The organism is Exiguobacterium sp. ZOR0005 (genome assembly GCF_000798975.1).
In the GTDB taxonomy this organism is placed as follows: Bacteria; Bacillota; Bacilli; order Exiguobacteriales; family Exiguobacteriaceae; genus Exiguobacterium; species Exiguobacterium aurantiacum.
This window is the reverse complement of sequence record NZ_JTLB01000024.1, coordinates 1-54,399: the sequence shown is the minus strand read 5'-3', so window position 1 is coordinate 54,399 and position 54,399 is coordinate 1. Positions and strand designations below refer to the sequence as shown.

General features: G+C 52.0%; 63 protein-coding genes, 1 tRNA gene, 1 other RNA gene, 1 pseudogene and 2 riboswitches (1 of these 68 only partly in view). Of the genes and pseudogenes, 35 read left to right on the top strand and 31 right to left on the bottom strand.

What is annotated here, in order from left to right; all coding sequences use genetic code 11:
• From L971_RS10795 to L971_RS10770, 6 genes are all read right to left on the bottom strand, one after another.
• Window positions 1–481 carry the 5' portion of a biotin transporter BioY gene (locus tag L971_RS10795; RefSeq protein WP_029334906.1) on the bottom strand. The gene continues 50 nt to the left of window position 1, outside the view, so only the first 481 of its 531 coding nucleotides appear in the window; it begins with the start codon at window positions 479–481; the stop codon falls past the left edge of the window.
• Between the two features lie 111 nt (window positions 482–592).
• Window positions 593–1,975 carry an argininosuccinate lyase gene (argH, locus tag L971_RS10790; RefSeq protein ID WP_047375799.1) on the bottom strand — a complete coding sequence of 461 codons (1,383 nt, stop codon included), beginning with the start codon at window positions 1,973–1,975 and terminating at the stop codon, window positions 593–595.
• Window positions 1,968–3,182, bottom strand: a complete 1,215-nt coding sequence (locus L971_RS10785) for an argininosuccinate synthase (RefSeq protein WP_047375797.1) — start codon at window positions 3,180–3,182, stop codon at window positions 1,968–1,970. Before L971_RS10785 ends, argH begins: the two co-directional genes overlap by 8 nt.
• 127 nt (window positions 3,183–3,309) lie before the next feature.
• Window positions 3,310–4,458 carry a CapA family protein gene (locus L971_RS10780; protein WP_047375795.1) on the bottom strand — a complete coding sequence of 383 codons (1,149 nt, stop codon included), beginning with the start codon at window positions 4,456–4,458 and terminating at the stop codon, window positions 3,310–3,312.
• A gap of 145 nt (window positions 4,459–4,603) precedes the next feature.
• Window positions 4,604–6,091, bottom strand: a complete 1,488-nt coding sequence (gene putP / locus L971_RS10775) for a sodium/proline symporter PutP (RefSeq protein ID WP_029334910.1) — start codon at window positions 6,089–6,091, stop codon at window positions 4,604–4,606.
• A gap of 129 nt (window positions 6,092–6,220) precedes the next feature.
• On the bottom strand, window positions 6,221–6,778 hold the full coding sequence (locus L971_RS10770; RefSeq protein ID WP_047375793.1) for a DNA-3-methyladenine glycosylase I: 558 nt from the start codon (window positions 6,776–6,778) through the stop codon (window positions 6,221–6,223).
• Window positions 6,779–6,878: 100 nt separating this feature from the next.
• Between L971_RS10770 and L971_RS10765 the strand changes: the two genes are divergently transcribed.
• Complete coding sequence (locus tag L971_RS10765) at window positions 6,879–7,508, top strand: DedA family protein (protein WP_047375790.1); 630 nt, start codon at window positions 6,879–6,881, stop codon at window positions 7,506–7,508.
• 37 nt (window positions 7,509–7,545) lie between these two features.
• Here L971_RS10765 and L971_RS10760 read toward each other — a convergent pair whose 3' ends face one another.
• The 3 genes from L971_RS10760 to L971_RS10750 are packed head-to-tail and all read right to left on the bottom strand — an operon-like array spanning window position 7,546 to window position 9,609.
• Entirely contained in the window at window positions 7,546–7,956 is a 411-nt protein-coding gene (locus L971_RS10760) for an arsenate reductase ArsC (protein WP_047375788.1), read from the bottom strand.
• Between the two features lie 17 nt (window positions 7,957–7,973).
• On the bottom strand, window positions 7,974–9,152 hold the full coding sequence (locus tag L971_RS10755; protein WP_047375786.1) for a cation:proton antiporter: 1,179 nt from the start codon (window positions 9,150–9,152) through the stop codon (window positions 7,974–7,976).
• 37 nt (window positions 9,153–9,189) lie between these two features.
• Window positions 9,190–9,609, bottom strand: coding sequence for a GNAT family N-acetyltransferase (locus L971_RS10750; RefSeq protein ID WP_047375784.1), 420 nt, complete (start codon window positions 9,607–9,609; stop codon window positions 9,190–9,192).
• A 121-nt stretch (window positions 9,610–9,730) separates the two neighbouring features.
• On the opposite strand from L971_RS10750, the gene L971_RS10745 reads away from it, so the two are divergent.
• From L971_RS10745 to L971_RS10725, 5 genes are all read left to right on the top strand, one after another.
• Window positions 9,731–10,291, top strand: coding sequence for a glycerol-3-phosphate responsive antiterminator (locus L971_RS10745; RefSeq protein WP_047375782.1), 561 nt, complete (start codon window positions 9,731–9,733; stop codon window positions 10,289–10,291).
• Between the two features lie 35 nt (window positions 10,292–10,326).
• A complete protein-coding gene (locus L971_RS10740; protein ID WP_047375780.1) occupies window positions 10,327–11,031 on the top strand; it encodes an SDR family NAD(P)-dependent oxidoreductase in 705 nt (234 codons plus the stop codon).
• 111 nt (window positions 11,032–11,142) lie between these two features.
• Window positions 11,143–11,991, top strand: coding sequence for an HD domain-containing protein (locus tag L971_RS10735; RefSeq protein WP_047375779.1), 849 nt, complete (start codon window positions 11,143–11,145; stop codon window positions 11,989–11,991).
• A gap of 215 nt (window positions 11,992–12,206) precedes the next feature.
• Entirely contained in the window at window positions 12,207–13,196 is a 990-nt protein-coding gene (locus tag L971_RS10730) for a sodium:calcium antiporter (RefSeq protein ID WP_047375777.1), read from the top strand.
• Window positions 13,197–13,286: 90 nt separating this feature from the next.
• A complete protein-coding gene (locus tag L971_RS10725; RefSeq protein ID WP_052200372.1) occupies window positions 13,287–14,348 on the top strand; it encodes a bifunctional glycosyltransferase family 2/GtrA family protein in 1,062 nt (353 codons plus the stop codon).
• Between the two features lie 25 nt (window positions 14,349–14,373).
• Here L971_RS10725 and L971_RS10720 read toward each other — a convergent pair whose 3' ends face one another.
• From L971_RS10720 to L971_RS10710, 3 genes are all read right to left on the bottom strand, one after another.
• Window positions 14,374–14,940 (bottom strand): 3'-5' exonuclease, encoded by a 567-nt coding sequence (locus L971_RS10720; RefSeq protein ID WP_024372306.1) that lies wholly within the window; start codon window positions 14,938–14,940, stop codon window positions 14,374–14,376.
• A gap of 69 nt (window positions 14,941–15,009) precedes the next feature.
• Window positions 15,010–15,342 (bottom strand): four-helix bundle copper-binding protein, encoded by a 333-nt coding sequence (locus tag L971_RS10715; protein ID WP_024372305.1) that lies wholly within the window; start codon window positions 15,340–15,342, stop codon window positions 15,010–15,012.
• A 116-nt stretch (window positions 15,343–15,458) separates the two neighbouring features.
• Window positions 15,459–15,531 (bottom strand) — tRNA-Ala (locus L971_RS10710).
• Between the two features lie 132 nt (window positions 15,532–15,663).
• Between L971_RS10710 and L971_RS10705 the strand changes: the two genes are divergently transcribed.
• The 3 genes and pseudogenes from L971_RS10705 to L971_RS15230 form a co-directional block, all read left to right on the top strand.
• Complete coding sequence (locus tag L971_RS10705) at window positions 15,664–16,527, top strand: GRP family sugar transporter (RefSeq protein ID WP_047375774.1); 864 nt, start codon at window positions 15,664–15,666, stop codon at window positions 16,525–16,527.
• A gap of 134 nt (window positions 16,528–16,661) precedes the next feature.
• Entirely contained in the window at window positions 16,662–16,859 is a 198-nt protein-coding gene (locus L971_RS15235) for a hypothetical protein (protein WP_052200371.1), read from the top strand.
• A gap of 24 nt (window positions 16,860–16,883) precedes the next feature.
• Window positions 16,884–16,940 (top strand): annotated as a pseudogene (locus L971_RS15230) (hypothetical protein); the annotation flags it as partial.
• 52 nt (window positions 16,941–16,992) lie between these two features.
• Here the strand turns inward: L971_RS15230 and L971_RS15225 are convergent.
• Window positions 16,993–17,169 (bottom strand): protein Ycf68, encoded by a 177-nt coding sequence (locus L971_RS15225; RefSeq protein ID WP_231557600.1) that lies wholly within the window; start codon window positions 17,167–17,169, stop codon window positions 16,993–16,995.
• Between the two features lie 270 nt (window positions 17,170–17,439).
• Here L971_RS15225 and L971_RS10695 point away from each other — a divergent pair, with 270 nt between their 5' ends.
• Both L971_RS10695 and L971_RS10690 read left to right on the top strand, forming a co-directional pair.
• A complete protein-coding gene (locus tag L971_RS10695) occupies window positions 17,440–17,637 on the top strand; it encodes a helix-turn-helix transcriptional regulator (protein WP_024372302.1) in 198 nt (65 codons plus the stop codon).
• A gap of 17 nt (window positions 17,638–17,654) precedes the next feature.
• Window positions 17,655–18,005, top strand: a complete 351-nt coding sequence (locus tag L971_RS10690) for a hypothetical protein (RefSeq protein WP_052200369.1) — start codon at window positions 17,655–17,657, stop codon at window positions 18,003–18,005.
• A gap of 68 nt (window positions 18,006–18,073) precedes the next feature.
• Here the strand turns inward: L971_RS10690 and L971_RS10685 are convergent, their stop codons facing one another.
• A complete protein-coding gene (locus tag L971_RS10685; RefSeq protein WP_047375771.1) occupies window positions 18,074–18,811 on the bottom strand; it encodes a hypothetical protein in 738 nt (245 codons plus the stop codon).
• 599 nt (window positions 18,812–19,410) lie between these two features.
• Between L971_RS10685 and L971_RS10680 the strand changes: the two genes are divergently transcribed.
• From L971_RS10680 to L971_RS10670, 3 genes are all read left to right on the top strand, one after another.
• Complete coding sequence (locus L971_RS10680) at window positions 19,411–19,617, top strand: hypothetical protein (RefSeq protein WP_047375769.1); 207 nt, start codon at window positions 19,411–19,413, stop codon at window positions 19,615–19,617.
• 169 nt (window positions 19,618–19,786) lie between these two features.
• A complete protein-coding gene (locus L971_RS10675; protein ID WP_047375768.1) occupies window positions 19,787–20,089 on the top strand; it encodes a hypothetical protein in 303 nt (100 codons plus the stop codon).
• A gap of 328 nt (window positions 20,090–20,417) precedes the next feature.
• Window positions 20,418–20,810 (top strand): hypothetical protein, encoded by a 393-nt coding sequence (locus L971_RS10670; RefSeq protein ID WP_024371974.1) that lies wholly within the window; start codon window positions 20,418–20,420, stop codon window positions 20,808–20,810.
• Here L971_RS10670 and L971_RS15300 read toward each other — a convergent pair.
• The 6 genes from L971_RS15300 to L971_RS15185 form a co-directional block, all read right to left on the bottom strand.
• A complete protein-coding gene (locus tag L971_RS15300; protein ID WP_197053175.1) occupies window positions 20,788–21,012 on the bottom strand; it encodes a transposase in 225 nt (74 codons plus the stop codon). The genes L971_RS10670 and L971_RS15300 overlap by 23 nt on opposite strands.
• 480 nt (window positions 21,013–21,492) lie before the next feature.
• Window positions 21,493–21,639, bottom strand: coding sequence for a hypothetical protein (locus L971_RS15070; protein WP_156111522.1), 147 nt, complete (start codon window positions 21,637–21,639; stop codon window positions 21,493–21,495).
• A gap of 904 nt (window positions 21,640–22,543) precedes the next feature.
• Complete coding sequence (locus L971_RS10660; protein WP_047375766.1) at window positions 22,544–23,173, bottom strand: hypothetical protein; 630 nt, start codon at window positions 23,171–23,173, stop codon at window positions 22,544–22,546.
• A gap of 403 nt (window positions 23,174–23,576) precedes the next feature.
• A complete protein-coding gene (locus L971_RS10655; RefSeq protein ID WP_047375764.1) occupies window positions 23,577–24,182 on the bottom strand; it encodes a hypothetical protein in 606 nt (201 codons plus the stop codon).
• A 257-nt stretch (window positions 24,183–24,439) separates the two neighbouring features.
• Window positions 24,440–24,964 carry a peptide-methionine (S)-S-oxide reductase MsrA gene (msrA, locus tag L971_RS10650; RefSeq protein ID WP_047375761.1) on the bottom strand — a complete coding sequence of 175 codons (525 nt, stop codon included), beginning with the start codon at window positions 24,962–24,964 and terminating at the stop codon, window positions 24,440–24,442.
• Between the two features lie 67 nt (window positions 24,965–25,031).
• A riboswitch (SAM riboswitch) is annotated at window positions 25,032–25,131 on the bottom strand.
• A gap of 44 nt (window positions 25,132–25,175) precedes the next feature.
• On the bottom strand, window positions 25,176–25,337 hold the full coding sequence (locus L971_RS15185; RefSeq protein ID WP_024371969.1) for a hypothetical protein: 162 nt from the start codon (window positions 25,335–25,337) through the stop codon (window positions 25,176–25,178).
• Window positions 25,338–25,453: 116 nt separating this feature from the next.
• Between L971_RS15185 and L971_RS10640 the strand changes: the two genes are divergently transcribed.
• From L971_RS10640 to L971_RS10600, 9 genes are all read left to right on the top strand, one after another.
• On the top strand, window positions 25,454–26,860 hold the full coding sequence (locus tag L971_RS10640) for an amidase family protein (RefSeq protein WP_052200367.1): 1,407 nt from the start codon (window positions 25,454–25,456) through the stop codon (window positions 26,858–26,860).
• Between the two features lie 74 nt (window positions 26,861–26,934).
• The gene (rlmN, locus tag L971_RS10635) at window positions 26,935–27,996 is read left to right on the top strand and encodes a 23S rRNA (adenine(2503)-C(2))-methyltransferase RlmN (RefSeq protein WP_047375759.1); all 1,062 of its coding nucleotides are present in this window, start codon (window positions 26,935–26,937) and stop codon (window positions 27,994–27,996) included.
• A gap of 149 nt (window positions 27,997–28,145) precedes the next feature.
• On the top strand, window positions 28,146–29,027 hold the full coding sequence (locus L971_RS10630; RefSeq protein ID WP_029334924.1) for an SMP-30/gluconolactonase/LRE family protein: 882 nt from the start codon (window positions 28,146–28,148) through the stop codon (window positions 29,025–29,027).
• Between the two features lie 12 nt (window positions 29,028–29,039).
• Complete coding sequence (locus L971_RS10625; RefSeq protein WP_047375757.1) at window positions 29,040–29,303, top strand: hypothetical protein; 264 nt, start codon at window positions 29,040–29,042, stop codon at window positions 29,301–29,303.
• A gap of 106 nt (window positions 29,304–29,409) precedes the next feature.
• Window positions 29,410–30,603 carry a GTP-binding protein gene (locus tag L971_RS10620; protein ID WP_156111521.1) on the top strand — a complete coding sequence of 398 codons (1,194 nt, stop codon included), beginning with the start codon at window positions 29,410–29,412 and terminating at the stop codon, window positions 30,601–30,603.
• 61 nt (window positions 30,604–30,664) lie between these two features.
• Window positions 30,665–30,765, top strand: a riboswitch (TPP riboswitch).
• A gap of 79 nt (window positions 30,766–30,844) precedes the next feature.
• A complete protein-coding gene (locus L971_RS10615) occupies window positions 30,845–31,438 on the top strand; it encodes a YkoF family thiamine/hydroxymethylpyrimidine-binding protein (protein WP_024371963.1) in 594 nt (197 codons plus the stop codon).
• Window positions 31,431–32,006, top strand: coding sequence for an ECF transporter S component (locus L971_RS10610; protein ID WP_024371962.1), 576 nt, complete (start codon window positions 31,431–31,433; stop codon window positions 32,004–32,006). The genes L971_RS10615 and L971_RS10610 overlap by 8 nt, the downstream gene beginning before the upstream one ends.
• Window positions 31,999–33,330 (top strand): ABC transporter ATP-binding protein, encoded by a 1,332-nt coding sequence (locus L971_RS10605; RefSeq protein WP_047375753.1) that lies wholly within the window; start codon window positions 31,999–32,001, stop codon window positions 33,328–33,330. Before L971_RS10610 ends, L971_RS10605 begins: the two co-directional genes overlap by 8 nt.
• Entirely contained in the window at window positions 33,327–34,064 is a 738-nt protein-coding gene (locus L971_RS10600) for an energy-coupling factor transporter transmembrane protein EcfT (RefSeq protein WP_051638893.1), read from the top strand. Before L971_RS10605 ends, L971_RS10600 begins: the two co-directional genes overlap by 4 nt.
• A 14-nt stretch (window positions 34,065–34,078) precedes the next feature.
• Here L971_RS10600 and L971_RS10595 read toward each other — a convergent pair whose 3' ends face one another.
• Window positions 34,079–34,666, bottom strand: coding sequence for a DUF1643 domain-containing protein (locus tag L971_RS10595; RefSeq protein WP_024371959.1), 588 nt, complete (start codon window positions 34,664–34,666; stop codon window positions 34,079–34,081).
• A 33-nt stretch (window positions 34,667–34,699) separates the two neighbouring features.
• Complete coding sequence (locus L971_RS10590) at window positions 34,700–35,392, bottom strand: lytic transglycosylase domain-containing protein (protein WP_231557595.1); 693 nt, start codon at window positions 35,390–35,392, stop codon at window positions 34,700–34,702.
• Window positions 35,393–35,470: 78 nt separating this feature from the next.
• On the opposite strand from L971_RS10590, the gene L971_RS10585 reads away from it, so the two are divergent.
• Window positions 35,471–36,169, top strand: a complete 699-nt coding sequence (locus tag L971_RS10585) for a CPBP family intramembrane glutamic endopeptidase (RefSeq protein WP_047375751.1) — start codon at window positions 35,471–35,473, stop codon at window positions 36,167–36,169.
• On the opposite strand, the gene L971_RS10580 is transcribed toward L971_RS10585, so the two are convergent.
• Window positions 36,126–37,025: an alpha/beta hydrolase gene (locus L971_RS10580; RefSeq protein WP_029334931.1), complete on the bottom strand. Its 900-nt coding sequence runs from the start codon at window positions 37,023–37,025 to the stop codon at window positions 36,126–36,128. The two genes, L971_RS10585 and L971_RS10580, sit on opposite strands and share 44 nt — an antisense overlap.
• Before the next feature lie 179 nt (window positions 37,026–37,204).
• Here L971_RS10580 and L971_RS10575 point away from each other — a divergent pair, with 179 nt between their 5' ends.
• Window positions 37,205–37,618: a hypothetical protein gene (locus tag L971_RS10575; RefSeq protein WP_047375748.1), complete on the top strand. Its 414-nt coding sequence runs from the start codon at window positions 37,205–37,207 to the stop codon at window positions 37,616–37,618.
• A gap of 32 nt (window positions 37,619–37,650) precedes the next feature.
• Here L971_RS10575 and L971_RS10570 read toward each other — a convergent pair whose 3' ends face one another.
• The 5 genes from L971_RS10570 to L971_RS10550 form a co-directional block, all read right to left on the bottom strand.
• Window positions 37,651–38,286, bottom strand: a complete 636-nt coding sequence (locus tag L971_RS10570) for an ABC transporter ATP-binding protein (RefSeq protein ID WP_024371954.1) — start codon at window positions 38,284–38,286, stop codon at window positions 37,651–37,653.
• Entirely contained in the window at window positions 38,283–39,296 is a 1,014-nt protein-coding gene (locus L971_RS10565; RefSeq protein WP_047375747.1) for an ABC transporter permease, read from the bottom strand. Before L971_RS10565 ends, L971_RS10570 begins: the two co-directional genes overlap by 4 nt.
• 65 nt (window positions 39,297–39,361) lie before the next feature.
• Window positions 39,362–40,717 carry a HAMP domain-containing sensor histidine kinase gene (locus L971_RS10560; RefSeq protein ID WP_047375745.1) on the bottom strand — a complete coding sequence of 452 codons (1,356 nt, stop codon included), beginning with the start codon at window positions 40,715–40,717 and terminating at the stop codon, window positions 39,362–39,364.
• Window positions 40,714–41,379, bottom strand: coding sequence for a response regulator transcription factor (locus L971_RS10555; RefSeq protein WP_047375743.1), 666 nt, complete (start codon window positions 41,377–41,379; stop codon window positions 40,714–40,716). The genes L971_RS10560 and L971_RS10555 overlap by 4 nt, the downstream gene beginning before the upstream one ends.
• A 65-nt stretch (window positions 41,380–41,444) precedes the next feature.
• Window positions 41,445–42,332: a hypothetical protein gene (locus tag L971_RS10550; protein ID WP_024371950.1), complete on the bottom strand. Its 888-nt coding sequence runs from the start codon at window positions 42,330–42,332 to the stop codon at window positions 41,445–41,447.
• 170 nt (window positions 42,333–42,502) lie between these two features.
• On the opposite strand from L971_RS10550, the gene L971_RS10545 reads away from it, so the two are divergent.
• Window positions 42,503–42,910 (top strand): hypothetical protein, encoded by a 408-nt coding sequence (locus L971_RS10545; protein ID WP_024371949.1) that lies wholly within the window; start codon window positions 42,503–42,505, stop codon window positions 42,908–42,910.
• 105 nt (window positions 42,911–43,015) lie between these two features.
• Window positions 43,016–44,476, top strand: a complete 1,461-nt coding sequence (locus L971_RS10540; protein ID WP_024371948.1) for a S8 family serine peptidase — start codon at window positions 43,016–43,018, stop codon at window positions 44,474–44,476.
• Between the two features lie 61 nt (window positions 44,477–44,537).
• Here L971_RS10540 and L971_RS10535 read toward each other — a convergent pair whose 3' ends face one another.
• Window positions 44,538–44,942, bottom strand: coding sequence for a hypothetical protein (locus tag L971_RS10535; protein WP_024371947.1), 405 nt, complete (start codon window positions 44,940–44,942; stop codon window positions 44,538–44,540).
• A gap of 121 nt (window positions 44,943–45,063) precedes the next feature.
• Between L971_RS10535 and rnpB the strand changes: the two genes are divergently transcribed.
• Window positions 45,064–45,431: RNase P RNA component class B (rnpB, locus tag L971_RS14975), an RNA gene on the top strand.
• A 104-nt stretch (window positions 45,432–45,535) separates the two neighbouring features.
• Complete coding sequence (locus L971_RS10530; RefSeq protein ID WP_024371946.1) at window positions 45,536–46,702, top strand: class I SAM-dependent RNA methyltransferase; 1,167 nt, start codon at window positions 45,536–45,538, stop codon at window positions 46,700–46,702.
• Between the two features lie 188 nt (window positions 46,703–46,890).
• On the opposite strand, the gene L971_RS10525 is transcribed toward L971_RS10530, so the two are convergent.
• Window positions 46,891–47,784 carry a DNA/RNA non-specific endonuclease gene (locus L971_RS10525; RefSeq protein ID WP_029334960.1) on the bottom strand — a complete coding sequence of 298 codons (894 nt, stop codon included), beginning with the start codon at window positions 47,782–47,784 and terminating at the stop codon, window positions 46,891–46,893.
• A gap of 183 nt (window positions 47,785–47,967) precedes the next feature.
• Between L971_RS10525 and L971_RS10520 the strand changes: the two genes are divergently transcribed.
• The 6 genes from L971_RS10520 (at window position 47,968) to L971_RS10495 (ending at window position 52,475) form a co-directional block, all read left to right on the top strand.
• On the top strand, window positions 47,968–48,150 hold the full coding sequence (locus L971_RS10520; RefSeq protein WP_024371944.1) for a hypothetical protein: 183 nt from the start codon (window positions 47,968–47,970) through the stop codon (window positions 48,148–48,150).
• A 69-nt stretch (window positions 48,151–48,219) separates the two neighbouring features.
• Window positions 48,220–49,125, top strand: coding sequence for a Gfo/Idh/MocA family protein (locus L971_RS10515; RefSeq protein ID WP_047375742.1), 906 nt, complete (start codon window positions 48,220–48,222; stop codon window positions 49,123–49,125).
• 65 nt (window positions 49,126–49,190) lie between these two features.
• Entirely contained in the window at window positions 49,191–50,603 is a 1,413-nt protein-coding gene (locus L971_RS10510; protein ID WP_081828338.1) for a sodium:alanine symporter family protein, read from the top strand.
• Between the two features lie 109 nt (window positions 50,604–50,712).
• Window positions 50,713–51,534, top strand: a complete 822-nt coding sequence (locus L971_RS10505; protein ID WP_024371941.1) for a YihY/virulence factor BrkB family protein — start codon at window positions 50,713–50,715, stop codon at window positions 51,532–51,534.
• A gap of 79 nt (window positions 51,535–51,613) precedes the next feature.
• Window positions 51,614–52,168, top strand: a complete 555-nt coding sequence (locus L971_RS10500; protein WP_047375740.1) for a hypothetical protein — start codon at window positions 51,614–51,616, stop codon at window positions 52,166–52,168.
• A gap of 13 nt (window positions 52,169–52,181) precedes the next feature.
• Window positions 52,182–52,475 carry a hypothetical protein gene (locus L971_RS10495; RefSeq protein ID WP_024371939.1) on the top strand — a complete coding sequence of 98 codons (294 nt, stop codon included), beginning with the start codon at window positions 52,182–52,184 and terminating at the stop codon, window positions 52,473–52,475.
• 54 nt (window positions 52,476–52,529) lie between these two features.
• Here L971_RS10495 and putP (L971_RS10490) read toward each other — a convergent pair whose 3' ends face one another.
• Window positions 52,530–54,011: a sodium/proline symporter PutP gene (gene putP / locus L971_RS10490; RefSeq protein ID WP_024371938.1), complete on the bottom strand. Its 1,482-nt coding sequence runs from the start codon at window positions 54,009–54,011 to the stop codon at window positions 52,530–52,532.
• Window positions 54,012–54,399: the final 388 nt, after the last annotated feature.

Genomic DNA, 54,399 nt, shown 5'->3' with positions numbered 1-54,399 from the left:
CCAAAAACGCCGCGAGCAACGCTTTTAACGTATCCCCAATAAGGAACGGGATATTCACCGTCAAGGCGTCTATGAACGACAACCCGAGCATCACTTGCAACCCGAGGCTACCGAGAAGGTAGACGAGACCGAGGCCAAAGACGACGTTGTACGTCACGAGCGCCGGGAAGGAGCGGTGTTGTTCAGAAAAATAACCGATCAAATAGGCCGCGATCGGAAACGCGAGCAAGTAACCGACCGTCGGGCCGACGAACGGGGCGAGGCCGCCGGAGCCACTCAACACCGGAAGGCCGATCATCCCGAGCAATAAATAGACGACGACGGCGAGCGAGCCCTTCTTCGCGCCGAGGATGGAGGCGACCGTCATGATGCCGAGCATTTGGAGCGTGATCGGGACCGGTCCGATCGGGATGGCGACCGAGCCGATGCTCGCGAGAAGGGCCGCGCCGATGGCGATTTGCGTAATGTCTTTGATTTTCATATGTAAACCCCTTTTCTGTTAACGTTGACTAAAATAAGGTTAACATCAATTCTGTAGATGGACAAGTAAAAAAATGAAGACCAGGTCATAAATGACTTGGTCTTCATTTCGTTAGGCGTGTGTCGGCAGTTTTTGTTTGGCTTCCTCGAGTTGAACTCGGACGGCGTCGAAGCCGGTACCGCCGTAGCTGTTTCGGCGTGCGACGGCCGTCACAGGCGACAACGCGTCATATAAATCCTCTGTGATCAACGCGCTATGCGCTTGATACGTCTCGAGCGGAAGTTCAGACAAGTAGAGCCGCTCTTCGATACAGTGACGGACGAGTGTGCCTGTCACTTCGTGCGCTTCCCGGAACGGCATCCCTTTCGCCGACAAATAATCGGCGAGCTCGGTCGCGTTCGAGAAGTCGCGTTCGGTCGCTCGTTTCATCGTGTCCGCGTGGAACGTCATGTCTTGAATCATCCCGGCCATGATACTGAGGCTACCTTGGACCGTCTTGACGGTGTCGAACATGCCTTCCTTGTCTTCTTGCAAATCTTTGTTGTAGGCGAGGGGCAGTCCTTTCATGATCGTCAACAGCCCGATTAAATTCCCGACGACCCGTCCTGATTTGCCGCGCACGAGTTCGGCCATATCCGGGTTCTTCTTCTGCGGCATCATACTTGAACCGGTCGAGAACACGTCCGAGATCGTGATGAATTTAAACTCTTCGCTGCTCCATAAAATCAACTCTTCGCAAAAGCGTGACAAGTGCATCATGAGGAGCGAGGCGTTCGACAAATATTCCAAGATGAAGTCACGGTCACTGACGGCGTCGAGGCTGTTCGGATAGACACGGCTGAAACCGAGCAGTTCGGCCGAACGATGACGGTCGATCGGGAACGTCGTCCCGGCGAGCGCACCGGCCCCGAGCGGACTCATGTCGATTCGTTTCAAACTGTCATGGAACCGTTCCTTGTCGCGCTCGAGCATCCAAAAATAAGCGAGCAAGTGGTGCGCGAGCGAGACCGGTTGTGCCCGTTGCAAATGTGTATACCCCGGCATGACCGTCTCGACGTTTTGTGAGGCGTGAGAGACGAGGGCTTGTTGCACCGACTCGATGCCTTCGATCGTCTCGACGACACGGCGTTTCAAATAGAGGTGCATATCGGTCGCGACCTGGTCGTTCCGACTCCGGGCCGTATGCATCTTGCCGGCGACGGGACCGATCTCTTCATGAAGCAAGGCTTCAAGGTTCATATGGATGTCTTCATGGAAGACGTTGAATGTCAGCCCATCCTGTTTCGCTTTCTCGGCGAGTGTGTGCAGGCCGCCGACGATTTGGTCGACTTCAGCTGGCGCCAAAATATGTTGCTCCCCGAGCATCGTCACATGAGCGATGCTCCCTTCGATGTCTTCAAGGACGAGTGCTTTGTCGAAATGAATCGAGGCACCGAACTCGTCGACCCATTCACTGGCCGTCTGTTCGAACCGGCCGCCCCACAGTTTACTCATGCACCATCGTTCCTTTCTCGGCGAGCACTTCCGCTTGTACTTTCGTCGGCAGTCCCCATAATTTGATAAAGCCGACGGCAGCCTGTTGGTCGAACGTGTCGGCCGACGTGTACGTCGCAAGTTCTTCATCATAAAGTGAGACCGGTGACTTCCGTCCGTCGACGATCGCTTGCCCTTTGAACAGCTTCATCCGCACCGTGCCTGTGACCGTTTGTTGCGTCTCGTCGATGAAGGCGAGAAGTGCTTTTGTGAGTGGCGAGAACCAGAGGCCGTTGTAAATCGTCTCCGTCAATTTTTGCTCGACGATCGGTTTGAAGTGGGCGACTTCACGCACGAGCGTCAACGCCTCGAGTGCTTGGTGCGCGGTGATGAGCGTCATCGCACCAGGTGCCTCGTACACTTCCCGCGACTTGATCCCGACGACACGGTTCTCGATGTGGTCGATTTTGCCGATGCCGTGGGCGCCGGCGACGATGTTCAATTGTTCTAAAATCGCCGTGAACGAGGCCGACTTGCCATCGATGGCGACCGGGACCCCTTGTTTGAATTCGATTTCGACGAGCGTCGGTTCGTTCGGTGTGTCTTCAAGTTGAGCCGTCAGTTCGTATGCACTCGCCGGCGGGGCTGCCCAAGGGTCTTCGAGAATCCCACACTCGACGGCACGTCCCCAAATGTTTTGATCGATTGAGAACGGTTCTTCTTGAACGATCGGGATAGGAATCCCATGCTCAGCCGCATAAGCGATCTCTTCTTCACGTGACCATTTCCACTCCCGGACCGGAGCCACGATTTCAAGTGACGGGTCGAGCGCATGGATTGAAACCTCGAACCGGACTTGGTCGTTCCCTTTCCCTGTGCAACCGTGAGCGACGGCGACCGCACCTTCCGCTTGTGCGACCTCGACCAATTTTTTCGAGATGAGTGGGCGAGACAGCGCTGAGACGAGCGGGTATACCCCTTCATACATTGTATGGGCTTGCATCGAATACCGGGCGAAATCGTTCACGAACTCGTCGACCGCGTCGATGACGACCGATTTGACCGCTCCTACGTTCAACGCTTTCTGTTGGATCTGATTTAAGTTTTTACCTTCTCCGACGTTCAAGCAACAGGCGATGACATCATAACCTTGTTCTGTTAACCATTTGATAGCGACCGATGTATCCAAACCACCAGAGTATGCGAGTACGAGTTTTTGTTTCATCATCTATACACCCCTTATACATAATTATTCATCTGTATTTATAAATATACGAATTACTTTAACGGATGCTTCCGTGGAAAGCAACCCTTTTCCACAAAAAAAAGAATCACTTTGAAAAGTGACTCTTTTTTCATTGCATGATTTCGAGCTCTGGCATCCATTGCGTCATATGGTCTCGTGTCGGGTTGAACAACTCAGGCTTCGCGTTCTCGAGCGGGACGACTTCGAAATAACCTGCATTTGCGCGGCGAGTGAACGTCGGATAAAACACGGGATTGGCAAGTTCGAACGTCGTCTCGTCTCCGAGCGTCGTTTTGACGACGTCGATGCCGACGATGCCTCCTGTGTTCCGCTCATCGCCTTGTTGTCCCGATAGGAAGTTACCGAGTGAGTAGGAGACGAACGTGCGGTTGCCGTTCGCCCCGTCCACCCAGGCGACCGGTTGCAAGACGTGCGGGTGATGTCCGATGACGATGTCGACACCGAGATCGGCCAAGTCTTGGACGAGTGCTTCTTGAGATGCGTTCGGGAGCGGTTCGTATTCGTTACCGAAATGGAGTGAGACGACGGTCATGTCGGCCGCATTCTCGGCTTTTTCGACGTCCGAGCGAATCAAGTCCATATCGATGTAATTGACGTGGTACGGTTGTTTCGGGACGACGCCGTTCGTCCCGTACGTATAGGCGAGGAAAGCGAACGAGATATCATTCTCCGTCAGCGTCCGTATGTTCGCTTTGTCTTCTTCTGAGATGAATGACCCGGTATAAGGCATCCCGATCGCGTTCCAATGGTTGATCGAGTTCTCAATCGCTTTGACGCCGCGGTCGAGTGTATGGTTGTTCGCCGTCGTCACGAGGTCGATGCCGGCCTCTTTCAACGCGTCCCCGACCTCGAACGGACTGTTGAACGCCGGATAGCTCGACAGGCCGATCTCACTGCCGCCGATCATGCTCTCTTGGTTGGCGATGGCGATGTCAGCCCCTTGCAAAATCGGGGCCACTTCCCGGAAGCCAGGATTGAAGTCGAAACCGTCCCCGGTCTTGGCGGCGTTATACACCGTATCGTGTAACAAGATATCACCGATCGCGTACAACGAGGCGGTCGTGACGACGGGCTCTGGTTCGGCTGGGGCTTCTGGCTCAGGCGGTTCCTCGGTCTCGACCGGTGGTGTCTCCGGCTGTTCGACGACGGTTTGTTCGACCTCGGCTGTCGCACATCCGGTTAAGAGGAACAAAGACAACGACAATGCGAACGTTAAGTAAGCGGGGAATCGTTTCAAGTGACAAGTCACGTCCTTTCAGAATGATCAGAGCACACAAAAACAGTTATATGGCATCATTCGACGAGATGGGGACGGATTCCTGTTCACGCTATAAAAAAATGTACCAGGCGATTTGCCTGATACATCAAGATAGACGTTTGACTCACACTTGCTCTCGTTTCAGGATGTGTTCCATTTCCTCGAACTCGGCTGTGATCGTCTCATTCGGCGGCGGCGTCATCAAGCTGACGACGTAAATGGCGAGTGCTGACAAAAAGAACGCCGGAATCATCTCGTACAGTTCCCCGATCGGCCCGAACCAATCGGCGGCGAAGTTTTTCCAGACGATGACGATGAAAGCCCCGGTCAACATACCGGCGAGCGCACCTTGGCGCGTCGTCCGCTTCCAGAACAGGCTGAACAAGATGAGCGGGCCGAACGAAGACCCGAAACCGGCCCATGCGTAACCGACGAGGTTCAAGATCGTGTCATCTGCCCCTAAAGCGAGCCAAATCGACACGGCCGAGACGAGGATGACGGTGATGCGGCCGACCATGACGAGTTCACGGTCTCCTGCACCTTTACGGAAGAACTTTTGATAGAAGTCTGTCGTCGCAGCACTTGACGACACGAGCAGCTGCGATGAGATCGTCGACATGATGGCGGCGAGGAGTGCCGCTAACAGGACCCCGGTGATCAAATCGACGAACAATAAGTCAGATAAATTGATGAAGATGTTTTCAGGGTTGTCGATGTCGAGACCTTGTTGCGTGTAGTAGGCGAGACCGAACAATCCGGTCGCCATCGCCCCGACGACGGTGAAAAGCATCCAAGAGATTCCGATGCGTCGTGCCTTCTTGATATCCTTCAACTTTTCAATCGCCATAAAGCGGACGATGATGTGCGGTTGACCGAAGTAGCCGAGACCCCAGGCGAACAAAGAGACGATCCCGATCAAAGATTGGCCCGTCCACGGGTCAAGCAATGCCGAGTCGATGTCACCAATCGTTCGGAACGCGCTCGAGACACCGTCTGTCGCCGTGATGGCGATCGCCGGGACGAAGATGAGCGCGAACAACATGATGAGGCCTTGGACGAAGTCGGTCCAACTGACGGCCAAAAATCCGCCGATAAACGTGTAGATGATGATGATTGAAGCCAAGATGAGGACACCTGTGACGAACTCGATGCCGAAGACGGCGTTGAACAGGCGGCCACCGGCGACGAACCCGCTCGTCGCGTAAAGTGTGAAGAAGATGAGGGTGACCGCGGCTGAGAACGTCCGAAGCGTCCCGCGTGAATCTTTGAATCGCTTCTCGAAATAGTCAGGGATCGTGATCGCATCCTCGGACAGATAAGAATACGTCCGTAGACGCGGTGCGACGAGGAGCCAGTTCAAATAGGCGCCGATCGTCAACCCGATGACGATCCACCCGCTCGAGATCCCGGTCGCGAACATCGCACCCGGAAGGCCCATCAAGAGCCATCCGCTCATGTCCGAGGCACCGGCCGACAAGGCGGCGACGCCAGGCCCGAGCCCGCGTCCGCCGAGCATGTAGTCGCCGATGCTGCTCGTTCGGCGATAAGCGACGATACCGAGTAGCACCATGAGCGCCATGTAAATCGTGATAGAAATTAAAATACCGTTCATTGTCTTTCCCCCTACCATTCATGAATTGAAAACGCTTACAAACTATATATATCATGTCTTGACAAAATTTTGTCACAAAAATGAATAGGTTGCACGTCTTACTTTCATGATTGACCAAAAAAATAAAAACTACTTGGCCGGGCAGGTGACGAGATGATCGTTGACGAGACCTGTCGCTTGTAGGTGAGCGTAAACGGTCGTCGGACCGAGAAATTTGAATCCGCGTCGCTTCAAGTCTTTGTTCACCTGTTCTGACAGTTCCGTCACAGCAGGGACGTCATCGAGCGTTGTCCACTCATTCCAGATGACTCGGTCGTCGACGAACGCCCAAATGTAGCTGTCGAACGAACCGAATTCAGACTGGATCTCGATGAAACGGTGGGCGTTGTTGATAGACGCTTCGATTTTACGACGGTTCCGGACGATCCCGGGATTGTTCATCAACCGATCGATATCGGTTTCCGTGAACGCGGCCACTCGTGCGACGTCAAAGTCACAATAGGCATGCCGATAGTTCTCGCGTTTACGTAAAATCGTCAGCCAGCTCAGCCCGGCTTGTGCGCTCTCGAGCGTCAAACACTCGAAATGTTTTTTGTCGTCATGGACAGGCTTTCCCCATTCCTCATCATGATACCGGACATACAGTGGATCGGTGCCGCACCAAGGGCAGCGGGTCGTTTGTTGCATCGTCTCCATCCTCTCGTGTTTTGTTCAGTGTAACACGTCGACTCGGTTTCAGTTATCGGTTCACGGGTATAATATCGAATATGTAATGGAGGTCGATCGTATGCGTGAATGGATGATAGGGATCATCGAGCAGTTCGGATATTTCGGCATCGCGTTCATGATTTTCATCGAGAACGTGTTCCCGCCGATCCCGTCAGAAGTCGTCCTCTTATTCGGTGGGTTTTTTGCCGTCAAGACGGATTTGATCATTTGGCTCGTCATCGTGGCGGCGACGGTCGGTGCGATTGCCGGGGCGATTTTGCTATATGGCATCGGGCTATACCTGGATGTCGAACAGATCGAGAAGTGGACGAAAAAGTACGGGAAATGGCTGCGGCTTGATATCGAGGATGTCCATAAGGCGGATGCTTGGTTTGACCGGTACGGGGGTTGGATGGTCTTCTTTGGACGGCTCATGCCTGTCGTCCGGAGCTTGATCTCACTCCCGGCCGGTATGTCGAATATGCCGTTCGCCAAGTTCTTGCTGCTCAGTACGGCCGGGACGCTCATTTGGAATTCGGTATTAATCTATGTCGGGATCCGGGTCGGAGAGAACTGGGAGTCGATTTTGCGCTATTTAGACGTCTATTCGTATGTCATCTATGCGCTGTTGGCAATCGGAATCGTCGTCTATCTCGTTTGGCGAAAGCGACGAAAGCAGAATAAATCAAAGCGCGCTTCTTCGTTTTGAGCAATATAAAAAAACGGGTCCTCGTTTGAGGGCCCGTTCAACGTTTAAGTTCCGGATGGTCCGCTAAAATTTGGTCACGTAAACGATACATCTTCGAGACGATGTCATCCCGTGTCTCGCGAAACGCTTCGATCGGCTGACCAGACGGATCATCGAGTCCCCAGTCCTCGCGATACGTAGTTGGCACGTAAGGACATTCGACCTCGCAGCCCATCGTGATCAAATAATCGGGCTTTGGCGGGATGGCATCGAGAAGTTTCGGTGACTGCCCGGTCGGATCAAGCCCGATTTCACGAACGGCTTCTAGCGCTAACGGTTTTACTTCAGGATAGTTCTCTGTTCCAGCCGAGTAGACTTGGGCGATATCACCGAGCAAATCTTTTCCGATCGTCTCGGCCATTTGTGAACGGCATGAGTTATGAATACAGATGAACGCTACCTCAACCATTGTTACAGCCCCTTCCTTCAATCCTGTTTTTTGTTTTTCTCTTCAGGTAACACTTTCTCCAACGTCTGTTCCGTCTTCTCCGCTAAAATCTCAGAGAAGCGGAACAAGACGATGCCGATGATGGCCGAGACGAAGATGTATAGACCGACGAACAAGTTGATGGCGCCATTCGATAACGCCGTGAACAATATCGAGAACTCACCGCGAGGGGCGAGGGAGAACCCGGCCTCGTTCGCCTGGACACGGCTCAACCCGTACATGCGGCCGCCGACGCGCCCGACGATCCATTTTGACAACACGCCCCAGACGATCAAGACGAAGAACAGCGCGTTGATGATGACGCCTTGCTCGAGGTTGATCGAAATCCCGAACGAGATGAAGAAGATCGGTAAGAACAAGTCGCGAACCGGCACCGTCAACCGCTTGAGCGGGCGGATGTCGTGGATACCGGCGAGCATGATCCCGGCGATGAACGCACCGAGTATCTCGGACAGCCCGAATACCATGCCGATACCGGCAAAAAAGAGGATCAAGCCGATGAGTCCGATGCTCGCATCGTCTTGCCGAAGCAAATGTTTGACGGTGCGGGGATGGCGCATCACGAATTTGATACCGACGAATAAGAGGACACCGAACACGAAAAAACCGACGAACACTTTCCCGATGTCGCTGAACGCGATCGGTTCATTTTTAATGATGAACGGCGCGACCGTCAGTAGGAGCGGGGCAAAAATATCTTCGAAAATTAAAAGGGCAAGTACAAACTCTTTAATGTTTTCGTGCTTATCCGGATGTCTGTCGAGCAGACGGGCCGAGATTGACGAACTCGTCGCGTACAACACCGCCCCGATTAAAAACGCTTTTGGAAAATCGAGGCCGAACGCCATCGCGATCAACATCGAGACGCCAAAGGCGAGCACGATATCGAGGACGCCTGCTTTCCACACTTGTCTCATCCGCTTTGCGAGCTCGTTGATCGGGAACTTGAGTCCGAGTAAGAAGAACAGCAGGACGATGCCGATCTCTCCGGCAATCTTGAACACTTCGTTGCCGTCCCAAAAGAAACCGACGATGACCCCGATGCCGATGAACGCTAAAATGCTCGGAAAAAACAATCGTTCAATCAATAGGCTGACGATGGAGATGAGGGCAAGTGCCGCGCCGAGAAAGATGATGATGTTGATGTCGAGGTTCATGTGTCGCCTCCTCTACATACGGATCGTCGCGTCCGGTTCAGTCTTTCGGCCATTGGTACTCCATCCCGACCGATTCAGGACGCGAATAGTCGAAGCCGAAATGACGGTACAGACCGTCCGCCGGGATATCGGCGATCAGGCTGATGATGGCGGTCTCATCGGCTTCTTGTAAAATCCAATCCATCAAATGTTCCATGATGAGCTTCCCGAGCCCGAGCCCTTGGCAGTCGGGATCGACGACAATGTCGACGAGGTGGAACACCATGCCACCGTCACCGACGACACGTCCCATTCCGACCATCTCATCGTCCCGATACAGACAGACACCGAACAGCGTATGGGCGAGCCCTTTCTCGGTCGCCTCGTCCGACCGTTTCGGCATCCCGGCTTTGACGCGGAGATGTTGATGCTCTTTTGGCGAAGGTGTTTGAATGCGAACTTCGACTTGATTGACCATGAGTTAAATCCCCTTCCACAGTAGATGAAATTATTTTCCCGATATACTGACTGGATAAACCTTGATTTATAAAGGGCAACTTCTACATAATGAGACCGTATGAAACTGAAGGAGGGGTCTTATGTTAGACCGACAATCGATTTTACCGGCGATCCGTGACATGCGTGACTTAGAAGTGTTTTTGGCGAGTGATTATGTTGTCGGTGTGTTGCTTGAAGTCCACATCGCGAGACTCGATGCCGTCTTTCGATTGTTAACCGAACACGGGAAGAACGTGTTCATCCATTTAGATTTGATTCAAGGGTTGAAGGCGGATGAATATGCGACCGAATTCATATGTCAGACGTATCGTCCTTACGGCATCATTTCGACGAAAGGAAGCGTCATCTTAAAAGCGAAACAAAAACAAGTAAGGACGGTGCAACGACTCTTTCTCATCGATTCGAGCTCGCTCGAGAAGAGCTATCGCATGATTGAACGAACCCGACCAGACTATATCGAAGTGCTGCCGGGGCTCGTCCCGAAATATATTCGCGAAGTGAAGGCGCGTACCGGGATCCCGGTGTTAGCTGGGGGCTTAATATCGACTGCCGGTGAAGTCAAGGCGGCACTCGATGCGGGCGCATCTGTCATCACGACGTCGAATCGGACGCTTTGGAACGATCGTCACTTCTCATCGTGAACGTTTTGGGTATTAAAGAAGGAGGAGGGATTTATATGAAACCAGCCATGATTATCACGGGAGTCAGTCAAGGGATTGGATACGCGCTCGCGAAACACTTCGCCGAAACGTATCAAGTCATCGGGCTAGACATCGAGAAAGACCCGCAGCTAGAAGGCGTGACATATTTCAACATGGATTTAGGTGATCACGAGTCAATCGTGCAAACGTTCAACATAGTCGCTGAGCGGTTCGGGGTCGCCCACGTGCTCATCAACAACGGAGGCATCGCCTCGCTCGAAAAACCGATGACGGAGTTGGACGTCGAGACGTTCAAACGGGTCATCGACGTGAATCTCGTCGGGACGTTCGCCTGTGCGAAGGCGTTTTTGACGCTGAATGAAGCGGCGGAATACGGTCGGGTCATCAATATCGCTTCGACACGGGCACTACAGAACGAGCCCGATTGGGAAGCTTACGGTGCGTCGAAAGGCGGGATTGTCGCGCTCACGCACTCGATGGCCGTCTCGCTCGCGGACCGTCCAGTCACGGTGAACGCGATCAGTCCGGGATGGATTCATACATCCGATGAGCCGTTGCGCGATGTCGACCATCGCCAACATCCGTCTGGACGCGTCGGGGAGCCTACGGATATCGTCCGAGCCGTCACATACTTGATCGATCGTGACAACGATTTCGTGAACGGTCATAACTTGATCGTGGACGGGGGCATGACGAAAAAAATGATTTACGAGTCGTGATGACGCAACTAGGACCATTGACTTAACTTTTAAACCATCAACTGAGTGGTTGGACCTACTGCAGGGTAAAGGTAGGAGGGAACGGTTTGAAATTGTAAAGGAGGATCCGTCATGCACCAACAAGTGGAAGAAGCACTCCGGTTTGCGGCTGTCCGTCACGACGGTCAGTTTCGAAAAGGTACAGGCATCCCTTACGTGACACACCCGGTCGCCGTCGCGATGCTCTTGACCGAGGATTGCCAACCGGTACCGGTCGTTGCCGCCGGGCTATTGCATGATTTGCTTGAGGACACGTTGACGACGACGGCGGAAATTCGCGAACGCTTCGGACCAGAAGTCGCTCGGCTCGTCGAGGCGGCCACCGAGCCTGATAAAAACCTGTCGTGGGAAGAACGAAAACGGACGATGGTACAACGCGTCCACACGCTCCGGTATGATGAGGTCGCATTGTTCACGGCGGATAAGCTACATAACCTGCGCTCGATCCGACTCGATATCGATCAAGTCGGAAAAAGCGTGTGGGGCCGCTTCAAGCGCCCGCTGCGCGACCAATCTTGGTATTACCACGAACTGCTCGAAGCGCTCCGTCCGTTCAAGTCGACGACAAGCTTGATCGAGGCTTTTGAAACAGAGTTGAACTTGCTGTTTTATGGAGTGGAAGAAGAGCGGGAAGTCAAACTTCAAAAGCTGATTTCCGTCGTCACAGGTGGCTTCGAAGAAGAGGACTGGGTGCAAGAAGCCCCGACACTTTGTCAAACCGCCTTTGAACTGAACAACGTGATGCGGGAAGGATATCGACAAGATTCGCCGAGCGACTTGTTAGAAGTCACGACGTTGGCCGAGCAGTTGCGGGAGGCGGGATGGCAGAACGACTTCCCGTTACCGGTCCTATCCGGCTTGAATGAACTGTCGTACCGGGCGGCGCTCAAGACAGAAGACGTCATCGCTCTTATGAAGTGAAATGATTGTCAAGTCGAAACAACCGTGCTATAGTCGTGTTGAACATAAGAAGGGGAGTAGCGACCACAGCTGTGGTCGATGGGTCGTCATTACAGTGTATATGCACTCGGTCCATCGAGCTTCTTTCAAGTCCGCAAGACCTTTTTATGGATGCTTATTTGGCGTCCGTAAAAAGGTCTTTTTTGATGTTTACAAGAAAAGGGGAGATTTTAGCAATGGTATTTGTCTATTTTTTACTCGCGGCTGCCATCACGGTGTACGCGGCCATCAAGCTGTCGACGTATGCTGATGTTATGAGTGAGAAATCATCGATGGGAGGTGTATTGGTCGGGACCGTCTTACTCGCGGGAGCGACATCGCTCCCGGAAGTGACGACGAGTATCTCGGCCGTCATGATCAATAACCCGGATATCGCAGTAGGGAACATGCTCGGCTCGAACTTGTTCAACATTTTCATCCTCGCGATGTTCGACCTGTACTTCCGACAGAAACGCCTGTTCAACGAGGCGAGCCGTGATCATCTTTATACGGCGGGGCTCGGCTTGTTGCTCACGGTGCTCACGATGGTCGCCTTGATCGTCCGCGTCGATATGACGTTCATCGGTATCGGGGTCGACGCCCTCTTGATCGCCGCCTTGTACGGGATTGGAATCTACTATATCGGGAAACGCCCGAAAGAGCCGACGGCAACTCGGGAAGTCGAACAAGAAGTCGTCGCCAGCACGACTAGTTCGATCACCGTCAAGCGGGCCGTGTTCGGATTTGCGATTGCCGCCCTCGTCATTATGGCAGCCGGGACGGCGCTCTCAATCACCGGCGACCGCATCGCCGTCGTGACCGGACTCGGTTCGAGCTTTGTAGGCAGCTTCTTGATCGCGGCATCGACGTCGCTCCCGGAAGCGGTGGCCGTGTTCGTTGCCCTCAAACTTCGCAACGTGAATTTGGCGTTCGGATCGATTTTAGGGAGCAACATCTTCAACATGGTCATCATCGCCCTGTCGGACGTATTTTATCAGAACGGATCGATCTTGGCAGACGTCTCGGCGTCACACCTCGTCACGGCCATCGGCATTACCATCTTGTCAGTATTGGTCATGTATAGTGTGCTCCGTAAAGACGTGACGTCAAAAGTTCGCTACATCGTCCCGTCTGTTCTCGTCGTCCTCGTCTATTTCGCATCATCTTACTTGATCTTTACCGGGTGACCACACGATAGCGCTTGCTATCGTGTTTTTTTTCATTCAGGCATTACGGTTCTTTTCCTTGGGTATAGTAGGGAGGAAGGAGGAGTGACGATGCAGATGCATTCCGTTGAGCGGTTGAGTGAATATGTGTTGTTGATTCCCGCTTATAACCCCGATCAGGCATTGATCGAGTTGGTCCAATCGTTAAAACAAGAAGGGTTTGTTCATATCGTCGTCGTCAATGATGGGAGTGCCGAGGCGTGTCGGCCGGTGTTTGAGGCCGTCGAACCATACGTGTCCCGACTGCTCGAGCACGAGAAGAACGCTGGGAAAGGCGCCGCCTTGAAGACCGGCTTACGTTATATCGTGGACCGCTACCCGGAGGCGTTAGGGACGATCACGGTCGATGCCGATGGACAACATCTGCCGGAAGATGTCCATCACGTGTACGACGAAGGCGTCGTTTGGCCGCACCATCTCATCATGGGATGCCGTGACTTTTCGGGGGAGGCAATCCCGTTCCGTAGCCGGTTCGGCAACGAAGTGACGCGCCTCGTCATGACGATCGGGAGCGGCTTACGGTTGAAAGACACGCAAACCGGACTCCGGGCCATCCCGACCCGTTACGCGAGACAGCTGCTTGACGTTCCGGGTAATCGTTATGAGTTTGAGATGAATATGCTGACGTTCACGAAGCGTCTCCACGTACCGATCCATCAGACACCGATTCAAACCGTCTATGTTGACGAGAACGCATCGTCGCATTTCCGTCCTGTCATCGACTCGATTTTAATTTATCGCATGTTTTTGGCCTATTCTTTATCATCGGTTGCTTCGTTTCTGATGGATATCGGTGTGTATGCGCTACTGATCTTTTTGTTAAATCCTTGGTTCGAAACGACCCATGTCATCATCGCCACCGTCGTCGGTCGCGTCGTCTCTTCCTTATTCAACTATTACGTCAACCGAAAAATCGTCTTCAAATCGACAGCGAGGCGATCGATGGTCAAATACTTCGGTTTGGTCGGTGCGCAAATGGCGCTGTCGGCCGCACTCGTGTACGCGCTGTTTTTCATTTTCCGGGATGGGGAAGTCATCTTGAAAGTGATCGTCGACAGCTTCTTGTTTGTCGCCAGTTATTACGTTCAAAAACGCTGGATCTTTAAACGATAAAGGCCCGACAGCTGTCGGGCCTTTATCAGTAGGCGAGCTTTCCGATTTTCACGGACGTATAGCGATGAAGCTCGCGCGGGTCCGCGATGCCGGTCTTGATCATCATGTCCCGGACAAGCAATGCGCAGACGCGTGCGTCTTCGGCGGCGTTATGATGCAAGAACGGCTCGTTCAAATACTCGGCCATCGTGTTCAGTTTATGGTTCGGGAGCTGAGGATATAACTTACGTGACAGTTTGACCGTACAGCCGTACTCGATGTTCGGGAATGTGTACAAGTCATATTTGGCGATCGCTTTTTTCAGTGCACCCATATCGAACGAGGCGTTATGGGCCATGACGAGGTCGACCGTCTGGAGTGTCGGATAAAGAAGTTCGAGCACTTCAGGCAATGTCGGGGCATCCCACACATCGCTCGGCCGGATCCCGTGGACGCGGATATTCCCTTGATCGAAGTCTTCTTCCGGGTTGACGAGCAATTGGTTCGTCTCGACGACCTCTCCGGCGTGTAGCAGACTCCAACCGACCGAACAGATGCTTCGGCTATCGCGGTTGGCGGTCTCGACATCGATGGCTAAAATAGAATGTGACATAATCGTTCCTTTCTTCGTGCGTAATGAATCCACAAAAAAAGTCTAACATAACGTTAGACTGAAAAGCGATTATGCGGCAGCGAGATTCCGGCACGCCTCGGCGCAACGGAGACATGCATCGGCACATTGTTGGCAATGGTCCATGAGGTGGCGTCCACATTCGACGGCGCACGTGTCACACACTTGCGCACAGAGCGCACCGATCGGTTTCGCGAACGCCGAATCGGTCTCGAGGGCGTTCAAGGCGAGGGTGCAGACGTCCGCGCATTCACGTGTCAACCGGATGCACTCTTTCACCATCAGCACGTCTTCTTCCTGTAAGCTCTTCGAGAAGCAATGGTTGCTCGCCCGCATACAGTCGATAATCGCTGAAATCGTCTCTTCAATTGAATCCCGTTCCATCTAAAGTCCCCCTTAGCAGAATAATGTATCTTCAAATCATTACCCGATACCGAATCGCTTAAACCGCGTCGAGACAACAAAAAAAGCCACTTCACAAAAGTGAAGTGGCCAAGTAATGGAGCATAGCGGGCTCGAACCGCTGACCTCCACGCTGCCAGCGTGGCGCTCTCCCAGCTGAGCTAATGCCCCGTTCGAAAATTATTATATCATCCTAGTAAAACGTTTGGCAATGCCCTTTTTCAAAAAAGATTCAAAAGTTTAAACCGTTGTCGCAATGGGAAAATCAACGGTGATGTTATATTACGAAAGCAGGTGTTTCATATGGGCATGATTTTATTGGCATTGCTTCCAGCACTCATGTGGGGGAGTATCCCGCTCATCGTATCGAAAGTCGGCGGGAAGCCGATTCAGCAGTTGATCGGGACGACGATGGGTGCGATGGTCATGGCGCTCGTCATCTTCCTCGTCTTCAATCCGGAATTCACGACCGTCGCCGTCGTCACCGGTTTCATCTCCGGAATCTTTTGGGCACTCGGACAGTATCTTCAGTTTCAATCGTTTCAAATTTTAAGTGTCTCGAAAGCGATGCCGATCAGTACCGGCATGCAGCTCGTCGGAACGTCACTCTTCGGGGTCATCGTGCTCGGGGATTGGCAGACGTCGACCGAGCTCTGGCTCGGATTTTCAGCGCTCGTCTTGATCATCATCGGGGCGACGATGACGTCGTATCAACAGAAGAAGGACTCGGACAGCGCTGGGGCGTTGAAGAAAGGACTGCTCGTCCTCCTCGTCTCGAGTATCGGGTACGTGACGTACGCCGTATTGACGAACTACTTTGAAGTCGACGGCATCACGGCGATCGTCCCGCAATCGGTCGGGATGTTCATCGCGGCACTACTTTTCAGCCTTCGTGAGAAAGACGTGAAACGGTTCGATCCGAAGACGTTCAAGAACATCTTGGCCGGGATTGCCTGGGGCATCGGGAACTTCGGGCTCTTCGTCTCAAGCGGAGAGGTCGGGGTCGCCACGTCATTCGCCTTATCGCAACTGAACGTCGTCGTCGCGACGCTCGGCGGGATTTATCTATTGAAAGAAGAGAAGACGTCGAAAGAGCGTGTCTTCGTCTTCATGGGCATCGGGCTCATCGTCGTCGCCGGCTTTATGCTCGGGATTGCGAAGAGTTAAATGAATTTGATTGAGACGGACCAAGTTGCTTGATGCGACTTGGTTTTTTAATTGGGTTGGAATATGGATTGTAATCTAGCATGATACAAAATGTTCGTTCTGAGGACAGCTTATCCGAAAGGGGACAAACCATCATGGAACTATCCACCATCATCGAGGTCATCCGTATCAAGCAAGAGGTTCGCGAGGAAATGGTCGCCCTCGAGCACGCCGTTATCCAATCACCCGACAATGCCCGGCAAATCGGGGCATCGTTCATCGGAGATGACGACCGCGAGGTGTTCCTCGTCATCATGCTAAACACGAAGAACCGGGTCATCGTCGTCCACTGACGAGAAGTCTTCACATGCGCCATCTTGAACAACGCCTCGTGCCTCATCGTCTGTGATCAGCATCCGAGCGGGGACCCGACACCGAGCCTGGAGGACATCCTCGTTTCGGAACGGTTACATGAAGTGTGGGACCTCATCGGCCGACCATCTCATCCTCGGTGCGGACGAGTCGTACGTCAGCATGAAACAGCGAGGTTACATGGGTTGAATGGAATGGGGCCGGGGGACCGGTCCCGGTCCGTCCGGTAAGGGCAAGGACGAAAAACGTACGTTTTTCTTTGACGGGATGGGCGACTCGCGTTGCTCCCACTTGGACCCATGGGCCAAATCTATGAAAACGGGGTGGTTCGTGCGTTACTATGTAAAGGTTTTTCTCAGTCTTCTAATGAGAATTAGCTTAAATTATTAATGATATTTGATTCAGGGGTATTTAATCGTGTGTGTCTATTTTTAAAACAGGTGTGTGACATGGTTCGGGATCTTGACGTAAGTTAACGAGAAGTCTTTGTATAGCGATGTAAAGTGACCTTGACATGTAAAGTGACCTTGACATATACTGTGAAGTGAAGGGGGGACGAATTTGAATAATAAACTAAAGTCTTTGCGAGAAGCCAACAATCTCTCCCAAGGCGATCTCGCAAAACTATTAAATGTATCTAGACAAACTATTATCTCGATTGAAAAAGAACGATACAATCCGTCTCTTGATTTGGCGTTTTCAATTGCCGCTATTTTTAAATGTAAAATTGAAGATATTTTCATTCCGGATTCAGAATGAGTAAAGGGGTAATAATTATGAAAAAAATGAACCTTTTAATAGGTCTAGCATTGATTGTTACAAGTGGTTATTTGTACGTGAGTGACGGTCCAGAAATATTGAGCCTCTTGCTTTTGGTGGGTGGTGTGGCCTCTATAGCTTTAGATTTAATTTTTTCACCGGCTGAGCCGTTTGATGAGAGACAAAAAGAAATAAAATCAAAGAGTGGACATATATCGTATTTATTCAGTATCTTTTATATGTTTTTGCTACTGGTCCTTATCCAATACGGCATCATTGCGAATCCACTTATAGCGATATTTATTTTATTGGCGGGTCATGTTCTAACCTTTCCGATTGTATCACTCGTTTATACTCGCAGAATGTAGGTAGATAATTAACTAAAGGACCTACACATGAAGGTGTAGGTCCTTTAGTTTCAATATCCTTATATTGATTATTGAGCGATGACTCCTGTGAACACTGGACCCGGACCGACCCCGACTCTTCCAGTGAATCGGATATAAACACCTTTCCCTTTATTAATATTAGTTATTTCTCTTCCTGCGACAGTACCGCCGACAGCAAGAGCACCTGCAACACCTTTGACAAGTAGACTAGGCGCAGTAGGGACCATCCCGGAAACAACGACTGCAAGTGCAGCGCCACTTGCACCGCTATACATACTGTTTGCCAGACGTTTTGTATTAGTGTTGTTTAAGTATAGTTTGTATCCCCACCAGTATGAAGAAAAGCCATTAATCCCTGTGCTTGCAGATGCGGTAGCAAACGATTGGTAATTTTTTTGAATAGAAGTGGTTGGAAGAGTTGTATAAGCGATACTTAAATCATTTTGTATAACGATTGTTCCTTTCGCAACTTCTTCATTTAGATAACCCATCCAAGCAGTGACACCATCGATAACATCTGAAGGAATGTTCAGAATTTCGTATCCTTCTTTGAGACTGATGGTCCCATCAAGATTTTTTTGTACATAATTTTCAAGCGAATTTATGTACTGATCAAAGTTTTCTTCGTATGCAACTTCGGCTTCTTGAGAAACATTCAAGTTTACTTGCTCGACATTCTGGCTGATACCATCTGATTCGTTAGCCGATACGCCTCCTAATCCACTAAATACTAAGACCGATGAAAGCGCTAAAACGCTCCCCTTATAAGCTACCCGATTCTTCATAATTTTTCCCCTTTCAATTTCTATACCTGTGTTACAAACAAATAATAACATAAAATATTATTTAATAACATTAATTTACATAAAATGATATTATTTAACTATCGTAGTGCATATTGCCTATTTTGTATTAGTTGAAGAGAAATTAATTAATTTAATAAAAGCAACAGTCCCTATATTTTCACGTGTAAATACTAAGAGTTTCGTTTACCTATGAATATAGGAATAAATATGAATACTTTTCTTTGCTTTTGGCTCAAAAAAAGACTTTTCGCTCATTGGCTAAGCACGAAAAACATACGTTTTCTTTGACGAGACGAGCGACTCGCGTTGTTCTCGCCTGGATCCATAGAGCGGGATCCGGGAAAAGGTCCATTTTCGTATGACGAAAACGAGATGGTTCGTGTGTGAAGATTGGACGTTGTTTTGGACTGTCTCGTAAGAAGGTTGCTTGATGAAATGTCAGGAGTGAAAACACGGTTTATTTATTGAAAATGACCATGTTTTCTAAACAAGCCCTAGGGCTTACGTGAAATTAGGCGAGATGTTGCATTCTTTGATGCAATGGATCATGAGGCTATCAACAGGAGAGGATGATTCAGATGGACAGCTACCAATTAGATCAACAGACGATGGACGAGATGACGGAGGTATTGCTTCGACGCCTTCCTGACCGGCTTCAAGAAGATTTTGACGACTTAAAACTTGTGAGCATGGATCTTCTTTGTGATGTGAAGGAAAGGGAACGCTTGACCCACTTCACCGTCTTTTTCAATACAAATATGCTTCGACGGAATCGTCGTACATAAGAATATACAGACGCTTGTATACATTTATACATGTAGATTTGTATACGTGTATAAATGTATATGTGTATACAATTTTTAAAAGTCTTCATTTCTGTAGGTTCATGAACAAGGACTGAACTGGCTCTGGACGGGGAATCGTTCTATAAAGAACCGGAAGGGGTGAGACGTGATGGAGGAAGGGCGACTTGATCACTATCCGTTCGAAGGGTTGGATCCGTTCGTCCGGTTCGATGAAGGACGGAACTCGCCTTACTTCCGCGTGGTGATCTATCTGGATGCAGAAGCGCGTCCGATCAAGAAAGTGTATCTATACGGGACATGGGTGGTGGCGGATGGGGACGTCAGTTTCGTCGTCTCAGAGCTATCCAAGGGTGTATTCGAATATGAAGTGATGCATGTCCATTGGCTCGTGAAGTATCGGTTCGAGGATTGGGGCGTGTCTGAGGACGGGGCATGGGAGAAGGAATGGTGATTCGGGCTCATGCGTGAGCGTCTAACGCCTTAGGGCGAAGTCGCTCAACGCACCGGTGCCCCCCTGACGGCCCGATAACAAGAGTTGCTGGCTCACCGCCGCATCTCTATGTTCCTGTACCTTTCTGACGGGAGGCACGGAGCGTAAGGACAACGTCAAAAGCAAGAGCGTGGGCGCGTCTCACGCCACGCGATAAAAAAGTATTAAAAAAAGAATAAGGCTTATTGCATAAAATTTTACAAATTAAGGGTTAGAAAAGTACTATTTTTTGGATTTATAATTTTTAATTGGACAATAAATGGTATTATGAGAGAAAGGAGGAGTACTAATGTTTAAACGATTTTCACTTGCTTTTTTAACAATGATTTTAGCTATTGCTACATTATTTATCGCTGCTAAAAACTCGGTAGGTGATAATGTTATTTCATTTGATCAGCCAGAAGTAATGAAAATTTCGATTGGCATTGTTGTGTTACTGTTTCTTCCACCTCTTATTCTATCTTTTTTTAATAATAATGTTGTAAAAGTGATAAATGCAGCATACCAAGCTTTCATTGTACTTACATTCCTTGGATTGATTCCTGTAGGGTTTATGATTCCAAATGGAATGATGACTATTATCATATCTATCTTAGGTACAATTGTAAGTATAGCTAGTGTATTTGTTGTCATATTTAACACGCCGAAAACAAGTAATTCTATTTCCTACGATGGTCCTTGAAGTCATCGGTCTGTTCGTATTCGCACTGTTCGCTGTGCTCTCTCGATTTCAACGATATGCTATAGGATTTGGACTTGGCACCGTCCTTGTAACAGCCCTCTCGTAACGGGCACTGCTTGCACAGCTCGATGTTGAAGAAGTGGCTCTCCACCTGGTTCGTCCCGACGTTCTTCCGCCCGCCACGGACTTTGCGGACGGCCATGTGCCCGGCTGGGCAGACATAACGATCGGCATCCTTGTTGTAGGTGAAGCCCACGATACGGTTCGGTGCCGGCATATAGACTTTGGAGTTCAACGGCGCGACGAGCTTGCATCCTTGCGAGGCGGCATAGATCAGGTTGTCGCGGCTCGAATAGGCCCCGTCACCTACGATGTGGTCGAACTCGGCTCCCGCGTGGTGATCTATCTGGATGCAGAAGAACGTCCGATCAAGATTGTGTATCTATACGGGACATGGGAGAAGGAATGGTGATCCGGGCTCATGCGTGAGCGTCTAACGCCTTAGGGCGAAGTCGCTCATCGCACCGCTGCCCCCCTGACGGGATGCACGGAGCGTAAGGAAAATTCAAAAGCAAAAGCGTGGGCGCGTCTAGTGACACGCGAGGAACACCATTCGGCCGAATGGTGTTTTTGATTGGAATCCAGTCAATTTTTTCTTATTTATGATGATACGTCGGTTCTTTTAAATCAAATCAACGATAGCTTGATCATCTTTATTACTGTTTTGGACAGATAAATAAAAAAAGTCATTATGTAAGCATTTTCTCGCCGTGAATATTTGGTCTGCTTTTAATTCTTCAGGTAACTCGCTCCATCCCATTCGTTCCATCTCGATAACTCTTCCTTGCGTCTCTGTGACATATGTAAGGATATCTATTCATATAGTCATGAGCTTATAAGCTAGTAGATTTCAACTAGGAAGAGGGCAGTTGCTTCTATTTTAATTAGGGGATCATCCTCTTATTCATTGTATTTTGATTTTTTTATAATCTCATACTCAATAAGACATTATGTTTATGTATACATCTTCTGGCTCTCGATTCGTATAGAGGTATAAAGAATTTTCTGTACACTTGTACTATCTATTTTGCGTTAACGCTACCGCTTCTTCAAAATAAAAAAGACTAAGCACCACAATAAACTATACCCTGAGCAATAGACTTTTTTAGTGTCTACTACTCAGGCTACAGTTTAATTAAAAATGTGTACTTTTTCTAAACAAGCCCTGGCTTGTTTGAAACAACACTAGGGCTTACATGAAAATAGACAAGGTATTGCTTGTTTGAATACGGGGTATCGTTAGGTTACCAACAGAAGAGGGTGATTCAATAGGACAGTTTCCAACTAGACCAACAGACGATGGACAAGATGACGGGGCTGTTGCTTCGACGACTTCCTGAACATTACGAGGATCGATAAGAAGAATTTAAACTTGTGAGCATGGACATTCTTTGTGATGTGAGAGAAGGAGAACATTTGACCGACCTTACCGTCTTCTTTAGTACAAATATGCTTCGCCATAATCGACATACATAAAAACAAAAAGACGTTCGTATATTTTCATACAATCTTTCTGGTAAATGTTTTTCTTCAAGCAAAAAACACCTTCGATGCTAGCACATTTTAAAAATTGTACCACGCCGAAAGTGTTTTTATATTATCTCAAGACAATTAGGGTACCCCCGTCCAATTTATGTGCGAAGGGTATTTTTCTTACTTTGGTTTCAATTTTTTTAATAAGTTACCCCTAGAATGAAGGGTCTCAATGCAGTATATGATTCTGGGATGTTAATCCATTTCTCTAAATATGGATCATAGTAACGGCCACTCTTGATTCCTTTTCTTGAATTCCATTCTCCTTCAAATAAGTAGTCTTTCTCACTTCTTAAATATATCTCTAAGCGTTCATCTGAATTTTCATGCTCGTCCAGTCCCTGTGTGTCTGGTCCCAAATGTTCCTCGAGCTCTTCAGAGGAAAGATTAGAGTAATAGGACCATTTTTCTGGACCGGCCAAATATCTAAGACCTTCATAGAGGGAATCGAACTTTAGGAATTCTCGTCTTGTTTCAAATTCTTTGGAGTCTCGCCATTCGTATACGGTGAGCCAGCGTTGAGCGAAATCGAACAACCTGAATGTCCCTTCGCTTAAATCAGGTTCGGACTTGTCATGAGTCACAACTTGTTCTGTACCGTCTGAGTATTTGATATAGTTTATGAGTTCACCTGACATCTCTTTGTTCTCTAAAAAATCCAATAGTTCCATCTCTTTATCATTGAGTAATTCTATCAAAGAGATTTCCTGTTCAGAATTCATCTCTTGATACATGATGACCAGGTTTTTAATGCTACAGATTTTCAGCATCAGTACCTCCCATACTGTAGTTTTTGGATAGAACTGTGTTACTTGCAGATTTTTACTTGATCCATCTGCTTATTTACGAATACCCACGCGATAAAACTTACCATCGACATATGTATCATATTGAAAGAATTTCTCACCTTTATATTTCGCGAAGTCAATCGATTACTATAGCTATCGGCGTACCAAAACAGCGACTAAATAACCTGGGCACGATAGAATTGTGGACCCAGGTATTCAAAGTCGCCTGACAGATTATTTATTGTCTTATTTTTTTGGTTTAGTTCAGAAAAGTGAGTTTTTTGATTTTTTTCAATTAAACGATATTTTATGTGATACTAGGCTATGAATTTGACTTTGAGACGCATTACTCACTCACATAAGACCGTTATGGTAACAGCATCGTTTAATACTGAAGGTCTATATATAATTGTCTGAAAATCTCCATTGAAGGCTCAACTTTAATCCACTTTTCAAAAACATGGTCAAAATAACGCCCTTCTTGTCGAATGAGCTCCCTAGAATTAATCAAGTCTGTATCAAGATACATCTTCATCTGCTCTTCATTCGTAGCAATCTCATCTCTAGGTTCAAATGGAGAACCATATATTTTTATGATTTTTTCTTCCGATAATGTTTTAAATTCTACATAATCCTCGGGGCTGAGTTGTTCAGCAAAGGCCTCGTAAAGAGAGGCATATCTCTTAAAAGGCTCACCGTCATAAATTTCTTTTTTGTATAACCATTCATAAATCATTCTCCATGTGTACAAAAAGTTTTCAATAACATAGCCCCAAGTCATATGAATTTCATTTCTTGCTAAAGTGACGCGTTGACTTGCTCCGTTAGAATATCGTGCATCATAGTGTAATTGGCCATTAATAGTAGTATCTTCAATAAAGCTATCTAGAGATATATTGAGTTGTTTTGTCATTTCCGCAAGAGGTATTTCCTCAGTGGTTCCCTCAGCTTCAAATGTGATGTTTAAATAGGTGACTATTACTGGATTCATAGATCCTCCTAAAAAATATTAATTGAAATGCCAAAACTGTTCCATAGGAGAGAATTGATAAACTGTAAGACTTGCAGATTTATCTTTATAAAAATTTTATTCTTACTTGATCTGACCTTCCATTGATTTGAATTTTGTACATTTTACTTTTTTTTATTGAAGTTCACATGTTGTCATTATAGTACCTAATCCCGAAATAGTTGAAAAGACGCGACCCCATCAAATCGGCCGCGTCTTTTCAAATTCAAGTATACACGTTAAATCTTTTCTGCCCACGCGACATCAATGAATGCATCACGCCCGGAAATAGCTCGGTCTTCCTTATAATGTTTCGGATTCTTTTTATGGAAATCCTGATGATATTCCTCTGCCGGATAGAACGTGTCAGCTGGCAAAATCTTCGTGACGATCGGGTCCTTGAATCGTCCGCTCGCCGCGAGTTCGTCACGGCTCTTATCGGCGGCGATGCGTTGTGCTTCCGTGTGATAGAAGATGGCCGGCGCATATTGCGTACCACGGTCCTGGAACTGCCCATCGGCGTCGGTCGGGTCCGTTTGGATCCAGTAGAGTTCTAATAAGCGTTCATAAGTGAACAGTGACGGGTCGAACGTGATCTCAACGACCTCGTAGTGACCGGTCGTGCCGGTCTTCACTTGCTCATACGTCGGGTCGTCGACGTGTCCGCCCGTATAGCCGGAGACGATTCCTTCAATCCCAGGTAGTTCCTCGAACGGGGTGACCATGCACCAAAAACAGCCGCCCGCGAATGTTGCTTTTTCCATCTAAAAAATCCCCCTCTGTACTCATTGTCCAAATAAAAACGCCCATGTCATCGACATGAGCGTTCTGTCATATCGTCCAAGGCAGCGCCTTGCTGGAAGTAGCACCTTGCGTAGGCAGGTTGCTGTGAAGTCATAGAGCCAGGTCTCTCGTTCACTCAAGATATCGATATGTAGTTGGTGACAGCATCATACCATCCCGCCTGAATCGACGTCAACGGTTTGGATGTCGCTTGAGCTTATAGAGCGTGGCGCCGACGATGAAACAAAGGAGCAGGAGCGACAAAAACGGCGCGTACGGGACATCGTTCCCGTATAACTGCAGAAAGAACAGCGCGAAAACCGACAGTAAGACGAAAAGATAGGAACGAGACATGGGAACCTCCGTGATCGTTTCCTCTAGTGTATCAAGTCGCTCGTCCTTTGGCGACAAAAAGAGGGAATCGGACACGAGTGGCGAATACCGGACTATCGACCGAAGGAGGGACTTACATGACAGACCAAATTGATTTGTTAGAGTTGGATATCGAGACCGCCCATCGCGGTTATAAAGAAGGAACGTTCACGGCCCGTGACGTGACGGCGTATTATTTGAGCCGAATCGCAGAGTGGAACGATACGCTGCACGCTGTCCTTCAAGTGAACCCGGATGCGTTGTTCGAGGCGGAGGCTTGTGATCGCGCCTACCGGAAAGGGGTACGCCTGCCGCTCCTCGGCATCCCGGTGCTCATCAAAGACAACGTCGAGACGGACGGGCTAATGAAAACGACGGCGGGAGCGATGGCTCTTTCGGATCATTTCGCGCGTCGAGACGCCGATCTCGTGCGGCGCTTGCGTGAAAACGGCGCCGTCATCCTCGGCAAAGCGAACTTATCGGAGTGGGCCAACTTCTTGACCGAGAACATGCCGAACGGATGGAGCGCTGTCGGCGGACAGACGAAAAATCCATACGGTGACAATCTAGACGTCGGGGGATCGAGTTCAGGATCAGCTTCCGCCGTCGCCGCCAACTTGACACTTCTCGCCGTCGGCAGCGAGACGAGCGGATCGATCGTGCATCCGAGCGTCCACAATAGTATCGTCGGAATCAAACCGACCGTCGGACTGATCAGTCGGAGTGGCATCATCCCGATCTCTCGGTCACAAGACACGGCCGGGCCGATGGCGAGAACGTTGCGTGACGCGGTACTTGCGCTCGAAGCGATGTGCGGGTCCGACCCGTCCGACCCGGCGACGATGCATACACCTGCCGGTCCGCCGTACAGCACGTGTCTGGACGAACGGCAGGCGGTCGGGATGCGAGTCGGTTACGTAAAAGTCGATTTATCGGCAGAAGAACAGACGCTCTACGATCAAGCGCTTCTTTTGCTAAAAGAGAGCGGCATCGTACTGGTCGAAGTGGAGTCACCGAACGACGAGTCTCTCGACCAGGGCGATATTTTGTACCATGAGTTCAAACTCGGGATCGAAGCATATCTCGCCACGACGTCGCTCCCGTATAAAACACTGACCGATCTGATCGAATGGAACGCCGCCCATCCGGAGGCGATCCCGCACGGACAAGTGGCGTTTGAGAAAGCAGATCGGCTCTCGGGCCGCCTCACCGAAGCCGCTTATTTGAAACGCCGTTTGGATGACGTCCGGTCCGCGAAAACCGCCGGACTCGACCGTCTGCTCAAGAATGATACGTTGCACGGCCTCGTGTTGCCGCATGACTTTAACTACGACATGGCGGCCAAAGCGGGACATCCGACGATCACGATCCCATTTGCCATCAAACAGAGCGGTGCCCCGTTCGGGCTCTCGTTCACCGGAACGAGTTTTTCCGAGCGTGACTTGATTCGTCTCGCTTATGCGTTTGAACGGCATGTGACCCGCCCACTCCCGAAGAACGTGTAAGAACGGAACGTTGCACCCGTCGACGCGGTCCGCTACAATGGGAATTATGCGGATTGAAGAAAGGACAGATAGCAATGAAACCATCTATATACGAGCTGACGTTTGATCAGCTCACGGACGTCTGTGTCGATTTTGGATACAGCGCCTACCACGCGAGACAGATTTGGGACTCGCTCTATATCGACCGGGTCAAGTCGATGGATGCCATCAACGTGCGAGATGAAGTGAAGGCAGCGCTCGCGGAACGTTACGTCATCTCGACACAAGAGTTGTTCGTCAAACAAGAGGCGGGCGACGGGACGGTCAAATTCTTACTTAAATTACACGATGGACATTATATCGAGACGGTGCTCATGCGTCACAAGTACGGCCGATCGGTCTGTGTGACGACGCAAGTCGGTTGCAACATCGGCTGCAGCTTCTGTGCGAGCGGTCTCTTGAAGAAGACGCGCGATTTGACGGCGGGAGAGGTCGTTGAACAGATCATGACCGTTCAACATTACTTGGACGAAGTCGGCGAAGGGGCCCGGGTCAGTCATATCGTCGTCATGGGAATCGGGGAGCCGTTCGATAACTTCGACAACTTGGTCGATTTCCTTCGTGTCGTCAAAGACGAGCGTGGTCTGGCCATCGCCCCACGGAAAATCAACGTGTCGACGAGCGGTCTCGCCGACAAAATCTATAAGTTCGCCGACCTTGACCTCCGCATCAACTTGGCGCTCTCGCTTCACGCGCCGAACGATGCGCTCCGGACACAGATCATGAAGATTAACCGGGCGTTCCCGCTCGACAAGCTCATGCCGGCGATCCGTTATTACGTCGAGAAGACGAACAAACGAATCACGTTCGAGTACATCTTGCTCTCGAAAGTGAACGACTTGCCGGAACACGCCGAGGAGCTCGCCGACTTGATTGCGGATATCAAAGACAAGTCGTACGTCAACTTGATCCCATACAACCCGGTCAACGAACATATCCAATATGAACGAAGCACGTCAGAAGATATTATGGCGTTTTATGATATTTTGAAAAAACGCGGAATCAACACAGGTGTCCGTCTCGAACACGGGACCGACATCGATGCGGCCTGCGGTCAGCTCCGTAGCAAGCATATGAACGTTGAAGGTGCAAAATAAAGTTGAGCTCTCTCTCCTGAATCGGTGAGAGAGTTTTTTTGTCCTCACTTGTCGGCAAATCGACCGAAACAATTTACAGATTCATGCATAGACCGGTCCGGCGAAGGGAATAGTCTCTTGACATCATAGTAGAGAGTGGAGGCTATTCAATGGAGAACGTGAACGCGACATGTTGGATTCGAGTCAGAAATACGCTTGGGGAGGGACCTTGTTGGGACGCCGAACTGAAGCGGTTTTATTGGGTCGATATCGAGGGGCACACGCTCTGGTGGTATGACGAAAAAGAAGACGAGATCTCGTCGTTCGATATGGGACAACAAATCGGTTTCGCCGTTCCGAAAGTGACCGATGGCGTCATCGTCGGATTAAAGGACGGCATCTACGAATGGGACGAGACGTCGAGAGAACTCGACAAGCTCGTCGAACTCGACGACCCGGAAGGCGTGTTGCGATTCAACGACGGAAAGGCCGACCCGTATGGACGGATTTTTGCGGGAACGCTCCATTTGAACGATAAAGACGAACAGGCGACACTTTACCGCTTGAACCGGGATGGTACGACCGAGGAAATGTTGACGAATTTGACTTTGTCGAACGGATTGACGTGGTCTCCGGACCATCAAACGTTTTATCATATCGATACGCCGACCGAGACGGTTCGACGTTACCCATTCGATTTGAAGACGGGAACGCTCGGCGAAGGCGAGGCCGTGATTGATTTCAAGGAAGAGGACGGTTTCCCGGACGGTATGACCTCGGATGAGGATGGGTACTTATGGATCGCCCACTTCGCCGGCGGAAAAGTGTCGCGCTGGAATCCGGACACGGGCGAAAAAGTGCTCGAAGTGTCTGTCCCGGCGCCGAACGTCACATCGTGTTGTTTTATCGGCGACGACTTGAACCAACTCGCCATCACGACGGCGCGAGAAGGCATGGACGAGGAGGCGCTCGAAACGTACCCGGACGCAGGGTCGGTGTTTAAAATCGATACAGAAGTGAAAGGGATGCCACTTTATCGTTTCGGACGTTAAGGAGGGAGAACGATGGTGAAACGAATGCTCGTTCGAGCGGGAATCGGTCTGGCGCTCGCGGCGGTGGCCCGAGTCGGAATCAAAAAGTTTCTCGACGACCGCGAGACGATAGATCATTCTTATCTCGAACCGAAGTGGGACGAGACGCCGAGCGTGGACGCGGACAAAGATGAGGACGAGGTCGGCTTGACACAGCTCGATTCGATTTATCGGGCCGAGTGGCAAGCGAACGCTTACCCGCGTTCCGAGGCGGAACGGAAAGCGCTCGAAGAATAGCCACGTTTGGAAACACGCTCAAATCGAGCGTGTTTTTTTGTTGACAACACGGTCAATCCCGTTCATTATCTAAAAAGTAATGATTACTATTTAGGGGATGTTAATGATGAAACGAATTCCAGTCACTGTGTTGTCAGGCTATCTTGGGAGCGGCAAGACGACGTTAATGAACCATATATTAAACAACCGCACCGGCAAGAAATATGCCGTCATCGTCAACGATATGAGTGAATTAAATATCGATGAGCGCTTAATCGAGCAAGGCGGCTTCTCGCGGACAGATGAAAAGTTGGTCGAGCTGTCGAACGGCTGTATTTGTTGCACGCTCCGTGAAGACCTCCTCGAGGCGGTACAAGAGCTTACGAACGATCGTGAGCTCGACGGGATCATCATCGAGTCATCCGGAATCTCTGAACCGATTCCCGTGGCCCAGACGTTCACGTATGCCGATGACGCGCTCGGCATCGACTTGACGAGCCGTGTCTATATCGATGCGATGGTGACCGTCGTTGACGCCTACCGTTTCTTGAAAGACTTCAACTCCGGTGAGTCGCTTCACGAGCGGAAACAAGCGATTGATGAGACGGATGTCCGTGAAGTCGTCGACCTGCTCGTCGACCAAGTCGAGTTCGCCGACATCATCGTCTTGAACAAGGCCGATCGGGTGTCTGACACCGAACTGAACGAGATGGCCGGGCTGTTGAAGACGCTCAACCCGTCAGCAAAACTGTTGACGTCGGTCCATTCGAACGTCGACTTGTCGGAACTGCTAGACGTCAAGCTGTTCGATTTCGAACAGGCGATGCACGCGGCCGGCTGGATTCAAGAGCTTGAGGCGGAAGAACACACGCCGGAGACCGAGGAGTACGGCATCAGCTCGTTCGTCTATCGCCGTCGTCGCCCGTTCCACCCGGAGCGACTCCATGCGTGGATCGAACAGTTCCCAGAGGAAGTCGTCCGAGCGAAAGGATTCCTTTGGATCGCCTCGCGCAACGACATCGCCTGCCTGTTCTCGCAGGCCGGATACGCCTCGACGCTCGAGCACGCCGGACGCTGGCTCGCCACGCTGCCAGAAGAGGAACGTCGTCTCATGTTCGCGGCAGAACCGGAGCTTGCTGAGGACTATATCGAGCCGTACGGCGACCGCCAGACCGAGCTCGTCTTGATCGGGCAGCGGATAGACCGTGCGACCGTCGAATCAGCGCTCGACGCCTGCCTGTTGACCGACGATGAGATGTCGCTCGATTGGACGATGTTGAACGACACGCTCCCGGGTAGCGGCGTCGTCACTTTCTCATAAACCGTTTACAAACGCAAACGAGTCGACTATACTGTTCCTTGCATGAACAACCGCATATATTGGACTACACTAGGGGTGCTTCGGCTGAGATGTGAGCATGGCTCCAATCCCTTATGACTCGATCCGGGTAATACCGGCGTGAGGAAGTGTGGCACTTTTTCTAATGGACTTCAATTGGACGAGTGGCCGCATTCTCATGGATGCGGCTTTTTTGTGCATATAGAAAAAGGGGGAATGCAACATGAACGAGCAATGTGGAACGAGCCCGATCGTCGGGTTCCGCTTTACACTGAGCCCGATGACGTCGGATTTCGTGAGCGTCATCAAAGGGGCATTGAAGGAGACGGATTTACAGAACGTCTGGCGCCACACCGATGACGTCTCGACGGTCATCCGGGGACGGAGTGAGCACGTGTTCGATGTGGCCAAATCAATCCTGTCGCATGCGACGAAGACAGGGACGCACGTCTCGATGAGCGGGACGTTCTCGGTCGGTTGCCCGGGTGACACGATGGGGGACAACCTGCTCGAGGTGACGAGCGAGCCTGTGAACGGACCGGTCGGCGCCCAATACGTCTCCTCCCAGTTCGCGCTCTATCCGCTCGGTGACGAGCAATATATGGACATCATCTATGAAGAGATCGATTTCGCGAAATCACGTGGTGTGTTCAACGATTCGATGCATTACGCCTCGGGCATCCACGGCGACATCGAGCCGGTGTTCTCGTTTTATGAGGCGACGTTCGACCGGGTCCGTGCGAAGACGAGCCACGTCGTCATGACGGTGACGTTCAGCGTGAACAGTCCGTCGCATGAGGAACGCAATGATGCTTAAATCGTGGAAGTTGAAAGAGGTCGTCTTGTTGTCGCTGTTATCGGTCGTGTTCGCCGTCGTCTATTTGGCGTTCGTCCATGTCGGGAACCTTTGGGCCGGCTTGATCGGACCGATCGCCTACGAATGGATCTTCGGAATTTGGTTCATCGTCTCGATTATCGCGGCTTACATCATTCGAAAGCCCGGCGCCGCGTTTTTGTCGGAAGTGCTCGCGGCGACGATCGAGATGATGATCGGGAACGCCATCGGTCCGCGGATCATTCTCGTCGGGATCGTTCAAGGACTCGGGGCCGAGGCGGCGTTCGCCTTGACCGGTTATAAACGGTACGACCTTTGGGTGCTCATGCTCGCCGGGTTCGGTGCGGCCGTGACGAGCTTCGCCTATACGTACGTCATGGGCGGTCTCGCGGCGCTCAGTCCGACATACGTCGCCACGATGTTCGCCCTCCGCGCGACGAGCGGCATGCTCATCGCTGGACTCGGAGGGAAGATATTGAGTGACTTGTTGCTTCGGACGGGTGCGCTCGAAGGGTACGCCGTCGCGCGGCAAGGACGCGTGCATGGTTGAGGCGGAACAGCTGACGTTTCGTTATCCAGGTAAGCCGACCGACGTCTTGTCGGACGTCACGCTCACGCTCCGGGATGGGAGGACGCTCATCACCGGGGCGAGCGGGTCGGGGAAATCGACACTGTTTGCTATGTTCAACCGTCTCTATCCGGATAACTGTGACGGGATCGTGACGGGACGATTGCACTTGTTCAATCGATCGTATGATACGTACGCGGCCGGTGAAGTGAATCGGCGCGTCGGGACGGTGTTTCAAGATCCGGACAGTCAGTTCGTCATGCAGACGGTGGAGGAGGAACTGATTTTCACGCTCGAAAACTTCGGGGTCGCGCGGGGCGAGATGTCGGAGCGTGTCACGGCGATCTTGCATGCGCTCGGCTTGTCCGAGTATCGCAACCGCACCATCCATGACTTGTCAGGGGGCGAGAAGCAACAGATCGCCGTCGCCTGTGCTTTGGTCGGCCGACCGGAATGGCTATTGCTCGACGAGCCGCTCGCCCACCTCGACCCGGAGACGGCGCATCGTTTCGTCCGTTGGTTCGACGGCGTCGCCCGCACCGTCAACGTTGTCGTCATTGAACACCGACCGTACGTATGGGGCGATTTCTTCGACCGGCAAGTCGAGCTTGTGGAGGGACGAATCGTCAAGGATGGGCCGTTCGAGATGCGCCCGGACTATACGTTCGCATCGATTGGGAGCCACAAAGGGGAATATAATTTATTTCACATACCGAATTTCAAACGAAATGAATTTGAACTCGCAGCGAGCGACTTGACCGTCGCCGAGGGAGAAGTCGTCGCTATCCTCGGTCGAAACGGGAGCGGCAAGTCGACATGGCTCAGAAGTCTGGCTCGCAATCATCGTGACGTCGGGTTCGTCCCGCAATCCCCGGCACACTTGTTCGTGACAAGTGACCTGACAAGTGAACTCAAATACGGGCACGATCGTCCGATCGAAGACATGTTGACGCGGCTCGGGCTCGGACCGTTGCGGGATGCGCATCCGCTCTCACTCAGTCACGGTCAAAAACGGCGACTCGCCATCGGGGTGATGATGCTCTCGGAGAAACGATTGATCGCATTTGATGAACCGACGGCAGGACAAGACGAGGCTTCGCTTCGAGCGCTCCATGATTTGATGGCCGAACGTGCGGATGCGGGACAGGCGGTGTTGTTCGTGACACACGACCTCAGTTTTGCTCGGGTCGCGAACACGTACTATTTGATGCATGAGGGGGAGTTGAGCGGCCCTTATGATGCTTCGCTATGGGACGACCCGGAATTATTGCGGAGGCATGGGCTGTTGACGGAGGGATGGTCATGACATTTCATGAGATGAACCCGACCGTCAAGTTTATGACCGTGACATGTCTCATGTTCGGTCTCGCTTTTATGTACAATCCGTGGACACCACTCGCTGTATTTCTCGGCACGATTCTCCTGCAAACGCTTTTCGCCGACGTGAGCTGGAAGCGATGGGGGCTGTTCATGATCCCATTCTTATTGACCGCCGTCGGGACGCTATGGACGACACTCGTCTTCGGCAGAGAGGCGAGCGGAGAAGTCGTGTTCACGCTGTTCGGCAATGACGTCACCGAGGAGAACGTGATGCTCGCTCTGACACTCGCCTTGCGCGTGTTGGCGTTCACGGTTTTGTCGCTCCTTTTCACGCTGACGACGGACCCGAAGCGATTCGTCTACAGCTTGATGCAGCAAGGAAAGTTGTCGCCAAAGATCGCCTACAGCGTTTTCGTCGGATTTCGCTTTTTCCCGATTTTAAAGAGCGAGCTCATGCAACTTTACGAAACACATGCGTTGAGAGGTGTGCGCTTGGAGACGAGGCGGGATCACATCCGTCACGCGCCAAAACTGCTCATCCCGCTGCTCGCCGGGGCGATCCGTCAAGCCGAACGAATCGCGTTCTCGATGGAGGCTCGCGGGTTTACGGGGGAAGGACGTTCTTCGTACGAGGTGATCCCGGTCACAAAGAACGACTTTTTATTGGCGGCTCTTCTCGTCGCGCTGTTCGGAATAAGTGTATGGATAGGTGTACGCTAAAAAAACAGGATGACTCACTCGGAGTCATCCTGTTTTGTCTCTTTCACGATGCGAAACTTCGGTTTCACTGATTCATTGTTGAACGCCTCGAGCACGGTGTTCTCGTTGGCCATACGAATTTGTTGCGGTTCGCCTTTTGACGTCGTGCCGATACAGAACATGTTCGCCTCGTGATCGGCAAAGAGCGACTTGTAGGCTGTCGCGTGATGCATGAGCCGGCCGGGTGACCCCCAACCAACGATGGCCATACCGCCGCTTTTCTCGACGTCGTCGAGCGTCTCTTCGACATAATGATAGTTCACCTCGTCAAGTTGGGACTCGACGTACGGCAAGTTGTCGTTGATGGCGAGCGTCGGGACGAGGCTGATGACGCGCACTTCTCGAATCGGCTGATCCAAATGGTTACGCATGAGCATATAGGCGCGTTGTGTCGTCGTCCCGGACAAGAACGCATCGCTCATCCGAGGCGAATAGATGATGACGGCACAGATCACGCCGTCGACGACATCCGTGAACTCGTAAGAGCGCATATAACGTTTCGTCTTATCGTCGTTGAAAATCGATTTGACTCGAATCGTCACTTCCTCGATTTGCGTGTTCATTTCGTTTCCTCACTTCAACTGGTAATTTTCCTGTCACGTCAACTTGGCGAACCATTCCAAATAGCGAATCGTGTACCGCGCGACTTGTTGCTTCGTCGTCTTGCCGTCTCCTGGGAGAAGGGTGACCTCGGTCTGGTATTGGTCGTAAAACGACATGACGTTGTCGACGTACTGCTCACTTCGATTGTATTCAAAGATGGCCGAACGAATCGACTCGTTCGAATCACTCGTCTGTCCGCCGTGTTCACTCAAATAATAGGCTGCCGTATGCGCCGAGTCGATCAGGCTGTGCGGATCGGCTTGTCCATCGCCGTTGCCGTCACGGCCGAGACCGCCATATTGCTCGATTAAAGTTAAATCGGTCAAATCGATCTCGTCTTCTGGCACATCGCCTTTCTGATCGTCCGTGTCATACTGCCAGCCGAGCCACGTCCGTGGCATGAACTGGAACGGTCCGATCGCCCCGACCGAAGAGCGCATCGAGGAGCTGTGTGAGAAGATCGTCTCGACACGATGGACGGCGGCGAGCAAACGCCAATCGACGTCATACGCGTCGGCCGCATCCTCATACACCGCGACGTGGTCGGCAGGGACACCATGGTCCCCGTAGTAGGCACGGTAAAGCGCGTTGTTCACTTTTTCATGTTGACCGAACCAGCCGATTGCGACGAAGAACAACACCGCCACAAGCATGATACTGGTCAGTCGCAGCATCAATCGTTTCAAGATACCGCCTCCTAGCTTTCTAGACAATACCCGAATAGTGTAGCATATAGCTAACAGGAAGGACAGGAGTGGATATCGATGCTCGAACGAATCGTCTTTACCGTCATTCTCGCCTATTTATTGATCATTCAACTGTTCAATGCCCGCTTGATGAAGTCGATGCTCGCCTCGCTCGGAAGGAGCCGCGTATACGAAGAAGCGATCAAGTCGGCATGGGGGCTGACGCTTCTTCTCGTCGCGCTCGTGTTCTTGTTCGGTGTCCCGGCCGAGGCGGTCGGACTTGGGTTCATGCCGGAGGCGACCGACGAACGGGCGTGGAATTATTTCGTCCTTTGTTGCGTCCTCATGGGCGCCTTCTCCGTCTTTTACTTATCCGTGCTGACCTCCTCGCGCCTTCGGGAGATGCTCCGTCCCCACTATGAACTCGAGATCGAGAAAGCGCTTCTCCCGAGGACAGCGGATGAGGCGAAGGCGTGGAAAGCCGTCTCGTTCACAGCCGGGGTCACGGAAGAGTTCATCTTTCGCGGTGTCTTGCTCTACACGCTCACATTATATGTCGATTTCTCCGATGTGTCGCTCGCCTTGGCAAGTGGCGTCTTGTTCGGTCTTGCTCACGCCTATCAAGGGGTGCGTGGCATCGTCGTCACCGGGCTGCTCGGTGCGCTGTTCGGCTACGTTTATTTGGTGATGGGCGTCCTGTGGCCGCTCATGGTACTGCACATGTTGCTCGATCTCATCGCTGGACCGATTCATGTCGACGCGTCAAAAACTGGGTGACGGCGTCTTCATATGCGTCCCGGTCTTTTAAAATGCAGTTCGTATGTTCGGCGTCGTGGATGAGGGCGATCTCGTTTTGGCGGTTGAGGGCGTTCATCTCGACGGACATCCACGTCGGCACGAAATCGTCGCGCGTGCCGTGAATGAACAAGATCGGGGCGGACGTTTCCGCCAAGTCTCGTTTCGGGCGTACTTGGTTCATCCGAAAACCGGCCCGGCTCCATAGGAAGTAATCGATGCCTGGTAACAACAAGTCGCCAGGCAGCCGGTGCAAGTTGTTCAATTGATGGCGCATCAATTGTCGCATGTCGTCGAACGGGCACTCGGCGATCAAAAAGTCGACGTCTGTGAGCGGTCCGGCCTGAAGGATCGTCGCGGCACCCATCGAGACACCGTGCAGCCCGACTTCCTCTACGGTCTCGTTCGTACGCAGCCAGTCGACCCAATCGACGATGTCGTGTTTCTCATGGTAGCCGTATGAGGCGTAGACACCTTCTGATTCCCCATGTGAGCGCAAATCGACGGCGAGCAAATTGTAACCGAGCTTGTGGAACATGGCCAAATGCGGTGCCATGAAGCTGTGCGACGCCGTATAGCCATGGACGAAGACGATCCACTTCCGGGCGTCACCGTTGCGATACACCCGACCATATAGGCGGTAGTCGTCTCTAGAACGGAGCGAGACGTGTTCAAACGGCACGTCGTGGTAAAACGATTGGTCCTCTGTCGTGTACGGCGCGAGCAACATCTCTGGCGTCTTACGTTTCCCCCGTGTCATTCGTTTGAACGCATAATAACTGATGGCGTAATAGCCTGTGAATAATGTCGCGAGCCCGTATTTCCATTTTAGTTGCATGAACATCGCTCCTTTCCTCATTATTGTACCCGAAAACACTCATTGCGTTCACGTTCCAACACATATCGTGAAGCGCTCTGATGACGAGGGGCGACGGAACGGTTACAAATCGCCGGTCGTCACGTTCATCGATTCACGTTAAGCTGAGGCGGTAGAAGATTTAGGGAGGGTGGAGCAACGTGACGCGTGAGGCGATGTATCGATTCATACAAGCTTGCATCGGGGGGCGAGTGGACGATGTGACGGAGGAAGGGATCTCGTTTTATCGACGTGGGGCGCACGCGTCCCACGACCTGGCGCCTGTCCTCGATGCCTTGATCGAGCGTTTCTTGAGCGGGAGCGGTCGTGAAGTTCATGTGAATGTTTTGGACCTCGCCGACGATGCGGGTGTCCGGCCGGATGAGGCGGTTCAGGCGTTGCTCGCGCTCTCGGACATCTTCCTCGTCTCGAACTATATCGAGGAACGATTGATCATGATTCAACAGATGGAAATCGATGCGTTACGGACGTTCTCCGTTCGCATCGTGTTCAGCGCTTGGTTGTCGCATCATCTCGACGACGTCTGTAACCTACGACCGCATCAGGCCGGCTGACAAAACAAGGGAGTGGCGAACGCCACTCCCTTTCACAATGTTTCGAGTTGGCCATCACGCAAACGGAGCACGCGGTCGCACACGTCAAGCATGCGCTCGTCGTGGGTGATGACGATGACTTGTTTGCCGTTTTCGTGCGCGGCTGCGGCCAGGCGTTCCATGACGAGTCGCCCGTTCGCATAGTCGAGGCTCGCTGTCGGTTCATCGGCCAAGATGAGTGAGGGGTCGTTGATGAGGGCACGGGCGACGGCGACCCGCTGTCGTTCGCCGCCGGAAAGGCGATTTGGCAGTTCGTCCAACCGATGACCGAGACCGAGGTCGGTCAATAGCCGTCTCGCGTCAGTGTCAAGTCCTGCCTCGGCTTGGACGAGCTCGAGTTGTTCACATACCGTCAAGTATGGGACGAGGTGGGCATCTTGAAAGACGAACCCGACCTCGTTCAGACGCAATTTCCGTCGTTCTTCTTCATCGAGCGTGAACGCATCGACCGGACCGAGATACAATTCCCCCGCGTCAGGGCGTTTCAGCAACCCGAGAATTTGGAGCAGCGTGCTCTTGCCGCTCCCGCTCGGTCCGACGATGGCGATGCACTCTCCGGGAGAGACGGTCAAATCGACCCCGGATAGGATCGGTTGTTCATAGGCGTGATGAATCTTCATCAATTTCATTTCATTCGACCTCCTAAGGCGTCGGCGGCGTCGAGCCGGCGTAATGTGTAGAGCGGGAGCAATGTCCCGGCGAGCGAGATGACGAAGAAGAGGGCGCTGTAGAGCAGGGCGTTCACTACCTCGAATTGAAACGGGATGTCAGGCGGCACGACCCCGGCTACCAATGCCGTGACGAGAGCCGCGACACCGCTCGCGAGGATGACGGTGACCATCACTTGGCTGACGAGCGCGGTGCCGATCGTTCGCGTCCGGATGCCGATCGCTTTCAAAATTCCGAGCTCTGGCAACTTTTGCAATGTGACCATGTAGAAGAACGCCGTCAAGATGAACGCCCCGATGACCAAGAGAAATCCGCGCATCATCGCGAACGTTCCTTGTTCGGCCGAATAGCCCGGCACGGCCTCGATGACTTCTTGCCGTGTGAATGTCGAGAGGGCGGTGTCGCCGTCGCCGTCTCCGAGCCAGGCCGACACGTACGCCGGTCCGCCGGCGACTTGTTGATAGGCGTCCCATGTCTCCATCGTCGTCCAGACGACGGGGGCGTGGCTGAAACGACCGTCTGTCGTCCCGACGATCGTGAACCGATAGCCGCTCGTGAAATCTTCGACCGTATCACCGACGGATAACGTCTGCAGGAAAGTCGGGTCGACGAGCACTTCGCCGACTTCGAGGTCGAGCGTTGGTCCGACCGGAGAATCGGCCGGCAACGCGAACAACGTCGCATCTTGCTTCGTCTCGTTCCCGAACGTGAGCGGTTTGACAGCGAGCGGGGTCATCGTGTCGCTTCTACGTGTCTGTTCGATGAACGACCGTGTCAATTGGCCTTCCGCGTCGGCGGTCAGGTGGAACGTGTCGGCGTCGAGTTCACGTATGCTCGCCCCGTTGTCGTAGGCGAGTCCGTCGGCGAGTCCGGTGATGAGCGTCGTCAACAGCACGATGAGGAGTGTGATGACGAAAATCAGTGAGTAGCGGCGTCGTTGGCGCCACATTTCTTTCATTCCTAATTGCATAGAAAAAGCCTCCTTCATGTCGATGAAGGAAGCATAGCGGATGAATATGAACAGAGTATGAACGACTACAACGTGACCGTGAACACGGTGCCTCGGCCGGGTGTCGAATCGACGTGAATCGTTCCGTCGTGCAAGGCGATGATATCGTGGACGATGGACAGACCGAGTCCCGTCCCGGTCGTCGACCGGGACACGTCTCCTTGGAAGAAACGTTCGAACAGGCGCGCTTTCGTCGCTTCGTCCATACCGACCCCGTCATCGGCGATCGTCACGGTCGGACGCTCGCGTTGTTCCAAGCGGATGCGGATCATGCCGCCTTCAGACGAGGCGTGGAGGGCGTTTTGGATTAAGTTGGCCCACACTTGTGACAGCAGGATCGGGTCGCCTTTTATGGCGATGGATCGGTCGAGATCGGTCGAGATGGCGACACCGGTCTGGTCGAGTTGGAACGACAGGCCGCGTATGACTTCTTCGATCGAATCGGCGATGGTGACGTCCGACTCCAAGGCGAGATCCGCTTCATCGAGTCGGGCAAGCAGGAGCAACTGTGTCGTCAAACCCGATAACCGTTCCGTCTCATCCCGAATGATCCGCGCATAGTCGCTCGCCTCGCCATCGGTCGTGGCGACGAGCCTCGTCGCATACCCAGTAAGCGACGTGAGCGGGGAGCGGAACTCATGGGAGACGTTCGAGACGAACCGCTTTCGCTCTGCCTCGGACATCTCAATCGTCTGGGCCATATCATCGAATCGTCTCGCGAGCACCCCGATCTCGTCGGTCCGTCCGAGCGGTAAATCGCGAGGTCGTGTCCCTGATGCGACCGAGGCTGTCGCCTCGGTCAGCAGTTTGACGGGCCGGACGATATTTCGTGTCGAGAGCGCGATCAACAGAAACGCCAGAACGGTCAACGTGCCGAAAAAGAGACCGACGAATAAGTGGAGTTCACGAATCTGTGCGGACAGGTCGGGGCGCATGAAGACCGCGTCGATCCCGTCGCTACCGGTCAACGGAAAGCCGTACGTGTTGACGACCTCGTTGTCGAACAGACCGAGCAGAAAAAGGTGAAACGGATAGTCGCGCATCCCTTCGTAAACGACGCCGTCACGGACAGAACGGATGATGGCATCGTCGATCGTCTCGTTTCGGAACTCTCCCCCGTAGCGCATGACGCGTCCGTCCGCCTTGACGACGAACAGTTGATAGCCGGTCCTCGCGAGGAGTGAGTAATAGGCGGCCTCGTCTAGGTCGGTATGATTCTCGAAATAGCCGACGGCAGCGCTCGCCGTCCGCTCCGTCTTCTCACTATACGTCGGTTGCCACCAGACGTAATAGGCGACGTTACTGACGAGGAGGGCGACGGCCCCCGAGGCAATTAGAATGAGGAAGACCGTCAAGACGATTCGCGTATAAAGCGTCTTCATGTCATCACCTCAAGGGCGTAGCCGACCCCGCGCACGGTCCGGATTACGACTTGTTCGCTTTGGAGACGACTTCTCAGCCGCTTGATATGAACGTCGATGGTCCGGTCGTCCCCGTCAAAGTCTATGCCCCAGACGTTCTCGATCAGTTCATCGCGGCTATAGACGCGCGAAGGGAAGGCCGCAAGCTGATACAGCAGCTCGAATTCACGCTTCGGCAAGTGAATCGTCTCGCCGTCGACGTTCAAGCGATACTCACGCAAGTCGAGCGTGAGCGGGCCGGCTTGGACGATCGTCTGCGCCGTCCGTTCATATCGCTTCGCGACCGCCTGGAGCCGGAACAACAGTTCATCGGGAATGAACGGTTTCGTCATGTAATCGTCGGCGCCGTGCTCAAAGCCGCTTCGTTTGTCATCCCATTCACCGAGTGCGGTCAACAAGATGACCGGGACGTCGAGCATGCTCTTCAGCCGACGGCACAGTTCACGTCCATCCATTCCCGGGAGCAACACATCGACGACGGCGGCATCGGTCGGCCGTTCGGTGAACAGTTTTTCAGCGACGGTCGGATCTGTCGTCAAAGTCGTCGAATGACCAGCCTGTCGTAGTGTCTCGTCAAGCAGACGAAGAATATGTTCATCATCTTCTACAATCAATACGTGCATCGGACTCTTCCTTTCTAAACTGTGAAAAAGCGGCAAGGCCGTGGCCGTTACCGCTTGAATCGAAGTCACTTGGGTGCCAGTTCTCCATGCAAGGCACGCATCGCCCGCAAAAAGGCGTCTTTGAAGTATTTATCTTCTTGCGTCTCGAGCGTCTCGATCGCCGCGGCGTCCCCGCCGCTCGCCTTCACGAGCAAGTTGACGAACGCTCCCCAGCGCTTCACGTGCTCGGGCTTCGGATGGTTCATCGCTGACGTCAATGTGAACCAGTAAGGTTGATCGCGGCGTTGAAGCGTGGCGATCATCTGTTTCGCCGTCTTCGCCTCGTCCTCGGACGGGAGTGTCGCCGTGGCGAACCAGCCGAGGAGAGAGGCGCTCATTTCCTCGAGCGCCTGTTTAATCTCCGGGTCGATCGGTTGACGACCGAAATCGGTGAGGTTGACGAAGACGAGCCGGTCTTTCAAGTCCATGTGCGTGATCCAACCGCTCGCCGCTTTCAACTTGTCTTTCTCTTTGGATTGGGCCTTGAACGTGAACCCGTTCTGCTTACCGATATAGATGCGAAACTGACCACGGTCGACATGTTTATCGACTTTGAACTCGACGTCTTGGCCGACTTGGTACGGTTGATTCTTCTTGTTCAGCGTCTGTCCTTTCTTCAACTCGGGCCGGCGGACGATATAGCGGAGCGCCTCTTGCTCGGTCCGGTCATCGAGCGTCCACAAGTTGTGGGGCGTGACATTTTTGAAGCGATGGCGACGAACGTGGATATATTGGTCCAAGGCGTCGATCGCCTCGGCGACAGAGCGCTTCCCAGACAAATAGTCATCGGCGACGTCGCGAAGCGTCAGTGATTCGAGCCGGTCGATGTGCCCGTTGTAAGGGACGGTGCCGACGACGAACAAGGCGGTCGCGATCAGCTCGCTCTCGCGAGGGGTCAATGGACGTTTGGCCATATTGCACTTCCTCTCTAAAGTCATATACTCTAGTATAGCAAAAACCGATTTCTTCATGTTGTATGAATCCACCGAATGGAAAAATTGTACAGGTTCACAGGAATTCGGTGTTTTTCTCCGAATATTTGTTAAGATAGAGCTAACAATGGGATGTGGGATGAGGTGAAGAGATGAAGCTGTCGATTGAGTCTGGGGACTATATCGTGTTGATTGAGATCAACAAGGAAGTGTTGAAGTGCACATCGCTCGAAGAGGCAGTCTTTGCGGAGCGTGACCGTTACGAGCTCGTCGGTCGCATGAGTGAGCGGCTCCCGGCCGAGGTGATCGTCCCTTCCGTCATCGATTACATCCGCTTCGGGAGCGGATACATCGGGGACACGATCGTCTGGAACAACGAGACGGAATCGTTCTTTTGTCAGCAGTTCGAGACGATTGACGGCTCTCCGCTCGGTGAGGACTTAGACGGGTTCACTCCGGACCCGTACCGGATAGAACTCGCGCGCTACTACACGTACTTGACGATCGGAAAAATCGTCGATTTTGAGATGGAACACGCGGACGTCCCGGACTATTGGTAAGCTGTCGAAAAAATGTCATACTCTTTTTTTGAGAAAAAAGGGAAATCCAATCTGAAATTTGAGATAATGGAGCCATCTTATGAAGTTGAAATGGAGCGTAAGGCAATGAAAAAAATCTTATTGTTGACGGCGTTGACGTTACTCGCCCCGACGACGGCCGGGGCGGCGTCAAAACCAGTGATTCTCGAGAAGCATGGCTACGTCGTGGCGGAGCCGCGTGTCGGAAACCAGTATTATATTAAACAGACCGGGACCGACTTGACGTGGAACACGACTCGAGGAGCCGCCGACATCGTCGTCGCGTTGATTGATTCATCTGCCGACCGGACCCATAAAGAGTTGTTGAACGTCCCGCGGGTCGTCAATTCGATGAAAGGTCCATACAGTGTCGATTATCATGGCACGCATACGGCCGGTATCATGTCGGGCCTCCATAATAAATATGGCATCGCCGGGCTTGCCCCGAACGTCCGCTATCACTTCTATAACGTCTTTTACGGCAAGAACTCGGAGTTCACGGATTCGTGGACGGTCGCGAAAGCCGTCGACACGGCGGTCGCGAAAGGCGCGACGATCATCAACTTATCGCTCGGCGGCCAAGACTACGACCGCGTGCTCGCCGATTCGATCAAACGGGCACGGGCGAAAGGTGTCGTCATCGTCGCCTCGTCCGGTAACGACGGTGCGACAAAAGTATCGTTCCCTGCGAACATGAAAGAAGTCATTGCCGTCGGGGCGGTCGACTCACAGCACCGGGTCGCCGCATTCTCAAACATGGACAGCCAAGTGAAAGTCGTGGCTCCCGGTGTCAACGTCTTGTCGCTCGGATTGAAGAACAGTTTCATCTTCATGGACGGCACGTCGATGGCCGCGCCGATGGTAACGTCAGGCATCGCGCTCGTCAAATCGGTGAACCCGTTCTTGACGCCGACGGACATCGACGGGTTGTTTCAAAAAATGCCGCGCGTGAGCGGTAAGCCATACACGGAGCTGAACACGAAACGGCTGCTCGACGCGACGCCACGCCCGGTGTCTATCTCAGCCCCGGCGACGCTCACGAACCGGTATGTCCAAGAAGCGAAACTTTCCGTCATGAACCGACCGAACTTGAAAACGACGTACACACTCTATCAAGGGACACGGAAACTGAAGACGCTACCGGCGAACGGCGGCGCTTTCACGATGTATGCCGGTGGGGACTGGTTACCGAGCGGACAGTATCGGCTCACGGCCGTCGTCACGGACGGGAAGTACAAGCGCTCCTCTAGCCGAAACGTCACGTACGTCAACCCGGTCAAGACGAGTGTCGCGGTCAAAGCGGCCGACGCGCAAACGTTCGAGTTGACGACGACGCGTAAAGGGGTCGTCACGGTGCTTGATGCGACAGGGAAGACCGTCTACGAGGCGCTCCATGTGCCTGGCACGTTCCCGGTACGCGGTGACACGGGCTCGAACTTGACCGTCGTCTTGAAACCGACCGACATCTCCGAACGTGTCGTCTCGAAAACTTACGTGCCGGCCGCGCCGCCGGTTGAAGAACCGGTCGAAACGATCGAACAGACATGAAAAACACCACCTTACCCGTTGACGGTCTCGTCATCGGGTGGGGTGGTGTTGTTTTCATATGTCAGTCGATGGTGATCGCTTCACCTGTCCAACGAATGCTCGCTTCTAGCACGTTCCCGTTGTCATCGATATGTTCAAAACTTAATTTCCCGTCGGCGATGATGGTACACAGGCCGACACGAACGAGGTCGCTCCAGTCACGACGCGTCTGAACCGATGCATCGAATAGCGGGATCGATTCAGGAAAACGTTCATGCAGATGGGCCAAGTTATGGTGATCGAAATGGTAAGGCCGTTTTGACAATTCGTTCGGTGCTTTAATGTCGAACGGCTCAAACCCTTGGACGAGTCGATTTTTACGATAGAAGGCGAACACGCCGTTATTTGGGTGGAGCGCTTTAATGTCATCGATTTCAATCACATAGGTCAGCCGTTGGATCCAACCGTTCTTTGCATCTTGACGCATCAAAATCCCTCCTTGTTCAATGGAACACGCCTTATTTTAGCGCTGACCGCCATGAAAATCAAGTTCAGCTTGTCGGTTGTCAACGTGACGTTTATCGGCTACAATGGGTGAAGTGACTATGAGGTCTGGACAATCGCGGGGCGCAAGCTTTGAGGAAAGTCCATGCTCGCACAGCCTGTGATGGCTGTAGTGATCGTGCTACACGAAACGATAAGTGTAGGCAACGCAAGTTGACGGCAGAAGAAGCACCTAAGTCCTCGGATATGGTGCAAGCTTCTTGAAAGTGCCACAGTGACGGAGTCTGACCGGAAACGTTCAGAGTGGAACGAGGTAAACCCCACGAGCGAGAAACCCAAACTATGGTAGGGGAACTTCCTGACCGGAACCGAACGGGACGGAGGGCGCCAGACGGCGCAGATAGATGATTGTCACTCCATCGTGCCAGGGAGACCGTTATGAGCACCGGAGTACAGAACATGGCTTACAGGGCAGCATAGTCTCTTATCTTACATCGACCAGGAGTTCAAGCAATCCTACTTGAGCTCCTTTTTACTTGACCATTTTAGGACGAACAAATAGAAAGTAGGGATACTATGGCAAAACGAAAATTGATCGCCACAGCGGCGATGGGCATCGAGGCGCTCGTCGCCAAAGAAGTGCGTGACCTCGGCTATACGTGTGAAGTCGAGAACGGTCGCGTCTACATCGACGCCGAGATGGAGGATATTCCTCGCCTGAACTTATGGCTCCGTACGGCCGACCGCGTCAAGCTCGTCGTCGCCGAGTTCAAGGCGACGACGTTCACCGAGCTGTTCGACGGGGTCGTCGAGCTTCCATGGACGGATTTGATGCCGTGGGACGCCCGGTTCATCGTCGACGGCCGCTCGGTCAAGTCGAAGCTGTTCTCGATTCGCGACTGTCAGAAGATCACCGAGAAGGCGATCGTCGACGCGATGCAGCGCGGCTATAACAAACCGGGCGAATGGTTGCCGAAAACGGGGGCGTTCTATCCGATCGAGGTCGCCTTGTTGAAAGACGTGGCGACGATCACGATCGATACGTCGGGCGAGGCGCTCCACCGTCGCGGATACCGCGAACTTCATTCGCAAGCCCCGCTCAAAGAGACGATGGCCGCGGCCATGATCCAGCTGACGAACTGGAAGCCGGACATGCCGTTCTATGACGTCTTTACCGGCTCGGGTACGCTCGCCATCGAAGCCGCGCTCATCGGCCGTAACATCGCGCCTGGTCTCAACCGTGAGTTCTGCTCGCAAGACTGGCCGTGTGTGCCGAAGAAGGCATGGTACGAGGCGATCAACGAGGCGAACGATAAAGCCGAGTGGGACAAGCCGCTCAAAATCTACGGCATCGACCTCGACCCGCGCATGGTCAAGCTCGCTAAGGACAACGCCGAACTCGCCGACGTGCGTGACGCCATCACGTTCGTCCACAGTGACGCGGCCGCGTTGAAGCCGAAAGAAGAGTACGGCGTCATCATCGGTAACCCGCCATACGGGGAACGGTTGCAGACGGAAGAAGAGATCATCGACTTGTATGAACGGATCGGGCAACAGTTTGCCAAGTATCCGGGCTACAGCGTCTATATGCTGACAAGCTATGAGGACTTCGAGAAGGCGTACGGTCGCCCGGCGACGAAACGCCGTAAGCTGTACAACGGGAATATCGAGACGCAGTATTATCAATTCTTCGGCAAACGTCCACCGAGACGCCCGAAAGAGGAAACTTCTGAAAATAAGTGAGGCAGCAGTAGGTCTGGCACCAGCTTGTAAATAGTAAACGACCGCAACTCGAGCGGACGGACCGTAGACGGATGTCTGCGGTCTTTTTTTCGTCTGTCTATCGTAGGTAGATCACCGCATCGTATGGAAAGAAAAAACGACGCCCGCTAGAAAGCGGTGCGTCGATCGAGCTGGCGTTTGCCGTCAGCTCATTCGCCGACCATCCCGTCGTTGTCATTGTCTCGCATGTACGGATAGAGCCAATGATCGCTCATGATCGGCATACTGAAGCCGGCATCTTTCGCTTCTTGGATCGTCACTTGTCCGTTTCCGTTCTTGTCGACGGTCGAGATGTCACCGCGGTCAGCCGGTGTGCCCGTCTCTGGCGTCTTCTCGGTCAAGCCGAGTGCTGCGTTCACTTCGTCCGGGTTGACGTTGTCGAACCGGTCGATGATGACGTTCCCGTTCAACGTGTACGTATATTGATAGCTGGACGGGATTTGGGTCGATGTGTCCGGATATGTGATGAGCGCCTCGAAGTCAGTGACCCCGCCCGCGTTGCGAATGATCGTCTCCATGTAGGCTTGGTCACCGTGGCGGTTGAGCGTGCTGTTTTGTGGCGTGATGTTGTAGGCGTTCGAGACGCCTCCGAGCGAGTCGGCGATGACGTGTCCTTCATCGAATTCGGCATGCTCGGTGCCGGGAACTTTCGCCTCGTCGGCGTAGTAACGGCCAGATGACTTTACAGCCTCGTTCGCCTCGTCCTGCAAGGTGATCTCAGCGGCGACAACTCGTACAAGTTGTCCGTGCTCATTTGTGAACGCCCAATATTCACGCTCGCCGAATCCGACGTTTACGACGACGTTTCCTTCGCGATGTCCAGACAAGTCACCGCCATCGACTTCGAGCAACGTGTAGCCTGAGAATCGTTCTTGTGCCGACGGATCTGATTGGTCCTCAGCCTCAGTCGTTGACGCCGATTGTTCTTGCACATCGGTCACTTCAGCCGTATCATCTGTGAGAGAAGCATCTTGTTCACTGTTGCATGCGACTAGCAGAAGCATCGTTAGCGGCAAAGTGAAGTAAATCAAGTTTCGGATCATCTCGACACCCCTCTATGGATTATTAGTACTTGTTCATTTTAGAAATGTTTGAAACGTTATACAAGCAAACTGATTGGGAGTTGGGGGGGATGTCACATCCGAAAGGTTCGGTCAGGCACTTGTTGCGTTTCAATCGATTCGATCCAGGCTATACATACGTATACATGAGAGAGGAGACGTGCCATGCAGACATACACAATCGAATATGCGTTTCAAGACAAGGAGCAGACGTCACGAACGTGCGAAGTCCGACTCGATCGTACGCCCGACCTGAACGATAACGAGCAACTCGCCGACCTTTATCAAATCGTGTCAGAGGCGATCCGAAAGCCGATCACGACTTTCGAGATATTGGCGGTTCGCTAAAACAAATCGACCCCTGGGCAACCGTCTTGGGGGTCGATTCAGTCAATCGAAAAGAGGAGTGATGATGTAATGAGAATAGTCGTCGTCGGGCTTGGCGATGTCGCCAAAAAAGCATACTTGCCAGTCTACGCCGGATTGGACGGGGTGGACACTTTCCTCGTCTCACGGGACGAAGAAAAAGCAAAACAACTCGTCGCAAAATATCGATTCGCCGGACAGTATCGGACGCTCGAGGAGACGCCGCTCTCCGAGATGGACGCGGTGTTGATTCATTCGACCACATCGGTACATACGGAACAAGTCGCCTATGCGCTCGAACGAGGAAAGCACGTCTTCATCGATAAGCCGGTCACGTTCACGCTCGAGGAGACCGCTCGTCTCGTCGGACTCGCCGAGAAGAATCAAGTCGAGCTCGTCACCGGATTCAATCGCCGTTTCGCGACGGCGACGACGGCGTTGAAGGCCGTCGCAGCCCCGAACCTCGTGTTGATCCAGAAAAATCGGACGTATCAACCGGCGACACTGCGGGAGTTCATCGTCGAGGACTTCGTCCACGTCGTCGACACGCTGCGGTTTTTGACGGGTCTCGTACCGGTGAAACATCTCTCCGTCCGTCCCCGTTATGAAGGGGAGACGCTCAAGCAACTTCAGATTCAGTTCACGGCCGGTGGGGTCGAGGCGATCGGAATCATGAACCGCGACAACGGTTGTACAGAAGAAGTGATGGAAGTGATGTCTCCGAGCGTGAAACGGGTATCTCGGGACGTCGAGCGCGTCTTCGACCACACCCCGGACGGCATGCTCGAACGGAGTTTAAGTCCGTGGGAATCGAATTTGGCACGGCGAGGATTCACATCGATGATCGATGAGTTCATCAAATTGCTCAAAGGGGAAGAGAACGATTCCGTCCGGGCCCGTGACAGTCTGACGACCCATGAGCTGTGCGAACAGATCATCGAAGCGGTCACGCACTGAACGCACCGTTTCCTGGCGTAAAGGAGCGGGTAAGGATTCCTTAAGAGGAGGGATGTTCAGTGGAAATGCGAGAGTTGATCATGCAGGCGAACGACTTGCTGTGGACGTATGTCCTTATTTTCGTTTTGATTGCCGGCGGGATCTTCTTCACGATCCGGATGGGATTCGTCCAATTCCGGATGCTGCCGGAAATGTTCAAGCTGTTGTTCGTCAAAGGATTGAAGCATGAGAAAGGACAAGTATCTTCGTTCCAAGCGTTCGCCATCGGGACGGCTGCGCGGGTCGGCACCGGGAACATCGCCGGCGTCTCGACCGCGATCGCCCTCGGTGGACCCGGGGCCGTCTTTTGGATGTGGCTCATCGCTTTGATCGGTGCGGCGTCGGCATTCGTCGAGAGCACGCTCGCCCAAGTGTATAAAGTCCATGACGGCAAGGCGTGGCGAGGTGGCCCGGCCTATTACATCGAACGGGCACTCGGGCAACGTTGGCTCGGGATCGTGTTTGCGATTTTAATCACGTTCTCATTTGGGTTTGCTTTTAACTCGGTACAAGCGAACACGATCGCCTTATCTGTCAACAACGTGTTTGACATCGACACGGTTTGGGTCGGTCTCATCCTCGCTGTCGTGACGGGGATCGTCATCTTCGGTGGGATCCGCTCCATCTCGACACTGTCGGGGATCATCGTCCCGGTCATGGCCGGTGGGTACATCTTGCTCGCGATTTGGGTCGTATTGACGAACCTTGGCGCCGTACCGGCCGTGTTCTCGGCCATCTTCTCAGAAGGGGTGCTCGGCTTCCGACAACTGTTCGGTGGCGCGGTCGGTGCTGCCGTCTTGCAAGGGATTCGCCGCGGCTTGTTCTCGAACGAGGCGGGGATGGGCTCGGCTCCGAACGCCGCAGCGACGGCCGAAGTCAGCCATCCTGTGAAACAAGGGCTCATCCAGTCGCTCAGTGTGTTCGTGGACACGCTGTTCATCTGTACGGCGACGGCGATGATCGTCTTGATCTCTGGTGTCCCGGGTTCAGAGGAGCTTCAAGGCATCGAACTAGCGCAAGAAGCGCTCTTGACCGAAATCGGTCCGGTCGCGACGTCACTCATGACGATTGCGATTCTGTTGTTCGCATTCAGTTCGATACTGGCGAACTATTATTACGGGGAGACGAACATCGAGTTCATTTCAGAACGGAAAGTGTATCTCGTCATCTATCGTATCGCCGTAATCGGGATGGTCATGTTCGGTGCCGTTCGTTCGGCAGGACTCGTCTGGTCGATCGCCGACATCTTCATGGGCTTGATGGCGCTCGTCAACATGTACGCCATCTTCCGTCTGAGCAAGATTGCCCGCGTACTGCTCGACGATTACGTCGCACAGAAACGGGCCGGAAAAGATCCGCACTTCAGTCGAGATGACGTCGACTTGCCTGGTAAAGAACACGTCGAGGCATGGGAAACGAAGCGGGAACATATCGGTTGAATGAAGAGCAAGGGCTGCGTCGCGGTCCTTGCTTTAAATCGATATGAAAATATTTATTTCAAATACCGAATTCATTTTATAAAAATTATTTAAGAAAAGAGTAGAGAACATGATACAAACCTTCACTACTGTGTTCAAGCGTTTTTTTGTCGAACGTTTCTTTGATCAAGCGGCCATGTTGGCCTATTATTTTATTTTGTCGACATTTCCTTTCTTGCTGTTCGTGCTCGGAATCGTCGGATTGCTGCCGTTCACGAGCGGGGACGTCATTGATGCGCTCGCTCTCGTCATGCCAGAAGGGAGTTATGAGTTGTTAGAAGGAAACATCGAGGCGATTTTTGATGATTCAAGACTCGGTCTGGCCTCGATCAGCATCTTGCCTGCCCTTTGGATTTCTTCGATGGCGGTGCAATCGCTCGTTCGTTCGCTGAACGATGCCTATCGATTGATTCGCAACAAGTCATTTCTAAGAGGGGCGCTCCAAGACATCGCGGTCACGCTCGCGCTTATGTTCGTATTACCGTTCTCGCTCGTCATCCCGGTCGTCGAGGCGGCGTTACGGGAAGTCTCGACACATATCATCTTCATCGATGAGATCGTCGCGACGTACGCCCAAATCTGGTTTTATTTCCGTTGGATTGTCGGTTCACTCGTCTTGTTCAGCGTCTTTTTACTCGTCTACAAATGGCTCCCTAGCCACCGTGGGACAATCCGTGACAGTTGGGGAGGGGCAGCGTTCGCCACAATCGGTATCTTGACAGTCTCGAACGTGTTCAGCTACTATTCACAGTATGCAAACTATGAACGCTTCTATGGCCAGCTAGGTGCGTTCATCGTGCTACTCGTCTGGTTTTATTTGGCGGCCTCGGTGATCTTGCTCGGCGGGTTGCTGAACGCCACGCTCATCGAACGAAAAGAAAAGTCCGATTAACCTGCAATTGATTGTTATCATTCAAGGATTCAGGGAATGATATCGATAAGATCGCATCTTTCAATCGGAGGTGGGAAACATGAATATGCAACGGCTCGTACACAATCGTCGTTTCATCGATCAATCATTGTTTTACCTCGCCTTACAACTATGGAAGTGGATCATGTTGCTACCGGTTCTCTTCTACTTGGACGTCTCGATGCGTGTCGCCCCATTTTCTCAGTACGTGATGGTCAGTTTGATCCTTTACGTCGCGTTTCGTGTCATTCAGTACGTGATTGCGAGTCGAGCCTCCTTGATGGAGCTGCTCGAGTTCGGCTACGGGGTACTCTCACTCGTCCTTGTCATTTCGCTTTTGATTGAAGTGTCGGCCTCACCGACCGCAATCGCGTTCCTTGCCGCAGTATTTCTCGTCCACCCGACGCTGGCGCTTCATCATTACCGTGATTTTAGCGAACGGAAGTGGTTGAACAAACAGTTTCAGCTGTTCAGCCCGATGCTCAAGCAAGGTGAGGTGCCGGTCCATGTGCTCGTATTGACCGAGGACGAGATCGTCATCACTGCCGAGAGCGGCAAAGAGTTCACATACCGGCACATCTATTGGGGCGGGTTCTATTTTGAAAATGTGTCTTAAGGTGGTCGTTTGATTGGATAATATTATTGTCATCGTATTTTGGATTGTCGCGTTCCTGGCATTCTTTAAAGGTGCTTACGACATGTGGCGGGAGTATCGATCGACGAAACAACGATCGGTCCTCTATTTCTTGATCGCCTTGATTTTAACTTGGTTTTGGTTCAACCCTTACGAATTGACCGCACTTCATCCGTTCGTTCTCATGGCTTATTATTGGAACCGGAACCGGACGCTTCGAAACGTGATGTTCGTCCTTGTCCTCGTTCCATTCTTCATTCGTGTATGGTTACTCGCCTCGACGATGTGAATCCAATGACAGAAGAAAGGCTCGCCCCGAATAATGGGGCGAGCCTTTTGATGCTTATTCTTCTTTGGCGGCAGCAAGTTCTGCTTCCATCTCAGAGAATTCGCGACTAATTCGTTTTTGCTCACGCTGGCTCGTGAACGTGCTGACGAGAACGATGGCCAACATACTGAGGAAGAATCCTGGCACCATCTCGTAAATGACGTTCGAGAGTCCTGTGACAATCCAGAGGATGACCGTGAGTGCACCGACAAGGATACCGGCGAGGGCGCCTTGACGTGTCATCTTATTCCAGTAGAGAGACAAGAGGATCGCTGGTCCAAAGGCTGAACCGAAGCCTGCCCATGCATAGCCGACAAGCGTCAAAATCGTGTTTGACGGGCTGAGCGACATGAGTGTCGCCACAACACCGACGAGAAGGACACCGATCCGTCCGGCTAGCACCATCGTTTTCTCGCTCGCTTCTTTGTTAAAGAACTTGCGATAAAAGTCTTCCGTCAACGCCGATGACGTGACGAGCAACTGTGAGGACACGGTCGACATGACCGCAGCTAGAATCGCGGCGAGTAAGAAACCGGTGATGAACGGGTGGAACAAGACATCCGAGAAGCGGATAAATACCGTTTCCGGGTCGGCAAGCGGGTTCCCTTGACCACGGAAGTAGGCGATGCCGACAAGTCCTGTCATAACAGCACCGACAATCGATACGGTCATCCAACCCATTCCGATCCGACGTGCCGTCTTCAATGATGGGACGTCTTTAATCGCCATAAAGCGGACGATGATGTGCGGTTGGCCAAAGTAGCCGAGACCCCACGCGAGAAGCCCGATGATACCGAGCGTCGTCGTTCCTTTGAACAAGTCGAACAAGTCTGTATTGATCGCCGTCGCTGTATTGACAGCGTTCGTCATCCCACCGACATCCGTTAACGCAACGATCGGTACGAGAACGAGGGCGAGGAACATGATCACACCTTGTGCGAAGTCGGTCCAACTGACGGCAGTGAAACCACCGAACAGCGTGTAAAGAATAACGACGCTGATTGTGACGATGACACCAGTCTGATAGTTGATCCCGAATGAGCTTTCAAACAGTTTACCGCCTGAAACGAGTCCGGCCGACGTGTAGAACGTGAAGAAGATGATGATGACGGACGCGGACAGAATCCGTAGCCAGTTCGAGTGATCTCGGAACCGATTCTCAAGGAAGTCTGGAATCGTGATCGAGTCATTCGCCATCTCGGTGAAGACGCGAAGACGCGGAGCAACTAGCAAGTAGTTCAAGTAAGCTCCGATGACCAATCCAACGGCTAACCAAATTGCTGACAATCCCGTGGCATACATTGCCCCCGGTAGTCCCATCAACATCCAACCACTCATATCCGATGCTCCGGCTGACATGGCAGTAACTCCTGGCCCCATTTTACGGCCACCTAACATATAATCTGATGAATCGGTCGTCCGTTTAAACGCGACGTAACCGATAGCGAGCATCATCACGAGGTAAAGCGCGATGGATACCCATTCTTGCCATAACATTGTATTACCTCCTGTACGCTTTCATTTTCATATGGTTCAATCATTCGCGTGAACATTGTGGTGTAATTCCCATAATGTCCTGTGGGCGAACGGTAAAGACGAACTTGTGACTAACCTTAACGGACCTTGAAAGGCATTGCAAACTGTCATCTTTTCATAAAAACGGCTCTAAAGCGCATTATACCAACGGATAAGGTATCTTTTTTTCATAAACAAAGTTTAAATTTTCTGAATATTCGTCATGCTCAGGATACGCCTGTGTAATCTTTCTGTAACATTAAATGTTGATTTTTTTCTCTTATATATTAGATGAATTATAAAATTAAGTGCAACACCTGAACGTGAACGCAAAAAAAGCCCACAGCGATGGCCTCGTTTAGAATGAAGT

What these genes read in the sequence shown, in the direction of transcription:
- L971_RS10605 (WP_047375753.1), top strand. Translation starts at nt 31,999, where the DNA reads ATGGTTGAGGCGGAACAGCTGACGTTTCGTTATCCAGGTAAGCCGACC.
- L971_RS10765 (WP_047375790.1), top strand. Translation starts at nt 6,879, where the DNA reads ATGCGTGAATGGATGATAGGGATCATCGAGCAGTTCGGATATTTCGGC.
- L971_RS10515 (WP_047375742.1), top strand. Translation starts at nt 48,220, where the DNA reads ATGAGAATAGTCGTCGTCGGGCTTGGCGATGTCGCCAAAAAAGCATAC.
- L971_RS10735 (WP_047375779.1), top strand. Translation starts at nt 11,143, where the DNA reads ATGCACCAACAAGTGGAAGAAGCACTCCGGTTTGCGGCTGTCCGTCAC.
- L971_RS10555 (WP_047375743.1), bottom strand. Translation starts at nt 41,379, where the DNA reads ATGCACGTATTGATTGTAGAAGATGATGAACATATTCTTCGTCTGCTT.
- L971_RS10640 (WP_052200367.1), top strand. Translation starts at nt 25,454, where the DNA reads ATGACAGACCAAATTGATTTGTTAGAGTTGGATATCGAGACCGCCCAT.
- argH (WP_047375799.1), bottom strand. Translation starts at nt 1,975, where the DNA reads ATGAGTAAACTGTGGGGCGGCCGGTTCGAACAGACGGCCAGTGAATGG.
- L971_RS10715 (WP_024372305.1), bottom strand. Translation starts at nt 15,342, where the DNA reads ATGGAACGGGATTCAATTGAAGAGACGATTTCAGCGATTATCGACTGT.
- L971_RS10510 (WP_081828338.1), top strand. Translation starts at nt 49,191, where the DNA reads ATGCGAGAGTTGATCATGCAGGCGAACGACTTGCTGTGGACGTATGTC.
- L971_RS10525 (WP_029334960.1), bottom strand. Translation starts at nt 47,784, where the DNA reads ATGATCCGAAACTTGATTTACTTCACTTTGCCGCTAACGATGCTTCTG.
- L971_RS15235 (WP_052200371.1), top strand. Translation starts at nt 16,662, where the DNA reads ATGGAACTATCCACCATCATCGAGGTCATCCGTATCAAGCAAGAGGTT.
- L971_RS10675 (WP_047375768.1), top strand. Translation starts at nt 19,787, where the DNA reads ATGGAGGAAGGGCGACTTGATCACTATCCGTTCGAAGGGTTGGATCCG.
- L971_RS10600 (WP_051638893.1), top strand. Translation starts at nt 33,327, where the DNA reads ATGACATTTCATGAGATGAACCCGACCGTCAAGTTTATGACCGTGACA.
- putP (WP_029334910.1), bottom strand. Translation starts at nt 6,091, where the DNA reads ATGAACGGTATTTTAATTTCTATCACGATTTACATGGCGCTCATGGTG.
- L971_RS10595 (WP_024371959.1), bottom strand. Translation starts at nt 34,666, where the DNA reads ATGAACACGCAAATCGAGGAAGTGACGATTCGAGTCAAATCGATTTTC.
- L971_RS10565 (WP_047375747.1), bottom strand. Translation starts at nt 39,296, where the DNA reads ATGCAATTAGGAATGAAAGAAATGTGGCGCCAACGACGCCGCTACTCA.
- L971_RS10670 (WP_024371974.1), top strand. Translation starts at nt 20,418, where the DNA reads ATGTTTAAACGATTTTCACTTGCTTTTTTAACAATGATTTTAGCTATT.
- L971_RS10540 (WP_024371948.1), top strand. Translation starts at nt 43,016, where the DNA reads ATGAAAAAAATCTTATTGTTGACGGCGTTGACGTTACTCGCCCCGACG.
- putP (WP_024371938.1), bottom strand. Translation starts at nt 54,011, where the DNA reads ATGTTATGGCAAGAATGGGTATCCATCGCGCTTTACCTCGTGATGATG.
- L971_RS10530 (WP_024371946.1), top strand. Translation starts at nt 45,536, where the DNA reads ATGGCAAAACGAAAATTGATCGCCACAGCGGCGATGGGCATCGAGGCG.
- L971_RS15185 (WP_024371969.1), bottom strand. Translation starts at nt 25,337, where the DNA reads ATGTCTCGTTCCTATCTTTTCGTCTTACTGTCGGTTTTCGCGCTGTTC.
- L971_RS10625 (WP_047375757.1), top strand. Translation starts at nt 29,040, where the DNA reads ATGGTGAAACGAATGCTCGTTCGAGCGGGAATCGGTCTGGCGCTCGCG.
- L971_RS10755 (WP_047375786.1), bottom strand. Translation starts at nt 9,152, where the DNA reads ATGAACCTCGACATCAACATCATCATCTTTCTCGGCGCGGCACTTGCC.
- L971_RS10720 (WP_024372306.1), bottom strand. Translation starts at nt 14,940, where the DNA reads ATGTCACATTCTATTTTAGCCATCGATGTCGAGACCGCCAACCGCGAT.
- L971_RS10535 (WP_024371947.1), bottom strand. Translation starts at nt 44,942, where the DNA reads ATGCGTCAAGATGCAAAGAACGGTTGGATCCAACGGCTGACCTATGTG.
- msrA (WP_047375761.1), bottom strand. Translation starts at nt 24,964, where the DNA reads ATGGAAAAAGCAACATTCGCGGGCGGCTGTTTTTGGTGCATGGTCACC.
- L971_RS10770 (WP_047375793.1), bottom strand. Translation starts at nt 6,778, where the DNA reads ATGCAACAAACGACCCGCTGCCCTTGGTGCGGCACCGATCCACTGTAT.
- L971_RS10655 (WP_047375764.1), bottom strand. Translation starts at nt 24,182, where the DNA reads ATGAATCCAGTAATAGTCACCTATTTAAACATCACATTTGAAGCTGAG.
- L971_RS10630 (WP_029334924.1), top strand. Translation starts at nt 28,146, where the DNA reads ATGGAGAACGTGAACGCGACATGTTGGATTCGAGTCAGAAATACGCTT.
- L971_RS15300 (WP_197053175.1), bottom strand. Translation starts at nt 21,012, where the DNA reads ATGGCCGTCCGCAAAGTCCGTGGCGGGCGGAAGAACGTCGGGACGAAC.
- L971_RS10785 (WP_047375797.1), bottom strand. Translation starts at nt 3,182, where the DNA reads ATGATGAAACAAAAACTCGTACTCGCATACTCTGGTGGTTTGGATACA.
- L971_RS10570 (WP_024371954.1), bottom strand. Translation starts at nt 38,286, where the DNA reads ATGAAATTGATGAAGATTCATCACGCCTATGAACAACCGATCCTATCC.
- L971_RS10750 (WP_047375784.1), bottom strand. Translation starts at nt 9,609, where the DNA reads ATGGTCAATCAAGTCGAAGTTCGCATTCAAACACCTTCGCCAAAAGAG.
- L971_RS10580 (WP_029334931.1), bottom strand. Translation starts at nt 37,025, where the DNA reads ATGCAACTAAAATGGAAATACGGGCTCGCGACATTATTCACAGGCTAT.
- L971_RS15070 (WP_156111522.1), bottom strand. Translation starts at nt 21,639, where the DNA reads ATGGAACGAATGGGATGGAGCGAGTTACCTGAAGAATTAAAAGCAGAC.
- L971_RS10610 (WP_024371962.1), top strand. Translation starts at nt 31,431, where the DNA reads ATGCTTAAATCGTGGAAGTTGAAAGAGGTCGTCTTGTTGTCGCTGTTA.
- L971_RS10690 (WP_052200369.1), top strand. Translation starts at nt 17,655, where the DNA reads ATGAAAAAAATGAACCTTTTAATAGGTCTAGCATTGATTGTTACAAGT.
- L971_RS10560 (WP_047375745.1), bottom strand. Translation starts at nt 40,717, where the DNA reads ATGAAGACGCTTTATACGCGAATCGTCTTGACGGTCTTCCTCATTCTA.
- L971_RS10685 (WP_047375771.1), bottom strand. Translation starts at nt 18,811, where the DNA reads ATGAAGAATCGGGTAGCTTATAAGGGGAGCGTTTTAGCGCTTTCATCG.
- L971_RS10500 (WP_047375740.1), top strand. Translation starts at nt 51,614, where the DNA reads ATGAATATGCAACGGCTCGTACACAATCGTCGTTTCATCGATCAATCA.
- L971_RS10585 (WP_047375751.1), top strand. Translation starts at nt 35,471, where the DNA reads ATGCTCGAACGAATCGTCTTTACCGTCATTCTCGCCTATTTATTGATC.
- L971_RS10740 (WP_047375780.1), top strand. Translation starts at nt 10,327, where the DNA reads ATGAAACCAGCCATGATTATCACGGGAGTCAGTCAAGGGATTGGATAC.
- L971_RS10550 (WP_024371950.1), bottom strand. Translation starts at nt 42,332, where the DNA reads ATGGCCAAACGTCCATTGACCCCTCGCGAGAGCGAGCTGATCGCGACC.
- L971_RS10705 (WP_047375774.1), top strand. Translation starts at nt 15,664, where the DNA reads ATGGGCATGATTTTATTGGCATTGCTTCCAGCACTCATGTGGGGGAGT.
- L971_RS10615 (WP_024371963.1), top strand. Translation starts at nt 30,845, where the DNA reads ATGAACGAGCAATGTGGAACGAGCCCGATCGTCGGGTTCCGCTTTACA.
- L971_RS10505 (WP_024371941.1), top strand. Translation starts at nt 50,713, where the DNA reads ATGATACAAACCTTCACTACTGTGTTCAAGCGTTTTTTTGTCGAACGT.
- L971_RS10660 (WP_047375766.1), bottom strand. Translation starts at nt 23,173, where the DNA reads ATGCTGAAAATCTGTAGCATTAAAAACCTGGTCATCATGTATCAAGAG.
- L971_RS10725 (WP_052200372.1), top strand. Translation starts at nt 13,287, where the DNA reads ATGCAGATGCATTCCGTTGAGCGGTTGAGTGAATATGTGTTGTTGATT.
- L971_RS10545 (WP_024371949.1), top strand. Translation starts at nt 42,503, where the DNA reads ATGAAGCTGTCGATTGAGTCTGGGGACTATATCGTGTTGATTGAGATC.
- L971_RS10620 (WP_156111521.1), top strand. Translation starts at nt 29,410, where the DNA reads ATGAAACGAATTCCAGTCACTGTGTTGTCAGGCTATCTTGGGAGCGGC.
- L971_RS10760 (WP_047375788.1), bottom strand. Translation starts at nt 7,956, where the DNA reads ATGGTTGAGGTAGCGTTCATCTGTATTCATAACTCATGCCGTTCACAA.
- L971_RS10520 (WP_024371944.1), top strand. Translation starts at nt 47,968, where the DNA reads ATGCAGACATACACAATCGAATATGCGTTTCAAGACAAGGAGCAGACG.
- rlmN (WP_047375759.1), top strand. Translation starts at nt 26,935, where the DNA reads ATGAAACCATCTATATACGAGCTGACGTTTGATCAGCTCACGGACGTC.
- L971_RS10730 (WP_047375777.1), top strand. Translation starts at nt 12,207, where the DNA reads ATGGTATTTGTCTATTTTTTACTCGCGGCTGCCATCACGGTGTACGCG.
- L971_RS10745 (WP_047375782.1), top strand. Translation starts at nt 9,731, where the DNA reads ATGTTAGACCGACAATCGATTTTACCGGCGATCCGTGACATGCGTGAC.
- L971_RS10680 (WP_047375769.1), top strand. Translation starts at nt 19,411, where the DNA reads ATGGACAGCTACCAATTAGATCAACAGACGATGGACGAGATGACGGAG.